Genomic DNA, 55,084 nt, shown 5'->3' on the forward strand with positions numbered 1-55,084 from the left:
GCCCCGGACGCCGTTCAGGGCGCCGAAGTAGTGGTCGAAGCTGCGGTTCTCCTGCATCAGCACCACGACGTGCTTGACGTCGGCGATGCTGCCGGAGGTGGCGGCCTTCGCGGCGGCGGCGGGGAGGCCGGTGAGCGCGGCGGCGCCGGCGGCCGCGGTGGCGCCGACGAAGGTGCGGCGGGAAAGTGCGGTCATCGGGAGCGGCCTCTCAGAGCTGGAAGGTGGCGACGGCGGCGGCGCAGTCCGAGGGCCAGCCGTTGCCGGCGGCGCTCGGGTCCGGCTGGGGCCAGCCGGTGACGAGGGTGTGGGCCTCGACCAGGGTGAGCGGGCCGGCGAAGTGCACGGCGCAGATGCGGTCCTGGGGCTCGGGCTTGGCGGCGCGCTGCTTGCGGGTCGGCGACCAGGTGGCGCCCGGCGAGGCGAGCGGGTCCGGGTGGGCGCTGCGGTAGGAGTCGGTCAGTCCGGCGCCCTGGAGGGCCACCGTGACCGGCCAGTCGACCGCGCCGACGCCGCTGTGCTGTCCGGCGGTGGCGGCCGTCCAGTCCAGGTGCGACGGCGAGGCGAGGTCGGCGCCGAGGACGACCGCGCGGCCGGCCGTGATGTCCGCCCGGACGGCGGTGGCGAGGGCCTTGGCCTGCTGGAGGCGGACGGAGGCGTTCTCGGTGGCCGTGATCTGCGCGGCGCTCTGCCCGTCCTGGGCGGCGTAGGGGCCGTAGCTCGTCTCGTCCAGGTGGGCGGCCCAGAACCGCACGCTCCGGCCGCCGGGGAGCTGGAGGGTGGCTCCGGCGGCGGGCAGCGAGGCGGTGGTGGCCGTGACGGCGGTGAGCGGGTACCGGCTGAGGATGCCGACGCTGCCGGCGCTCTGGTAGGCGTACCAGCCCAGGGCGGTGGCGAGGCTCTGGGCGGCGGTGCCGGCGGTCTCCTGGAGGGCCAGCACGTCCAGGCCCTGGGTGAGGACGGTGCGCAGCTGCTTCTCGGGCGCGTCGGTGAAGGCGGCGCCGGCGTTGGCGAGGTTCCAGGCGGCGGCCTTGAGCCGCGGCGGGGCGGCCGGGTCGACGACGGGGACGGTGAGGGTGAGGGCGTCGGTGACGCCGCCGGTGTCCTTGACCCCGACGAGGAGCTGCACGTCGCCGACGCCGGTGGGCGCGGTGCCGGTCACGGTGCCGTCGGCGGCGACCGAGAGCCAGGCCGGTCCGCCGACCTTGCGGAAGGTCGGGGCGCCGGCCGGGCGGCACCAGAGGCCGCCGAGCTTGACCGAGACGGCGCCGCCGGGTGCCACGGCCGTCGCGGTGAGCGCGTCCACGGCGAGGTGCGGGCGGACGGGCGCGGGCTTGGGGCGGAAGGTGAAGGGGGCGGTCTGCGCCAGGATGCCGTAGCCGTCCTTGGCGAGCAGGTACGCGGTGTACGGCCCGCCGGTGAGGGCGGAGGTGTCGAGCTGGACGTCACCCGAGGTGCCGGGGGTGTACTTCCAGAGCAGCGAGGCGCCGTTGCCGGGCTGGCGGGTGCCGTCGTAGATGCCGACCCAGTTCTTGGCGTCGGGGGCGGTGGTGGTCCAGTGGAAGGTGAGCTTGTCGCCTTCGGCCGGAGCGGCGGGGGAGGCGAGGGCGAGGGTGCTTCCTGCGGCCACGAGGGTCCTTCGGGTCGGGGGGCGTCGAGTTGGCTGGACAACTGGACGCCCATTGACCCGAAGAGCGGCGTACTCCGCGTGAACGCGACATGGCCGGTCGCCGGGAGGACGGACAACTCACCGTTGAGTGTTGGTCGTTGGCGAACGGTGGCGCCGCATCCGGCGGCTCCGGCCGGCCCGCACGCCGGGCTCACGCCGGGCTCACGCCGGGACGGGAACCGCCGACGGGGCGCGGGCCGAGCCGGCGGGCGGTCCCGGTGAAGGCCCGCGGCCGCGGGCAGTCCCGAACGCCCCGGATCGATAACCGCACGGTGATCGGGACGGTAGCGAAGTCGGCGTTGATCCCGACCTGCGCGGACACCAGGCTTGGAGTCGCCGGGCACGAGCCCCTCGGCACCGGTGACGGGGGTATCGGTGACGGGGCTCGGGCACCGGCGTGGTTCGGGATCCGGCCCGGAGGGGTCGGACCATGTGCCGGGATCCCGTCGCGGGACCGGCGGAGTACGAGGAGCACGACGATGGCTGAACTGGACGGCAGGACCGCCCTGGTGACCGGGGGATCGGGCGGGATCGGGCGGGCGGTCGCGCTGCGGCTGGCCGCCGAGGGCGCGCTGGTGGCGGTCCACTACGGCGGGAACGCCGGGGCGGCCTCGGAGACCGTGGCGCTGATCGAGGAGGCCGGCGGCCGGGGGTTCGCGGTGCAGGCGCGCTTCGGGGAGCCCGGCGCGGTGGACCGGCTGTTCGAGGGGCTGACCGCCGGGCTGGCGGAGCACGGCGCGAAGGGCCTGGACATCCTGGTCAACAACGCCGGCATCAGCTCGGGCAGCCTGATCGGGCAGGTCACCGAGGAGGAGCTGGGCCGGCTGCTGGCGGTCAACGTGGTCACGCCGTTCTTCGTCATCCAGCGGGCGCTGGAGCTGCTGAACGAGGGCGGGCGGGTGATCAACATGGGATCGATGGCCAGCCGGATCGCCGTCCCGGCCCAGATCGGCTACACCATCAGCAAGGCCGCGCTGGAGTCGATGGGCCCGTCGCTGGCCAACCAGCTGGGCGTGCGCGGGATCACGGTGAACACGGTCGCGCCCGGCCCGGTGCGCACCGGCATGATCGCGGCCCACACCGCGATCCCGGAGGTCGTCGCGGGTCTGGAGTCGATCGCCGCGCTCGGCCGGCTCGGCGAGCCGGAGGACGTCGCGGAGGTGGTGGGCTTCCTGGCCGGCCCGCGGGGGCGTTGGGTGACCGGCCAGACCATCGACGTGTCGGGCGGCACCTACCTCGGGCCGATAGCGCCCAACTGACCTGCGGGCGGGGTGGGGCGGGGCGGGTCCTCGGGGGCCCGCCCCGCCGTCGGGGCGGGCGTCCTCAGTGACTGCTCCTCAGGTTGAGCACCACCACGCCGACGATGATCAGCGCCAGACCCAGCCACTGCAGCCGGCCGAGGGACTCACCGAAGGCGACCACGCCTATCCCGGCCACGGCGGCCGTCCCGGCACCGGACCAGACGGCGTAGGCGACCGAGACCGGGATGTGCTTCAGCGCCTTGCCGAGCAGCGCGAAGGAGAGCACGTAGCCGACGGCCACGCCGATGCTCGGCCAGAGGCGGGTGAAGCCCTCGGTGAGCTTGAGGGCGCTGGTGGCGCAGACCTCGCTGATGATGGCGAGGGCGAGCAGGAGATAGGCCATGGCCGGTCAAACCGCCGGGGCGGCGCCGAGCTTCCCCAGCAGCGCGAGGTCGGCGTGCACCAGGCTGTCCAGCAGGGTGACGCGCGACCCGCCGGGGATGGGCGTGGCGGTCGACGGGACGGCGAGCACCGCGCAGCCCGCGGCGGTGGCCGAGGCGACGCCGGTCGGGGTGTCCTCGACCGCCACGCAGTCCGCCGGGTCCAGGCCCAGCCGCTCGGCGGCGGCGAGGTACGGGTCGGGCGCGGGCTTGGTGCGCGCGGTGTCCTCGGCGGCGAGGGTGACGGCGAACCAGTCGCGGCCGATCGCGGACAGCACGAGGTCGACCACCCGGCGCGGCGAGGCCGACACCAGCGCGGTGGGCACCCGGGCGTCCCGGAGTTCGGCGAGCAGGGCGAGCGCGCCCGGCCGGGGGACGGTGGAGGCGGCGACCTTGCCGGCGAAGGAGTCGCCGAGGCGGTCGGCGAGTTCGGCCTCGCTCAGCGAGGTGCCGGTGACCCTGTGCAGGTGCGCGGCGGTGTGCTCGATGGCTCGGCCGAGCACCTCGGGGGCGTCCTGGTCGGTGAGGGCGTGGTGCAGCTCGTCGGCGAGTTCGGCGGCGGCCTGCCACCAGAGGTGCTCGGTGTCGACCAGGGTGCCGTCCATGTCGAAGAGGACGGCGGCGGGGCGGGTGGTGGCGGGAACGTCGGATGCAGGCATGGCGGTACCTTCGATGGTGCTCGTGGAGGTGGAGCGGGTCGGTTCAGACGGAACGGCGGTCCACCAGGACCGGGCGCTCCGGCAGGCCGAGCCCGGCACGGGAGCCGATCGGCAGGGCGGCGGCGGCCTCGGTCGGCAGGTCGGCCTTGACCTCGGTGCCGTCGTCGAGCCGGACGGTCAGCCGGGTGACGGCGCCCAGGAAGGAGGCGGCGACCACCAGGGCCGGGCCGTCGGCGGCGGGGCTGAGCGAGACGTTCTCCGGCCGGACCAGCACCTCCAGCTCGCCGTCGGCGGGCGCGACCCCGTCGACCGGGTGGCGGCGGCCCAGCACCTCGACGCCGTCGGCGGTGCGGGTGCACGGGATGCGGCTCATGGTGCCGACGAACTCGGCGACGAAGGCGGTGGCCGGGCGGGCGTACAGCTCGGACGGGGTGGCGCACTGCTCCAGCCGGCCCGCGCGCAGCACCGCGACCCGGTCGGCCATCGAGAGCGCCTCCTCCTGGTCGTGGGTGACGAACAGGGTGGTGATCCCCAGCTCCTGCTGGAGGCGGCGGATCTCCTCGCGCAGCGAGAGGCGGACCTTGGCGTCCAGGGCGGAGAGCGGCTCGTCGAGCAGCAGCACGCGCGGCTGCAGGGCGAGCGCGCGGGCGAGCGCGATGCGCTGCTGCTGGCCGCCGGACATCTGGTGCGGGTAGCGGTCGGCGTGCTGCGGCAGGCCGACCAGCTCCAGCAGCTCCTGGGCGCGCTTGCGGCGCTCGGCCTTGCCGGTGCCGCGCATCCGCATCCCGAAGGCGACGTTGTCGGCGGCCGTCAGGTGCGGGAAGAGGCTGTAGGACTGGAACACCATGCCCGCGTCGCGCCGGTGCGCGGGGATGCGGGTGATGTCCTCGCCGTCCACCAGCACCTGGCCGGAGTCGTGCTGCTCGAAGCCGGCCAGGATGCGCAGCGCGGTGGTCTTGCCGCAGCCGGACGGGCCGAGCAGGGCGAGGAGCTCGCCGGGGTGGACGGTCAGGTCGAGGCCGTCCAGGGCGGTGGTGGCGCCGAACGAGCGGCGCAGGGTGCGGAATTCGACGGTCGCGCCGCCGGGTGCGAGGGGAACGCCGGCGACGGGGGCGGTAACCGTGGTCATGATGTGGATCGCTCCGGGGGCTTCAGGAAGTGGTGGGCTTGTGGCGGCGCTCGCGGCCGACGGTGGCCAGCAGGAGCAGCAGCAGCCAGGTGATCAGCAGGCTCAGGATGGAGACCGCGACCGACATGTGGGCCTGGCTGTTGCCGACCGAGTAGATCCACACCGGGAAGGGCTGGTAGCCGAGGATCGAGGCGGCGGTGAACTCGCCGAGGACCAGGGCCAGGGTGAGGAAGGAGGCGTTCAGCAGCGCGCCGCGCAGGTTGGGCAGCACGACGGTGAACACCGCGCGCGGCCAGCTCGCGCCGCAGTTGCGGGCGGCCTCGACGAGGGTGCGCAGGTCCACCGCGCGCAGGCCGGCGTCGATCGCCCGGTAGGCGAGCGGCAGCGCCATCAGCACGTAGGCGATGACCAGGACCAGCGGGAAGTCCGGGTCCTGGATGAACACGAAGGTCTGGAAGAACGGCGTGTCCATCAGGTAGTCCGGGCCCCAGCGGAGCACCCCGATCATGCCCGCGGTCAGCGCGACCGGCGGGACGACCAGCGGCAGGGTGCAGAGCACGTCGATCACCGGGCGCAGCCTCGGCGAGCCGAGCCGCACCGCGATCAGTGCCGGCACCAGCAGGAGCAGCAGCACCAGGACGGTGACGACGGCGAGTTCCAGGGTGAGCCACAGGCTGTCCAGGAAGCCGGGGGCGCTGAGCAGGCCGGTGTACGCCTCGAAGGAGTAGCCCTTCGGGTCGTCGATCGAGAAGTAGCCGGCGGCGGCCAGCGGGACGACGAAGTAGACGCCCGCGAGCAGCAGGACGGCGCCGCGCCACCAGCGCACCTTGCGGCGCGGCGAGGAGGGGCGGGCGGAGGTCAGCTGAGCCATCGGGCACTCCGGCGCTGGAGGGGGAGGTACACGGCCATCACCAGGACGGCCACCACGATCATGTTGAGGCTGAGGGCGAGCGCGAGGTTGCCCTGGCCGACCAGCACGTTGCCGGAGAGCGCGTCCGCGATCGAGCGGCTGACCAGCGGCACGGTCGCGCCGACCATGGCCGCGGCGGTGGCGTACGCGGCGAAGGCGCTGCCGAAGAGCAGCACGAAACCGCCGAGCAGGGAGGGCAGCAGGATCGGCAGTGCGACGTGGCGCCAGTACTGGACGGTGGTGGCCCGGTTGTTGTGGGCCGCCTCGCGCCACTGCACCCGCAGGCCGTCCAGGGCCGGCGTGATGGTGAGCACCATCAGCGGGATGAGGAAGTACAGGTAGACGATCGTCAGGCCGGTGAAGGTGTAGAGCGACCAGCCGTGGTCGGTCAGGTGGAGCAGCTTGGTGATCTCACCGGCGTTGCCGAGGGTGGCGACGAAGGCGAAGGCGAGCGGCAGCCCGCCGAAGTTGGCGAGCACGCCGGAGGCGGTCAGCACGGCCTGGCGCAGCCAGGTGTGCCGGGAGGTCACCACGGCCTGCGCGATCGGCAGGCCGATCACGGTGGAGAGCAGCGCGGTCAGCGCGGAGAGCTTGAGGCTGCTGACCATCGCCGTCCAGTACGCGCCCTGGACGGAGGCGGTCACGTTGTCCAGGGTGAACTGGCCGCCACCGCCGTCCGCGTCGCTGGAGGTGGTGAAGGCGCCGATCACGATGGCGACGGCGGGGAGGCCGAAGCCGATCGCGAAGAAGAGGAAGAGCGGCACGGTGGCGAGCCAGGAGCCGCCGCGCGGGCGGGGCCCGCGGCGCCGGTGCGGGGTGGGGGTGGGGGTGGCGGTCGTGGCGGTGCTGGACGCCCCCGCGCCGCCACCGAGGTCGGTGGCGGCGGGGGTGGTCGGCACCGGGGTGGGAGCCGTGGTCATGAGTGGGATCAGCCCGTTCGGTTCAGCGGCCGGTCGTCAGCCCGCGATGGCCTTGGTCCAGTTCTCGGTGACGACCTTCTTGGCGGCCGTGATCTGGTCCTGGGTCGGGAAGGTGGTGAACGGCTTCTCGACGGCGGGCAGCTTGGCGGCGCCCGCGGCGTCCAGCGTGCCGTCCTTCTTCAGGGCCTCGAAGGTGGAGGGGGTGGCGTAGCCGCCGAGGAAGAGGTTCTGGCCCTCGGCGCTGAACAGGTACTCCTGCCACAGGCGGGCGGCCGCGGGGTGCGGGGCCCACTTGTTGATGCCCTGGTTGTAGAACTGGGCGTAGCTGCCGTCGGAGGGGACGGAGACCTTCCAGTCGACGCCCTTCTCCTTGAACTCGTCGGTGTAGCCGGCGTTCAGGTACGACCAGTCGATCGAGATCGGGGTCTCGCCCTTCTCGATGGTGGCCGGGGTGGACTCGACGGGGTTGAAGTTGCCGGAGGACTTCAGCTTGCCGAAGAAGTCGATGCCGGGCTGGATGTTGTCCAGCGAGCCGCCGTTGGCGAGCGCGGCCGCGTAGACGCCGCCGAAGGCGGAGCCGGACTTGGTCGGGTTGCCGTTCAGGGCGACCTGGCCCTTGTACTCGGGCTTGAGCAGGTCGGCGAAGGTCTTCGGGCAGTTGGCGATCTTCTTGGCGTCGCAGCCGATCGAGACGTAGCCGCCGTAGTCGTTGACGGCGGCGCCGTTCGCGTCCTTCATGGTGTCCGGCACCTTGTCGAAGGTGGCCACCTTGTAGGGGGCGAGCAGGCCGTCCTTGACCGCCTGGAGCGCGAACGCGCTGCCGAGGTCGACGACGTCGGGGGCGCGGTCCTGGCCCTTGCGGGAGGTGATCGCGTTGATCTCGTCCTGGCTGGAGCCGTCGGGGTTCTCGTCCTCGATCTCGATGCCGTACTTGGCCTTGAACGAGTCCATGATCTTGCCGTAGTTCGCCCAGTCCCTGGGCAGCGTGATGACGTGCAGCTTGCCCTCCTTCTTGGCGGCGGCGACGAGGCCGTCCAGACCGCCGAAGTCGGCGAGCGAGGTGGCGTCCTTGGCGTCCTTGGCGCCGGCCTTGGCGGCGTCACCGGACTTCGGGGCGGTCGAACCGGCGGAGCCGCAGGCGGTGAGGGAGAGCGCGGCGGCGGTCAGTACGGCCGCGAAGGCGGCGGCGCGGGCACGGTGCACGGTCACGGGTCAGTCTCCTGATCAGGGGCGTACTGCGAGGAGTGCGTTTCGCGGGGGTGCGTCTCGCGGGAGGTGCTTCTTCGTAAGGGAGAGGTCGGGCGACCGGCCGTTCGGAACCGTCCGAGTTGACTAGCCAACTTCGCCTGACGGGGGTAAGTACGCCCGAGTCCGGTGACGGGAAGGTGAACGGATGGCCCAGAACCGGGGTCGGATGCGGGAACGGTCGAATCAGGCCCTCGGGGAGTGATCGGCCGAGTGCGATGCTTCGAAGGCGCAGCGGGATAAGGTCGGGCTGTCCGGGCCGGTACGGCTGCGCAGGACACCGCCCCAGGAGGGACATTGACTGACGTGGCACTGGAGCCCGACCGCCCCGCGGTCCCGGCGGCCCCGGCGGCCCCTGCCGCGCCCGGCCAGGAGCGCGCCGCCGGTGCGCTCTACCGCAAGGTCGCCGCCGATCTGCGCGAGGCGATCACCACCGGCGCGTTCGGCGAGGCCGGCCGGCTGCCCGCGGAGGGCGCGCTGGCCGAGCAGTACGGCGTCTCGCGCGGCACCGTCCGCCAGGCGCTCGCCGTGCTGCGCTCGGACGGGCTGGTCACCTCCCGGCGCGGGACCCGGCGGGTGGTGCTGGGCACCGCCCGGGTGCAGAGCTTCTCCGAGCTGCTCAGCTTCACGCACTGGGCCTACTCGATGGGGGAGGAGCCCGGCGGCATCCTGGACTCGCTGGTCCGCCGGCCGGCCGACGCGGCCGAGCGCGAGCAACTGCGGCTGGAGCCCGGGTCCGAGGTGTACGTGACGGTCCGGCTGCGCACGCTCGCCGGGACGCCGGTGATGGTCGAGCGGACGGTCTACCCGCCGCGGATCGGCGAGATCGTGGCCCAGTTGCCGCCCGACGTGGTCTCGCACACCGAAGTCCTGCGCGAGCACGGCATCCTGTTCACGGACGCCGACCACACCATCGACATCGTCGCCGCCAACGCGGAGGACGCCCGGCTGCTCGGCTGCCGCCGGGGCAGCCCGCTGCTGCGCGAGCGGCGCCGGACCACCGACCCGACCGGCATGCCGGTGGAGTGGTCCCAGGACCGCTACCTGCCCGGCACGGTGGCCTTCAGCGTGCACAACTCGCTGGCCACGTCGGCCCTTTCCCGGCACGCCCGGGAGGGTGACTGAACTCCGGTGCGGGAGTGGGAAGTCGGACGGGCCGACTTCCCACTCGGGCCCGCGGCCTCCGGCCCTAGCGCATCAGGGCGGCCAGCAGCGGGCGGAAGTGCTCGAACCCCGGCGTCGCGGCGTCCGCCTCCTTGGCCTGCTCGTCCCAGCGGCGCACGGCGACCGCGTCGGCCGCGCCGGGCAGCGCCGCGAAGGCGGCCGCCTGCTCCTCGCCCATCGGACCGCCCTGCACCTGGAGGGTGTACTCCGAGGCTTCGGAGAGCCGCTCGCGGTAGCCGGGCTCGACCGCGCACAGGTAGCGCTTGGCGGCCACGTGCAGCCGGACCGGTTCGGTGACCTCCGGGCCGAACCACTGCGCCAGCCAGGCGGCGCCGGTGTCACTGTGCCGGTTGTCCTGACCCTGCATCAGGTCCCTTCCGTGCAGGGTGCCCTGGAAGTGGCCCACGTCGTGCAGCAGGGCCGCCGCGACCAGCTCCGGGGCCGCCCCGGCGGCCTGCGCCAGCGCACCCGCCTGCAGCATGTGCTCGGCCATGGTGACCGCCTCGCCCAGGTACTCGCCGGCCCCCTCGCCGGCGAACAGCTCGGCGATCGCGTCCAGCGCGGCGGAGCGGCGCTCCAGCACCGCGAGGGTGGAGGAGAGCGAGTCGAGGTCCGCGTAGCAGCCCTGGAGGTGGCGCGAGCCGTCCTGCTCGAAGGCCGTCCGGGCGTGCAGCAGGCGGACGTTGTCGAAGATCAGGCAGTCGCCCCGGTCCAGCCGGAACTCCAGCTGGAGCGCGGGCCGCAGGGTGATCGCGGCGAACCGGCGGTAGGCGGCGTAGAAGGCGTCCAGTTCCTCGGCGGGCGCGCGCAGGGTGCTGATCGACCGGTTGTTGAACCGCACCTCGCGGATCCGGCCGAGCGCGTCCACCTCGATCAGCGGCCGGTCGGCGCGCAGTTCGGTGCCGCGGTCGCGGAACACGAAGGGGACGGGCGTGCGGGTCAGCACCGCGAAGTCCGCGGGCGCCTCCTCGCGCAGCAGTGCGGCCGCCTTGAAGCCGTCCACCAGGCCGGAGTCGCCGCCGGTCGCGGAGTTCTCCAGGCAGTGCAGCAGCTGCAGGGTGGGCACCGGGTCCCGGTACGGGTTGTCGCTGTGCGGGGCGATCGCGGCGCTGGTGAAGGCCAGGTTGTTCGGATCCGGCTCGACCCGGACGTCGAACAGCTCGCCGTAGTTGGTGACCCGGACGTACCCGAAGGTCTCGGCCACCTTGAGCACCTGCCGCTCGACCGCCGGCACCCCGCGCAGCACCGCGAACCCCGACCGCCGGACGGCCCCGAGCACCGCCGCCTGCTCCGCCGGGTCGGCCAGGTAGGCGGCCCACTGCGCCTCGGGGATCCCGTGCCGGAAGTCGGCCGCGACCCAGAGCCGCTTCTCCGCCTCCGTGCGCCCGTCGCCGTCGGCGTCCCGCTCCAGCCACTCCAGCGGGTAGCGCGACCGGTGGCCGTCCGACCAGAGCACCTCCAGGTTCCCGCCGATCTCGGTGTGCGCGGCGACGGCGAGGTCGGCCGGCAGGTCGGTGATCTGGAACAGCTTCTGCCCGTTGCGCTGGTCCCGGCACTCGGCACAGGGGCAGTTGTCGCGCAGCCAGTACGGCGGCAGGTGGGTGGTCATGGGCTCCTCCTCGGCAGGGCGGCCAGTGGGACAAGTTGTATAGCCAACTTCGCGCTGAGAGGAGCCTTGCGGGCGAGGGTGAGATCCGGGTGGCGAAACCATGAACCCCTCGGGAACAGAAGCTCCCGAGGGGTTGACGGCGGCGGTGCTCAAAGGCCGCCGAGGGTGACGCGGGCCCGCCGGTGGTCCCGGCCGCGCCGGGCCGCAACGGTCCTCACGCGGACGAGCGGCCCGCCGCCTCCCAGGCCGCGTCCGCCGCCGCGAGGGCGGGTGACGCGTCGGTGCCGAGGGCGGCGGCCAGGGCGGTGAGGGTCGCGCGGACGGTGTCCGGGTCGGCGGCCGGGCCGTAGTGGTTGACCCGGAGCATCTCGGTGGCGAGCGCGCCGCCGCCGGGCTGGACGGGGAGGGCCGGGTCGCGGCGCAGCAGGTCGGCGGCGAGGTCGGCGGCGGACAGGCCGGCGGGGGTGCGCAGGGTGGTGGCGACCGGCGCGGCGTGGGCGTCGTCCGGGACGAACGGGGTGACGGTGCCCAGGGCGCGGACGCCCGCGCGGGTCGCGGCGGCGGCGGCGCGGTGGCGGGCGATCACGGCGGGCAGGCCGTCCGCGGCGATCCGGTCCAGGCAGGCGCCGAGCGCCAGCATCTCCAACTGGGCGGGCGCGTGCGGGAGCGCGGTGCGCCCGGCGTCCGTCCAGCGCTCCTTCCAGTCCAGCAGCGAGAGGTAGGAGCGGCGCGGCGCGGCCGGGTTGGCGGCGATCCGCTCCCAGGCGCGCTCGGAGACCGAGACGGCGGAGACGCCGGCCGGGCCGCCCATCGCCTTCTGCCCGCCGATCACGCAGAGGTCGATGCCCCACGCGTCGGTGAGCAGCGGCTCGGCGGCCACCGAGGCGACGGCGTCCACCATCAGCAGCGCGCCGTGCGCGCGGACGACGGCGGCGATCTCGGCGACCGGGTTGGTGTTGCCGGTGGCGGCCTCGGCGTGGACCAGCGAGACGAAGTCGATCGCCGGGTGGGCCTCCAGCGCCTCGGCGACCTGCCCCGCGGTGACCGCGCTGTCGAACGGGACCGCGAGGTCCACGACCGTCGCCCCGCAGTCGCGCAGCCAGTTGCCGAAGGTCTGGCCGTACGGGCCGGTGACGATGTTCAGCGCGGTGGAGCCCGGGTGCGCGGCGCCGCGGATCGCGGCCTCCAGCGGCAGCAGCGCCTCACCCTGGGTCACGATCACATCGGCGCCGGTCTGCAGCAGCTCGGCGACCTGGTCCTCGATCGCCGCGAAGGCGGCGGCACTGAGCGGGGGAAGGTCGAGGAAGGGGCTCACGGTGGCGGCCGGCCTTTCGGTGAACAGCGGGGGAGGGGGCGCCGGGAGGCGGTTCGGACAGGGACGAGTCTGCCTCATTGTCCGTGCTTACAAGGAAGGCCCTGCTCGGTAGAGTGCGAGCCATGAGCGATGGTGCGGTGCTGCACGTCAGGGGTCGGGTGCTGGTCGGGCCGCAGGACGTCCGGGACGAACTCTGGGTGGTGGACGGCCGGGTGGCCTTCGACCGCCCGGCGGCGGCCGGCGACGTCCGGACGGTGACCGGCTGGGTGCTGCCCGGTCTGGTGGACGCGCACTGCCACGTCGGGCTGGACGCGCACGGCGCCGTCGACGCCGCCACCAGCGAGAAGCAGGCGGTGACCGACCGTGACGCCGGCACCCTGCTGATCCGGGACGCCGGTTCGGCCGCCGACACCCGGTGGATCGACGACCGGGACGACCTGCCCCGGATCATCCGGGCCGGCCGGCACATCGCCCGCACCCGCCGCTACATCCGCAACTACGCGCACGAGATCGAGCCCGGCGACCTCGCCGCCTACGTCCGGGCCGAGGCCCGGCGCGGGGACGGCTGGGTGAAGCTGGTCGGCGACTGGATCGACCGCGGCACCGGCGACCTCGCCGCCTGCTGGCCCGGTGACGCGCTGGCCGAGGCGATCGCGGCGGCGCACGAGGAGGGCGCGCGGGTCACCGCGCACTGCTTCGCCGCCGAGTCGCTGCCCGACCTGCTGGCGGCCGGCATCGACTGCGTCGAGCACGCCACCGGCCTGACCGAGGAGCTGATCCCGGCCTTCGCCGAGCGCGGCGTCGCGATCGTCCCGACCCTCGTCAACATCGCCACCTTCCCGGGCCTGGCGGCCGGCGGCGAGGGCAAGTTCCCGGCCTGGGCCGCGCACATGCGCCGGCTGCACGAGCGCCGCTACGACACCGTCGGGGCCGCGCACGACGCGGGCATCCCGATCTTCGTCGGGACGGACGCGGGCGGTTCGCTCGCCCACGGGCTGGTGGCCGAGGAGGTGGCCGAGCTGGTGAAGGCCGGGCTCAGCCCCGCCGAGGCGCTGTCGGCGGCCAGCTGGGGCGCGCGGCAGTGGCTCGGGCGCCCGGGCCTGGAGGAGGGGGCGCCGGCCGACTTCGTGGTGTACGACGAGGACCCGCGCGCGGACGTCCGGGTGCTCGCGGACCCGCGGCTGGTGGTGCTGCGCGGCCGGCCGGTGGGCTGAGCGCCGGGGCGGTGGGCGGCGCGGTGGATGGCGCGGTGGGCGGCGCGGTCCCGGTGATCGCCCCGGGTGGCCGGTCCACGGCTTCCCGTGGTCGCCGCCCTCGACCGGCCGACGGCCCTCCGGTGATCGTTGTGATGATCATCCGGATGAACGACCTGTCCGGGTAGGCCGATAGGGTGGCGACCATGGCACCGCGTCCACTGAACGAGATCGTCGAGCCCGGCTGGGCCACCGCGCTGGAGCCGGTCGCCGGCCAGGTCGCCGCCATGGGCGACTTCCTCCGCGCCGAGCTGGCCGCCGGCCGCACGTACCTGCCCTCCGGGCCGAACGTCCTGCGCGCCTTCCAGCAACCCCTCGCCGACGTGCGGGTGCTGATCGTCGGGCAGGACCCGTACCCGACGCCCGGGCACGCCGTCGGGCTCAGCTTCTCGGTCGGGCCCGAGGTGCGGCCGATCCCGGCCAGCCTGATCAACATCTTCCAGGAGTACGGCAACGACCTCGGCCTGCCGCAGCCGTCCAACGGGGACCTCACGCCGTGGACGCAGCAGGGCGTCCTGCTGCTGAACCGGGCCCTGACCACCGCGCCGCGCAAGCCCGCCGCGCACCGGGGCAAGGGCTGGGAGGAGGTCACCGAGCAGGCGATCCGGGCCCTGGCGGCGCGCGGCGGCCCGCTGGTGGCGATCCTCTGGGGGCGCGACGCCCGCAATCTGCGCCCGCTGCTGGGCGAGGTGCCGGCGATCGAGTCCGCCCACCCGAGCCCGTACTCGGCGAACGGCGGCTTCTTCGGCTCGCGGCCGTTCAGCCGGGCGAACGAGCTGCTGGTGCGGCAGGGGGCCCAGCCGGTGGACTGGCGACTGCCGTAAGCCCCCGGGGGTGGTCCGGGCGTCCATCCGTCGCCACTGCTCGTCAATCTCACCCGAATGAGTGAAATGACGTTCCGTGTGGCTCATGTGACGCACTGTTCGATAAGACTGGCGGCTCGTCGTTCGGAGCACCAGCCCCTTGCCCCGCCCCGCGGGTGATGTCGGAGGCGCGCTCTACCGAGATCACCACCTGTGGGGGTACCGCCATGTCTTCTTCCCGTTCCGCTTCCGCCGCCGGTTCCGCCGGTTCCGCCGGTTCTGCCGGTTCCGTCGGTGCGGTCGGTTCCACCGGTGCGGTCGGTTCCGTCGTCGCCGCCGCGGTGGCGACGGTGCTGGTCGTGGCGCCGGCGGCGTACGCGACCGGGCCGACCCCCGCGCCGGCCGGCTCCGCTCCCGCCGCCACGGCCGGCCGGGCGCGCGCCGTCACCGCCGAACTCGACCTGGACGTCACGCTGCTGAACAAGACGGTGGATGTCCCGGTGAACCTCGCGCTCAACAAGGTCGAGACCCCGGCGCAGCGCGAAGGCTCGGTGCTGACGGCCAAGGTCGACGGCGTCGACCAGCAGGGCCCGGTCACCCTGGTCAAGGCGGACGTCGGCACCTCGGTGACCACGTCCGACGCCAAGGGCACCGCGGCCTCCGTCAAGCTGGTCAACGCCGACGTGCACGCGCCCGGCCTGCCGGCCACCACCCTGCTCGGCCTGGAGGCGCTCAGCTCCGCGGTCACCTGCCCGGTCGACGGGCCGCCCACCGCCGACGTCACCGCGCCCGCGCGGCTCACCGTCCTCGGCAAGCCGGTCACCCTCAGCCTGTACGGGCCGACCCACGTGGACGTGCCGCTGGTCGGCAGCGTCTCGGTGGAGTTCTCCAAGCGGACCACCACCTCGACGACGGCCGCCGCCTCGGCCCTGGAGGTGCAGATCGAGGTGAACCCGCTGAACCTCAACGTCGCCAAGGTGACCGGGAAGATCACCGTCGCCTCGGTGAGCTGCGAGAAGCCGACCCCCTCGGCCACGCCGACGTCGCCCGCCACCGCGTCCGTCACCACCGCGCCCGCCGCCACCCCGGCCGTCCAGCCGGCCGTCGACGCCACCACCACGGCGCCCGGCCGGTCCGCCCGCCCGCAGGCCGCCGGTGCGAGCGCGTCCGGCACCGGCGCCAACCTCGCCGCCACCGGTGGCAGTGACGCCACCGGCCCGCTCGCCGCCGGGGCCGCCGCCCTGGTCGTGGTCGGCGGCGGCGCCCTCTGGGCCACCCGCCGCCGGGCCGCGCACGCCCGCCGGCACTGAGCCGGGAGCGGGGCGGGAGCGGGGCGGGGGCGGGGCGGCCCGGCGGGCGGCGCCGACGTGGCACCCACCGGTCCGGCCGCGCCGTGCGGGAGTGCCAGGAGCGGCACTCCCGCACCGTGACCGTGCCAACGCGGACGGTTGGTTCACCTGGGTGTTACATAGGAGGAACAACCGGGAAACGGCGGCTTGCAACGCTACGCGGGCACCCACCACTCTGTTTGCGAGGTTCACCGCCGTGGCAATCAAGGCCGAGTACATCTGGATCGACGGCACGAAGCCGACCGCCAAGCTCCGCTCCAAGACTCGGATCCTGGCCAACGCGGACAAGATCCCCACCTGGGGCTTCGACGGTTCCTCCACCAACCAGGCCGAGGGCCACGCCTCGGACCGCGTCCTCGAGCCGGTCGCCACCTTCCCGGACCCGATCCGCGGCGGCGACAACATCCTCGTCCTGTGCGAGGTCAACGAGATCGACGGCACCCCGCACGAGAGCAACACCCGTGCGCTGCTGCGCCCGATCGCCGAGCAGTTCGCCGCTCAGGAGTCGATCTTCGGCATCGAGCAGGAGTACACCTTCTTCAAGGGCTCCCGCCCGCTCGGCTTCCCCGAGGGCGGCTTCCCGGCCCCGCAGGGCGGCTACTACTGCGGTGTCGGCGCCGAGGAGGTCTTCGGCCGCGAGATCGTCGAGCTGCACATGGACCGCTGCCTGGCGGCCGGTCTCGCGCTCTGCGGCATCAACGCCGAGGTCATGCCCGGCCAGTGGGAGTTCCAGATCGGCCCGGTCGACGCGCTGACCGTCTCCGACCACATGTGGGTCGCCCGCTACCTGCTCTACCGCACCGCCGAGGAGTTCGGCATCGACGCCACCCTCGACGCCAAGCCCGCGCGCGGCGACTGGAACGGCGCCGGCGCGCACACCAACTTCTCCACCAAGGCGATGCGCGAGGGCTACGACGCGATCATCACCGCCTGCGAGTCGCTCGGCGCCTCGCAGGAGATCGTCCTGGAGCACGTGACCCAGTACGGCGCCGACATCGAGTCCCGCCTGACCGGCAAGCACGAGACCGCCCCGTGGAACGTCTACAGCTACGGCGTCTCCAACCGCGGCGCCTCGGTCCGCATCCCGTGGCAGGTCGAGGTCGACCAGAAGGGCTACATCGAGGACCGTCGCCCGAACGCCAACGTGGACCCGTACGTGGTGACCCGCCTCCTGGTCAACACCTGCTGCTCCGCCCTGGAGAAGGCCGGCCTCGTCTGAGCCGCGCCCCCCAGCCGAACCACCCGCCGGGCCTCCCCTCCGCTGCCGAGGGGAGGCCCGGCGGCTTTCCGCGCTCCGGCCGGGTCCGCCGCGTCGGCCCGGGCGGGTGTCTTGATAGCGGGGCGGAAGTCCCGGAGAATCGGCCCATGACCGCTCCGGCCCCCTTCCTCCCCGTACGACGACTGCACGTCGACCTGGGACGGGTCTGCGCGGCCGGCTGTCGCTGCTGACGCGAACCCGGGTTCACCAGCAGCCAGCCACCGCCAGGAGCGTGTCCGTCCGATGTCCCTCACCTTTCACTGGTTCCTGCCCACCAACGGCGACAGCCGGCAGATCGTCGGCGGCGGGCACGGCTCGACGCCCGGCACGGCCGGGTCCGACCGGCCGCCGAGCATCGCCTACCTGGGCCAGATCGCGCGCACGGCCGAGCAGTTGGGCTTCGAAGGGGCGCTGACCCCGACCGGGGCGTGGTGCGAGGACGCCTGGCTGACCACGGCGATGCTCACCCAGGTGACCGAGCGGCTGAAGTACCTGGTGGCGTTCCGGCCCGGGCAGATCAGCCCGACGCTGGCCGCGCAGATGGCGGCTTCCTACCAACGGCAGTCCGGCGGGCGGCTGTTGCTCAACGTGGTGACCGGCGGCGAGTCGGCCGAGCAGCGCGCGTACGGGGACTTCCTGGACAAGGACGCCCGCTACGCCAGGACGGGGGAGTTCCTGTCCATCACCCGCCGGCTCTGGGCGGGCGAGACCGTCGACCACGACGGCGTCCATCTGCGGGTCGAGCAGGCCGTCCTGAACCGGCTGCCGGATCCGGTGCCGCCGGTGTACTTCGGCGGCTCCTCCCCGGCGGCGGGCGACGTCGCCGCCCGGTACGCCGACGTCTACCTGACCTGGGGGGAGCCGCCCGCGCAGGTCCGCGAGAAGCTCGCCTGGATCCGTGAACTGGCCGCCGCACAGGGCCGGGTGGTCCGGTTCGGGATCCGGCTGCACGTGATCACCCGGGACACCTCCGCGCAGGCCTGGGCGGAGACCGAGCGGCTGCTCGCGTCGATGGACCAGGGGAGGGTCCGGGAGACCCAGCGCGCCCTCGCGCAGAGCGAGTCGGAGGGCCAGCGCCGGATGCTCGCGCTGCACGGAGGCTCGGCCGAGCGGCTGGAGATCCACCCCGGGCTCTGGGCCGGCATCGGCCTGCTGCGGGGCGGCGCGGGGACGGCGCTGGTCGGCAGCCACCGCGAGGTAGCGGACCTCATCACCGAGTACCACGAGCTGGGCATCGACGAGTTCGTGCTCTCCGGGATACCGCACCTGGAGGAGGCCTACTGGTTCGGCGAGGGGGTCCTGCCGCTGCTCGCCGCCCGCAACCTCTGGAGCCGGCCGTGACGGGGCGGGCCCCGGGCCGGGTGTGAGCCGGCCCCGGCGCCGGGCCCCGGCGCCGGTCAGGGGATCCGGAACTCCTGGCTCTTGTTGCCGGGCGTGCAGCTGACCATGGTGACCGGTTTGCCCGCACCGTTGTCGGTCAGGCAGTCGTAGCCCATGTAGTCGGCGAGGTAGAAGGCGCCCGGTGTACTCGCGGCGGTGACCTTCCAGTTGGTGAGGAAGCTGAAGCCGCCCGAGAGCGTCACCCGGCCGTCCGTCTCCTGGACGAGGGCCGGGCCGCTCAGGTTGCACGGGTTGAACTGGTGCCAGCTGCTCGGGACGGTGTGCACCCAGCCGTAGGCGGTCGTCCCGCCCATGACCACGGCCTGGCCGCCCGCCGGGGTGTCCTTGGACAGGCCGAGCTTGAGGCCGGAGGACACGTTGACGATGGAACCCCAGTTGGTGCCGCCGCAGCCCGGCGGGGTGGCGGGCGCCTGCGGCGGCGCGGTGGTCGCCGCCGGCTGGGCGCCCGGCTGGGGCTGCGTCGCCGGGGCGGGCTGGTTGCCGGGCGCGGGGGTGCCGGCCGGCGGGGCCGGGACGTTGGCCGGGGGCTGGGTCGCCCGTGGGGTGGCGCCGCCGTTCGTGCCGCCGGTGCCGGGGCTCGGGGTGGCGGCGCCCGGCGGAGGGGTGGGCTGCTGGGCGCCGGGGGCGGTCGGGGTGCCGGTCGGCGCGGCGGTGGTCGGGGGCGCGGTCGTCGGGGCACCGGCCGTCGGCGCCGGGGTGCCGGCATTGGCCGGGGCGGAGGCCGTGACGGACGGCTGCGGTGCCCCGGGCGTCTTCGCCTGGGACGTGAACGGGGTGCGGTCGATCAGCAGGACGGTCGCGGTGCCCGCGGTGATGATCACCGGTATGACGATGGGGACGAGGAAGCCGCGCCGCCGGCGGCGGGTGCCGGGCTCGGTGGCGGCGTGGGACTCCACCTTGCCGACGTCGGCCGCCTTGGCCGGGGCCGCCGCCTTGGCGGGTGCAGCCGCCTTGGCCGGGGCCGCCGGTGTCGGAGGAGTCGCCGGGACGGCGGCGGGCGTCGCGGCACCGATCGCGGCCCGGGCGGCGGCGGCCATCACGGCGGCGTCGGCGAAGCGGTCCTCCGGCTTCTTCGCCAGCGCGGTGGCGATCAGCTCGCGCACCGCCCCCGGCAGGGCCGCGGGCAGCTCCGGTGCGGGCTCCCGGATGTGCTTGAGGGCGACCTCCAGCACGCTCTCGCCGACGAACGGCGGCTGTCCGGTGAGCAGTTCGTAGCCGACCACGCCGATCGAGTAGAGGTCCGAGGCCGGGGTGACGGCCTGGCCCTCGGCCTGTTCGGGCGCCATGTAGAGCGCCGTCCCGATCACCGCGTGGGAGGCGGTGATCCGGGTGCTCGCGACAGCCCGCGCGATGCCGAAGTCGGTCACCGTCACCCGGTCCTCGGACCGGACCATCAGGTTGGACGGTTTGACGTCGCGGTGCACGATGTCCTGCCGGTGGGCGGCGTGCAGCGCGTCCAGCGCGGTGGCGAGCAGCCCCAGCGCCCGCTCGGGCGGCATCGGCCCGCTCTCGGCGAGCACCTTGTCCAGCGGCCGGCCGTCGACCAGCTCCATGACGATGTAGGCGACCCGGTCGTCCCCGGAGTCCTCGCCGTTCTCGCCGTAGTCGTGGACGTCCACGATGCCGGGGTGCTTCAGGGCGGCGAGCAGCTGGGCCTCGCGCCGGAAGCGCTTGGCGAAGGTGCCGTCCTCGACCAGCCCCGGGTGCAGGATCTTCACGGCGACCTGCCGTGCGAGCACCTCGTCGTCGGCACGCCAGACGGCGCCCATGCCCCCGCCGCCGATCCGCTCGGTCAGCGTGTAGCGCCCCCCGAGCACGGTCCCCCGGCTGCTCATGCCCTTTGCCCCCATGTGTCATGCCCGGTTCAGCCGGCTCGCTGGTCGCACAGTCTGCCAGAGGACGCCGAGCCCCCCGGCCGCGTGCGTGCCCATGCTACGGACCGCCCCCGACGGACCGTCAGCGGGTGTGCGTGCGAAGGACGGGCGGCGACCGGCGGCGACGGAGCCGCCGTCCGGTCCGGGGTGCCCCCGGCCGGCCCCGCGGCGGGCGGTGCCGGCCCCGGCCGAACGGGCTTTCCCGCCGGGTATCGGGGCTGAGTAGGGTGGGTGCGACAGCACATCGTGAACCCGACCAAGGAGCAGACGTGAGCGTGCCGGCGTCCATCGCCCTGCAGCAGGAGATCGCCCGGGAGCTGGAGGTCGCCGAGACCTTCGAGGCCGCACGGGAGATCGAGCGCCGGGTGGCCTTCCTCGCCGAGCGGCTGACCTCCACCGGTCTGCGCTCCCTCGTGCTGGGCATCAGCGGCGGCGTCGACTCCACCACCGCCGGCCGGCTCTGCCAGCTCGCCGTCGAGCGGGCCCGGGCCGCCGGCCACCAGGCGCGGTTCTACGCGATGCGGCTGCCCTACGGCGTCCAGGCCGACGAGCACGAGGCCCAGCTCGCGCTCTCCTTCATCCGGGCGGACGACGTGCTGACCGTCGACATCAAGCCCGCGAGCGACGCCGCGCTCGCCGCCGCACTGGCCGCCGACGTGGCCTTCCGCGACGCCGGCCACCAGGACTTCGTGCACGGCAACATCAAGGCCCGCCAGCGCATGATCGCCCAGTACGCGGTGGCCGGCGCACACGACGGCCTGGTCGTCGGCACCGACCACGCGGCCGAGGCGGTCTCCGGCTTCTTCACCAAGTTCGGCGACGGCGCCGCCGACCTCGTCCCGCTGACCGGCCTGACCAAGCGCCGGGTGCGCGCCGTCGCGGACACCCTGGGCGCGCCCGCCGAGCTGGTCTGGAAGGTCCCGACGGCGGACCTGGAGACCCTCGCCCCGGGCAAGGCCGACGAGGACGCCCTCGGGGTCACCTACGACGACATCGACGACTTCCTGGAGGGCAAGCCGGTGGACGAGCAGGCCTTCGAGACGATCGTCCGCCGCTACCGCCTCACCGACCACAAGCGCCGCCTGCCCATCGCGCCGTAGGGCCCCACACCTCGCCCGCACGCGCGGCCCGCGCGTCACCAGGTGACGCACGGGCCGCGCGGGTCGGGCGTCAGGCGCTCGGAGCCCTGGCCGTGACGATCAGGGTCCCGATGTGCCCCTCGGTCGGGGCGTCGAGAACGCGGGCTTCCACGGTCGGAACCGGTCGCGAGCACGTTGCGCGGGCTTGCACGAATTCACCCTAGAGCGGCTATTGCAGACGTGATCAGTGCACGCGCCTGGGCACCGTGGACAGCGAGCCGTTGCAACTCGGCGAACGCCCGGATGTAGTCAACGACCTCGCGGGGCTGAGTGACGTTCACCTCGGCCGTCAGTGTCTCCACCACAGCGTGCCGATCGTCGTACAGGTAGAACGCTTCGAGCGGCCACATGCTGCGCTGCGCGGTGAATGGAATGACGCCCAGCGACAACGATGCCAATGGCATCACCGCAAGCAGGTGACCGAGTTGCCCGGCCATTGTCGCGGCGTCCCCGATCCGGGAGCGAAGTACCCACTCCTCCATCAGTACCGCGAACCGGTGCCTGCCCTCGTGCAGGAACCGGCCCCGCGCCACCCGAGCGGCAACCGCTTCGGTCACGTCGTCGGGGGTCCCCTGGAATCCTGTGATGGACCGCATCAACGCGGTTGCGTACTCGGGCGTCTGAAGGAACCCGGGCACGACGTTGGACACGTACGAGCGGCAGAGCTCCGCCTGCTCGTGCAGGACGTAGAAGTCCTCTTGCACCTTGCGCATCCCGGCGCTGTGCAGCCTGCGCCACTCCAGGTACATCGACTCGACCGCTCTCGATGTGGCGATCAGATCATCCGCCTGATCGGTAGCCGCGCACGCGGCGCACCATACACGGATGTCGGAGTCGGAGGGAGGGGTGCGCGCACTCTGGATCCTGGACACCTTCGAGGGGTTCCAGCCGCACCGGGATGCCAGCTGTTTGCCCGTCAGTCCGGCATCCTTGCGGAGACCGACGAGTCGGTTGGCCAGGGCAAGGCGCGCCGCTTGCGCGCTCGATGACGGAGACGTGGGCATCAGTCTGGCAGTCCGGTGCTAGCAGGGTGGGGTACAGGTCAGGCGCTGTAGCTGTCGTGCGGGGTGCCGCGCCTCCAGACGGCTTCGAATGCGGAGGAGACGAGACGTACCGTCGCCGGGTCCTCGGAGAACGCGAACCCCGGGTCGGCCCAGTCGCCGTACCCCGTGAAGAAGTGGAACAGCACCAGCTGGTCGTCGATGAGCCAGAAGTCGTTGCCCGGCAGAGCGATGTCGGACGCCCGGCTTCTGGGGAGCCACCGGACCAGTTCGCCGGCCGCCAAGTTCATCGGGGTGACCGCGTGTTCCCAGCGGATGTAGTCGGTCACCGGCTCGGAGACGATCCGGGCGCGCCGCATGACCACACCACGGCCGACCGTCTCGCGGACGAGTCCCAACCACTCGGGCCACCAGGATGCTTCGGGGTCGAGCTCGATTTCGCCGGTTCGGGCGAACCGGTCGATCTCCTCGGCCTCGTCGCCCACGGCGTAGGCGTCACGCATCTCCAGATGAACTGCGGTCCGCCGGGCACTCCTCAACAGCGCGGCGAAGTCGGGCACGTTCGACACGTTCGATTGCCTCCTTCAAGATCGGGACCATGCGCTCCGGGATACGGATCACGGACTCGTGAGCGGGGATCCCGAGCGTATGTCCGGGAACCCACTCAGTCCCTGCGATCCTTGCGCGAAGCGCGTCATCGGCGGTCCAGCTCTGCACGATGATCTCCGCCGCCTCGTCCTCGATCCACACGGTGGGCGAACCGCCGCCGCCGGTGTTGGGGTCGATTCCCACGAAGCCAAGTGCCATGACGATCTCCAACGTCTGTGGAGTTGCAGGGTCGTGCACCACGGTCGGGCCTGAGCACGAGAAGCACAACCCTGCTTGCACGGAATTGCGCGAACTCGGACCAGGGGGTGATGCAGGCACCCAGGCGCGCGAAGGAGCCCCTGTTCGTCCTCGAAGATTCGGGTTCCGGGGTCGTATCTACGCATGGGTGGTCGTGTGTGGCCCAGCACCGCGGTTCGGCACCGATCCGGTCGGGCCGAACGACGATCGGACTCGGTGCCGCTCGGGCGCTGGAGAGCTGCGAGGAGGACGTGAACCAGCTGGTGACGGCGACTGTTCGGCGACGCTGTGTGTCCGACACGGCCAGGCTGAGGAAGATGCGGCGGACGCCCCACTACCGCCGAGATCCTCGGGCATCAGGATTGCGAGGCAGGAGGCGTCCGCCCGCCGGGGAGCTCCGGGATTCACCCGTCAAGCGCGATGGAACTCTCTCAGGCCTCATACTCGTGCTGCGTGGCGCGCTCCCACGCCGCTTCGAAGGCAGCGTTGCAAAGTGCCGCCACGGTCGGATCGTCGGTGAACGTCGCTCCCAGGTATGCGCCGTCGCCGGAGAAGTGTCCGAAACGCACAAGGCGGCCGCCCAGGAGCCAGAAGTCGTTTCCTGGCAGGGCGAGATCGGACGCCTGCATCCGAGGGAGCCAACGGACCTGCTGGCCCGCCGGGCGGGAGAAATCCCTGGTCCCGGAGCGGGCTTCCCGGCGAGGATGCCCGGTATGACGCTGCCGCTGCTCCTGCTCGATGTCGACGGTCCGTTGAATCCCTATGCCGCCAAGCGGCACCGGCGGCCGCACGGGTACGGCACGCACCGGGTGAAGCCCGACTGCTGGGTCGCCCGCTTTCCGCAGAAGTCCGCCGAGCGCGTGCGGCCGTTGCGGATCTGGATCAACCCGCAGCACGGGCCCGAGCTGTTGGCGCTGCGGTACGAGCTGGTGTGGGCCACCACGTGGATGGACGAGGCGAACACCTTCATCGGGCCGTTGCTCGGGCTGCCGCGGCTCCCGGTCATCCACTGGCCGGAGCTGCACCAGGAGGATCCGGACGGCCTGCACTGGAAGACCAGGAACCTGGTCGCCTGGGCCGCCGGGCGTCCGTTCGTCTGGGTGGACGACGAGCTGAAGCCGCAGGACACCGAGTGGATAGCGGCCCACCACCCCGGGCCGGCGCTGACCCTGCGGATCGATCCCAAACTCGGCCTGGGTGAGCGAGACTTCACCGTACTGCGGGCATGGGCGGAGGCGGTGGCATGAGGGTCGGGACGGTGGAGCGGCTTCGGCGGTACCCGGTGCACGGCGGGGGAGGAGCTGGGCGAGGCCGCCGCCTTGCCTTATGGGCGATCGCTCTGGTGAGGTGACGGTGTGCCATCTGGTCGAAGTGGCTGTCGCGGCCGGGCGAGGTAGGTCTCGAAGCCGGAGACCCGACCTGTCGGCGTGAATCCGGCCTTCGTGAGGACCCGACCCGAGGTCGGGTTGTCCGGGTGGTGCTTGGCATGGACCACGGGCAGCCCGAGGTGGTCGAAGCCCAGGGCGAGGATCCTGCGGACCCCTTCGGTGGCGTAGCCCCGGCCCCAGACGTCCGCGCGCAGGATGTAGCTGACGGTGGCGGCCGGGCGGTCGAGGCGGAGCTTGACGACCCCGAGCAGGTCGCCCTTCCGAGTGAGGCCCAACGTGTAGAGCGTGCGCGGCAATTGTCCGGCGGCGGCCACCGCGTCACGTGTGCAACTCCGGGCTTCGGCAGCGTCCATCGCGCCCCGCCCGAGGAATCTGGTCGATTCCGGACCGTAGATGTTCCGAAGGGCGATGGCGTCGTCCGAGGCCAGCTCCCGCAGTTCGATCATGCGGCCGCCGCTTCCATGAGGCCGGCCAACTCGGCGGCGGTCGGCCTGTCGTCGGCGTCGGCCAGCAGGACGTACCGCAGCCGGGCCTGGAGCGACGGCCAGGGTGTCACGGCGGACAGCGGGACGGACCTGGTGGCGATGGCCTTGCGCAGCTTCTCCACGCTCGTGCCCCGGCCGAGTCCGGCAGCCTCGTAGTCGAGTGGCCACGTACCCGTGACACAGGTCCACAGAGTGCCCGCGAGGGCGTAGACGTCCGCAGCCTGTGTCGTGTCGACCGGTTGGGGGCCGGTGATGATCCGGCCGGCCAGCTCGGGGGCGGTGAGATGCACCATCGTGCCGTCGAACGTCACCCACGGAGTGATGCCGAGCTGCCGGGACCAGGCGAAGTCGAGGAGCCGCACCGTCCCGTCCTCCCCGTGGACACCGTGCTGGGGCTGGAGGTCTCCGTGCACCCATCCGTCGGCGTGAAGGGCGGCGACGGCGCGACACAGACCGACCGCTGCGGCAAGAGCCCGGGGCCGCCCGTCACCGCCCTTGCGCGTGGGGCGGAAGACCTCCCACGTGGACGGTCCGGCCAACCACGGGGTGACGTACCAGACGCCATGGTCGAAGCGGCCGGCGGTCACGGTGTAGCCGGGGAGTTGGTCCAGCACGGAGGCTTCCCGCGCGGTGACCTCGGCGGCGTCGCCGGTGCCGAGTTTGATGCCCGCCACGCCCCGAGGTCCGGTCGCCCTCCAGACCGCCGAGCCCCGCCGATTGCTGATCTCCTCCAGATCCACCGGCCCGCAGACGGCCTCCGCGACCTTCAAGGCCTCGGCGGCCGCAGCATTGAACTCGCCCATTCCCGAACTGCCTTCCACTCGCAAGGGATGTGCTCGAACACCTCGCGGCCGTCGTCCACGGCCTTGGCCACCGCGGCGGCGAGATCGGGTGTGTCCGCCAGGAACCTCGGGTCCAAGGGTCGGACAGCCGCTCGTACCGGCAGGAACGAGAAGGGTGCCGGCGGGATGTCGTGCCCGGTCTGGCTGGTCTCGGCAGCGCCTTCGGCGAACTTGCCGAACATCACGCCGACGGGACCGTACAGGTTCTTCAGTGCCCAGTGCGGCCAGGCCAGTAGCTCGCGGTGGTCGGCGTCCGCGCACTGCCCGACGAGCACCACGTTCTCGCATGTCAGCAGACCGTGCGGCCGGGCCATCAGCGGGCGAATCCACTCCGCGGCCTGCACGCCCGCAAGGAACAACTCCGCTTCGACCGCGTAGCGGTGCGCACCGGGCGCGATCTCGTAGACCGTCCACCCGGTCATTCCGCGCGTCGTGGACGGTCGGAGGAAGGGGCAGTGCTCGTGCAGTGCCGCGAGGTAGTCGTCCACGTCAATGCCGGTCGGCTGCTCCGATCGGGCCGCGGTGAGGCGGAGCGCCCCGGCTGTCGGCCGGGGCGCTCCGTCGGATCGTGCGGTGATCACAGGGTGGTCTTCGCCGGCACCAGGTCTCCGTCGCCCGGCACGGGCGAGCAGTCCCACTCCGCCCAGACCTCACCCGACGCGCGGTAGCGGGCCAGAGCCGCGGTGTTGACCGCACCCCCGGCGTCGGTGAACCAGATGTCCGCCAGCGGGCCGTACGCCTCCTCGTACGCGCTCACCCAGGAGATGAAGCCGACGCCCGCGCTCTCGACGTGGCCCAGCGTGCGGCCGGCGTGCTCGACCGCGAAGGCGACGTGCGCGGCCGGGTCGGCGACGAGTCGGTGCCACGCGGCGTCGACCGCGGCGGAGAACATCTCCGGTGCAGCCTCGCCCGCGTCGATCCGACGTGCGGCGATCGTGAAGAACTTGCCCAGCTCGGTCAGCTCGGGGCCGTGCTTGATGGTGGTGGTGCTCACGGGCTTCTCCGATCAGGTTGGCTCCGCTCGCCAGGCGTGGACGAGCAGCAGTGCAGGGGTGGTGCGGGCCCGGCCCGGCGGAAACCGAGCCGGCACGACTTCGCGGTACATGCCTGTGGGTTGCGTCCCGCCGTCGTTCTGTTCTCCCGCCGAGGCGGCGGGGTGTGATTCAGACCGTAGGGAGTGGGTTACGGACGGTGCCACGAAGTTGCACGCGGTTGCACAGATTCACCTGAGAGTGCTGCGCGCCTTGGCGATCCGGCTTCTGGCTTCGGCTCCGTGAACGGCGATCTTGGCCAGTTCGTGGAAGGCGCGCAGGTATGTCCCGATCTCGCCGGGAGTGGTGACGTTGATCTCGGCGGTCAGCGTTTCGACAGCCACGAGGCTCTCGTCGAACGCATAGAAGGCTTCGAGAGGCCAAACGGTTCGACGGGCTCGAAACGGAATGATCCCTACGGAGACGTTGGGCCGCGAAGCGACCAGCGTCCTCTGGTGCACGCGCTCCATGCCGTCGCGGTGGAGGTCGCGCCATTGTGTGTACATCGACTCGGCAGTACGTGACGCCGCGACCAGGTCCGTGGCCTGCTCCGGAACCCCGCAGGCCGTGCACCACGCACGGATGTCGCCGTCCGAGGGAACGGTCAGGCCACGGGCAATGCGGGATGACTTCGACTTGTGCCACCCGCACAGCGAGGCCAGTTCGAGCCCTGTCAGCCCGGCGTCCCGCCTGATCCGGTCGAGCTGATCGGCGAGCGCCTTCCGCGCGGCTTGGGCGGTGGAGAGCGGTGAAGAGGGCATGAACCGGTCGGCTGTGGTGGCTACTCGGCGACGCTGAACGCCTCGTGAGGGATTCCGCGCTCCCACACGGCGTCGAAGGCGGTAGCGCACAACCGTGCCACAGCGAGATCTTCGCTCTGGTCCGTGTGCACCCACCGGCCCTCGCCGTCAAAGATGTTGAACTGGACAACCTGGCCGTCGAACAGCCAGAAGTCGTTTCCGGGGAGCAGAAGATCAGAAGCGCTGCGGCGGGGCAGCCAACGAACCTTCTCACCACCGGCCACATTGGTGAACGTGAACGAGTGCTCGTACCGGATGTACTCGCTGACGGGCTCGGAGACGATCCTGGCCCGCTTGACGGATACGCCGTTGGCGGTGACCTCCTGGACGAGGTCGAGCCATGGCCGCCACCACGAGGAGCGGTCGGTGGGGTCGAGCCGGTGGCCGGCCCGCCACGCACGGAACCCTTCGTCCTCGTTCTCGATGGAGTAGACGTCACGGAGTTCCAGGTGGACGGCTGATTCCTTTGCCGATCGCAAGAGCTCAGCGAAGTTGGTCAAGCTCTGCGACATTCAACGCCTCCTTGAGGACCTTCGCCATGCGGGCCGGGATGCGGACCACGGCTTCGTGGTCCGGGATCGCGCCGTGGGTGAGGCAGTCCGCCGTCGTTTCCGGGTCGATCTTCCACCCCTGGATGATGAAGTCCCTGGTCTCCGGGTCCACCCACACGGTGGGAGAGCCGTGGTCGCCCGACTTCTCATCCTTCGCAATGAACCGTAGTGGCATCTGAGCCTCCCGTGTCGGGCACGTTGCGTTCGGTTGCATGCCTGGTCGGATCTCATTCTTCTGCCTTGTCCGGGCACTTGTCAGACGTTTCCCCGCTGTTCCCGGCGGCCCACCACCCAGGGGCGGGGCTGACGTTGCGCATTGACCCCGGACTCGGTCTGAGTGGGGGAGACTTTGCGGAACTGCGGGCATGGGCGGAGGCGGCGGCATGAGGATCGGGACGGTGGAGCGGCTTCGGCGGTACCCGGTGAAGTCGATGCTGGGGGAGGAGTTGGGCGAGGCCGCCGTGACCGAGCGTGGGCTGGACGGCGACCGGGTGATGGGGTTGCTCGACGCCGGGAGCGGGCGGGTGGCGAGTGCGAAGAACCCGCGGCTCTGGGCGGGGATGCTCGGGTTCACGGCCGTGCTGGACTCCGGCGGCGTCGTGATCACCGGGCCGGACGGCCGGGAGGTGGACGAAAGCGCGTTGTCCGAACTCCTGGGCCGCAAGGTCCGCCTGGTCGGCGAGCGTCCGCCCGGTGCGATCGTCGAACGGGCGGTGCCGGACGAGGTGTTGGTGCACGGGATCGAGGAGGAGGTCGCCATCACGGAGAGCGAGATCGGCCGGGCCGCGCCCGCCGGGACGTTCTTCGACTTCGCCCCGCTGCACCTGGTGACCACCTCGACCCTGGACGCCGTACCGGCCGAGGCCGAGCGCTACCGCCCCAACCTGGTGGTCCGCACCGAGGGCGACGGCTACGTCGAGAACGCCTGGGTGGGCCGCGAGGTGCGGATCGGCCCGGATCTCCGGCTGCGGATCCTCGTCCCCACTCCTCGCTGCGCCGTCCCCACCCTCGCCCACGGCGAACTGCCGCGCAGCACGGCGGCCCTGAAGGTCCTCGCCGTGCAGAACCGGCTGGTGCCGGTGGAGGGGATGGCGGCGCTGCCCTGCGCGGGCGTGTACGCGCAGGTGGTGGAGCCGGGAGCGGTGAGGGTGGGGGACGCGGTCGAGCTGTGCTGATCACCGCGGCGGTGTCCGGCGCCGGTCGAGGGCGGTCTCGGACCACCTGAGGCCCCGGAGGAACGAGGCCGCGAGGGTCGTCCACCAGACGACGCCGGCGGTGCCGCGCTGGTCGGGGCCGACCAGCGCGGCCGCACCGGAGGCGAGTGCGATGCTTGCGACGAGCACGAGGGCGGTGGCGGCGGCTTCGAGGGGCGTCGGCCGGTTCACCGCTCCGTCCCCCGGCGGATGAGTGCGGCGAGCCGGACGACGACGTCGGGCCGGGCGCGGCCGAGTTCCACCAGTACCTCACCGGTGAAGAGGGAGGGGCTGTCCACGCCGGCCGAGGGCAGGACGATGTTCGCGGCGGCCAGGGCGTCGGTCAGCTCGGCGACGGCCGCCCTGGCCTGCTCGCGCTGCCGGCGGGCGTGCCGGCCCGGACGGGATTCCATCGGTGCTCAACTCCGGTGCGGTGCGTACGGGTTCTGATGGTCGTCGAGCAGGACGCGCACCCAGACGCGCTTGCCCGTGCCACGCCGTATGACCACGCCGAAGTCGAACGCGAGCTCGCGGACGAGCTCGATCCCCCGGCCGCCCTCGCTGAAGCGGCGGGGGCGTCGGTCCCGGAGCGGCAGGTCGAAGCGCGGATCCCAGACTTCGAGCCGGCAGTCGCCCGCGAACTCCTGGAGATAGAGACGGACTTCGCCGCTTCCGTGGCAGGCGTGGACGACCGCGTTGGTGACCAGCTCGGAGGTGATGAGCACCAGGTCGTCCACGCGGTCGCCGCCCCACCCCCACGCGGAGAGTTGATGGCGGACCTGGTGGCGCGCGGTCCGCACGGAGGAGTCGTGCTCCGTGAGGGCGCTTTCGAACGTGTGGAGGATCGGTCTGCTGAAGACGGTCACGGTCGGCCCTTCGCCCTCGCGTCGGCGGGAGGAGCCCACCGGCCTCGACAACAGACAGTAGGCGAGCGACTACAGGCGAATATGAATGGGTGGAATACGGCCTACCCGTCCAGGCGGAAGCGGTCCGACATGCGGCGCAACCTCTCACGGGTGGTGGCGCGTTCGGCGTAGACGATCTTTCGGAGAGCGGCCCGGGCGATCGGGTGGTTGCGGACGAGCTGAGGGGCGATCCGCTCGGCCGACTCCAATTCCGCGAGGGCCCGGTCGCGGTTGCCGTCCCACAGCCAGGCCCGCGCCAAGTCCATGTGGTGATGACCTCGCCGGGACTTGGGAAGCGCCGAGACGTGCTGCGGGTCGGCCCGCTCGTTCAGCAGCAACGCCTTGGCGTGGTCCCCCATCTCCAACTGCACGGACACGGCGTGGATCTGCACGTTTCCCGGGGAGAACGTCAGAGAGTGCCGGTCGAAAGTCGTCCTCCCGACCGGCTCCATGCGCTGCGCCGCCCGTCGGGCCTCCGCGATGCGGTCCTCGACCTGCTGCCCGTCACCCGCCCGGGCAGCCGAGACCGCCGCCCGAAGCTGCAGGCTTCCCCACGCCCGGACGGCCAGCGGGTCGCCCTCCTGGTTCGGCTCCTCGATCGACCGCAGGGCTTTGTCCGACAGTGCGATCGCGTCGGACCAGTCGGCCGTGGCCCACATGTCCCAGACCCGCATCCAGTCGGCCACGGCAGGGAGTACGGCGTCGCCGGACCGGGCGGCGGCCCAGGAGGCCCGTTCGCAGGCCATGGCGACGAGTTCGGGATGCCCGAGTGCGTGGGCGGCGGTGTGCGCGAACTTGCAGCAGACGGCGTAGAGGGAGAACGCCTCCTCCCGCTCGTGCCCGGTGGACACCTCCGCGAGCGCCCGCGACTCCCGCAGCAGGTCCGGCAGCATGCCCAGGATGGCGGTACTCGCCGCCTCGTCCCGGAGTCGGTGCAGCCGCTCCGTCTCCCGCCACAGATCACGGGAGGCGCGTGGGGGGCCGTCGAACACCGGCGCGAGGTCGTAGCGGCGCAACTCGCGCAGAATCGCCGCTGCGGAGATCTGCCACTGGTTCTCCGAGGAGTTCTCCGCGATGTACGGGCGCTCGATCAGGTCGTTCGGGTGGCAATGCAGCGCGGCGGCCAGCTGATTGATGACCCCGGCCCGATCGAGCTCGATCCGCCCGGCCTCGACCTTCGAGACCCAGCCCTGGGTCCGGCCGACTGCGGCTGCCAGATCCGCCTGCGGCATGCCGAGCCGCAGGCGGGCGCGCCGGATCCGCTTTCCGATGGTCTCCTGCTCGTCGAGCACTGCAGCCTCCCCATACCGAACCGGGTCCGAGGGTGTCCCTCGGGGGAAAGGTATCCGCCCTGGGTGGTGGGGGCACAGTGGTTGGGAGTCGGACCACCGGTTCGTGCAGTTTCGGTGGGAGGGAGGGGAGGCCTGGTGCGTTTCGTGGCCGCTGTGACCATTCGTGATCGCGCTGTTCGGCGAATCGCGCTGGTGGTGCCTCCGGATGCGATCGAGCAAGGAGTTGAGGAGCTGCCATGCAGGATGACTCGCAAGACCGTGTGTTTGGGATCGACGCCCCGTCATGGGCCACATCCAGCTACAGCGGCGAGAACGGCGGCAACTGCGTCGAGGTCGCGCGTACGGAACTCGGCATCGCCGTCCGCGACTCCAAGGACAGGGAGGGCGCCTGCCTCCGGTTCACCGCGGAGGCGTGGCGCGGTCTGATCGACGGCGTCAAGGGCGGCGACATCGCCTGAGGTCGTGCCCCGGTCTCGGCGGGGAGCCGGGACCGGGGTTGCTCCCGGGCCGTAGCGCTCACTGCTCCCTCACCAGGCCGCCGTCCACAACCCGTGCGCAGTGCCCCGCGAACGGGGTGCCGCGCGGGTTGCCGTCGCCGACCAGGGCCCTGCCCAGGTGGGCGACGAAGGCGGCGAGCGAGGGGGCGTACGGCCTCGGGTAGCCGGCGGGTTCGGGGCCTCGACGCCCCGGGATCGGGCCCGGGCGTGATCCGCCTCCCCTGCGCGGGGGAGGTCCGCCCGGTCCGGCTACCCCGCCGGTGCCGGCCCGCCGAGCGGCCGGAGGGCCGTCCGGGCCGCCTGGAGGGCCTCGCGGACCCGGGTGGCGCCCGTGAGAGCGACCCGGGGGTCGGAGACCGGTGGCCGCGGGGCGACGCCCGCGCAGGGGCGGCAGAGGCCCGCTCGCGGGACCGGATCGTGGCACCCGGGGCACTCCGTGTACCGGGCGGCCGGGCGCGGTCGTTCCTCCGGCACCGGTGGCAGTTTGCGGGTGAGGCGGCTGTGGAGGACGGCGACGGGGGAGTGCAACCGGGCCGGCAGGCCGGGGAGCAGCGCCCGGGCGAGGTCGTCCGCCGTGCAGCCGCGGTGCAGCCACTGGGCGACCAGCGGCGCCAGTCCGAGTGCCTCTGCCTCGCCGAGGCGCAGACGCGGCTCCGGGCGGAGCACCTGGAAGAGTGTCGCCACGGCCGCCCGGGTCTGCTCGTCGGGTGGTTCGGGAGGAGGCGGGAGGGCGGGTGCTTTCCCCGGTTCCTTTACGGAAGGGGTGTCAGCGCGCCCGGAGTTCGGCTCACCGGGTTCCGGACGGGTGGTACTCGGCCGCGTGTACGGGGTGTCGTAGACGTGGGTCTCGCTGCGGAGCGTGCCGTCGGGCAGGCGGACGGTCTCGACCCGGTAGTACCCGGCCTCCGTCAGCTCCTTCAGGGCCCGCCGGACGGCGCCGCGCCCCTGCGGGCTGGCGTCGGCCATCTGCCGGCCGTCCTCGCGCCGCCCGTCGGGGCGGGAGAGCAGGTCGGCGAGCAGGCCTCGGGCGGTGTAGCTGAGCCGACGGTCCTGGAGCAGACCGTTGGGCAGCACGGTGAAATGGCGCGCGTGGGCGCTACGATGGACGCGCATCGGGAGGTGTTCGCTCCTGTTGCCGGGCCCCGGGGTGTTGCTGCACCGCCGGGGTCACCTATGTCTGGGTGTTCTGTTGGGAATTCGGAACGTAGCACAGACATGGTTCGGCGGCGGAGGAATTCGACAAACGGTCGTGAATGCGCTCCAGGTGGTCGGAACAATGCTTTTGACCGACCGTCAATCATCAATTTCAGATGCCGGGAACGGCATCCTTGGCGCTGGTGTGCCAGTTGGTGACGACCGGCTTGTCGACCTTGACGGTGCCGACGGGAATGCTTGCCGGGTTCGGGTCCCCCTGGCCGATGGCGATGATGACGTCCTTGAACTCGATGACCTGGTTGGTGTTGGTGCTCTTCGGGTTGATCCCCGCGTAGGCGACGGTGGAGCCGCTGAGGGTGATCGGCGCGCCGGCGGCCTGCTCGGCGTTGGTGGCCTCGATGCCGCCCGAGCCGAAGGCGATGACGGGGTGCTGGCCGGGCAGGACGCAGGTGATGCCCGCCTTGGCCTTGACGGAGATCTGGATGTAGCCGCCGGCCTGGCTCTCCATCTTGGCGCTGAAGGTGAGGTCGTTGGCGCCGCAGGCCTGGCCGTAGCCGGTCTTGTCGCCCGCGCCCGGGGCGGGCGTGGAGGCCGAGGGCTTCGCGGACTTGCTCGGCGCGGCGGGCGCGGCGGAGGTCGGCGCGGCAGCCGGGGGAGCGGTCGTCGGGGCGGCGGTCGGGGCAGCGGTGGTCGGGGCGCCGCCCGCGGTGGCCGGCGCGTCGCTGTTCTCCGGGCCGCAGGCGGTGGCGGTGGCCGCGAGGGCGGTGACGGCGAGAGCGGCGAGGGCGATTCGCGAGCGCATGGAGGACCCAACTTCCGTCTGTCGAGGGGGGATCGTTGTCTGCCTCCACGTTAGGTCCGGCTTGATCACCGGGTGGTGCTTGAAATGTCCCGGTCCTGTCCCAGGGGTTCAGGTGTCAGCTCAGGAGGGGTGCGGACCCGCGCCCAGCACCGCGTCCAGCGCGGCCAGGAAGCGGTCCGTCGTCGCGGGGTCCCGGACGGCGATGCGCAGCCAGTCCGGCCCCAGCCCGGGGAAGGTGTCGCCGCGCCGGACGGCGAAGCCGTGCTCACGCAGCCGGGCGCGGACGGCGGCCGCGTCCGGCAGCTCGACGAGGACGAAGGAGGCGGCCGGTTCGCCGTGCACCCGGACGGCGGGGAAGGCGGCGAGGCCCTTCAGCAGGTGGTCGCGGTGGACGGCGAGGTCCTGGGCGGCCTGCTCGGCCTCGGCGAGGGCCTCGGGCGCGCTGCACGCCTCGGCGGCGGCCAGGGCCGGGGTGGAGACCGGCCAGAGCGGCTGGGCGGCGCCGAGGGCGGCGATCAGGGCGGCCGGGCCGAGGACGTAGCCGATCCGCAGGCCGGCCAGGCCCCAGGTCTTGGTGAGGCTGCGCAGGACGACCACCTGACCGGGCAGCTCCCGTACGGCGGCCAGGGATTCGGTCTCGCCGGGCACGGTGTCCATGAACGCCTCGTCGATCACCAGGGTGCGGCCCGGGCGCGCGAGGGCCGCGACGGCGGCGGCCGGGTGCAGGACGGAGGTCGGGTTGGTGGGGTTGCCGAGGACGACGAGGTCCGCCTCCTCCGGTACCGCGCCCAGCCGGAAGCCGTCCGCGGGCGTGAGCAGCACCCGTCGCACGGCGTGCCCGGCGTCCCGCAGCGCGGCCTCGGGCTCGGTGAACTGGGGGTGCACCACAATGATGTGACTTGGCGTCAGGACACGGGCCAGCAGGACGAACGCCTCCGCCGCGCCCGAGGTGAGCAGCACCTCCGCCACCGGCCGGCCGTGCCGGGCGGCGACGGCGGCGCGGGCGGCCGTCCCGTCGGGGTACGCGGCGAGGTCGCCGAGCGTCGCCGCGAGGTGCTCGCGCAGCCACTGCGGCGGTGTGCCGGTGCGGACGTTGACGGCGAGGTCGACCAGGCCGGCCCCGTCGGCGCGCACCTCCGCGTCACCGTGGTGGCGAAGGTCATGGTCGGGGGTGGTCACGAGTGGTCTCCATCGGCATCGACAAGTAGGGGCGGCCCGGGGATGCGGACGAGTGCGTAGCGGTCGGAGGGCGGCGGCGCGTACGCGAGGCCGTCCCCGAGGCCGACGACCGCGAGCCGGCCGGTCACCGCCGGCCGGGCGACCGCCACCGTCACCGTCGCCGACTTCTGCTTGGGGATCACGAGTTCGCCGCCCGGCGCGCTCGCCAGGGCGGCGGCCTCCGCCACGCTCAGGGTGCCGACCGCCGCGCCGACGGTGGCGGACGGGTTCGGGACGGCGACGGCCGAGAGCTCCTCGGCCGTGTGCTCGTCCACCGGGACGCCCAGCAGGGCGGCGGCGTGACGGACGGCGGGGTGGTCGCCCTTGCCGGTGAGGGTCGCGAGCCGGACGACGGAGCCGCCGGCCGGTCCGGCCTCCCGCAGGGCCCGGCGGATCAGCCGTGCCACGTCGGGCAGGGCCGCCGCCTCGCGCAGGCCGACGCCGACGACGAGGGCGCCGACGACGGGGGTGTCGACGACGGGGGCGCCGACGGCGGGGCCGTCGGGGCGCACCGGGCAGGTGGTGTCGAGCAGGGCGGACACCTCGTCCGCCAGCTCGTCCGCTCCGGTGCCGGGGCCGGTCAGCGACACGGCGAAGCGCCGCGCCGGGTCGACACAGACGACACCGGGCCCGCCGGAGCCATCGGGCCCGCCGGCGCCACCGGGCCCGCCGGCGTCATCGAGCCCACCGGGCCGCTCCCGACCGGCGGGGGAGCGGTCGAGCAGCAGTCGTACGATCGAAGGGACGGGAGCGCAACAGACCAGCTGCCGGCAGTTGCCCAGCGCGCGCTCCAGGAGTTCGCCCGGGCTCTCGCCGTCGTCCGCCGCCCGGAAGACCGTGCTGCTGTCCGGCCACAGCGCGTGCAGCTCCCCGGCGAGCAGACGGCCCGCCGCATCGAGGGCCAGCAGCCCGATCACGTCGCGTTCCCTTCACCCGGTGGCCGCCCCTGGGCCGCCCGATGGCCGCCCGGTGCTCGCCGGCGGCGGTGCGGCGGCCGCTCGACGGCCCACGAAATCCCACCATGACCGCGTCGGACGGGTCAATCGGGGCCGCTGTGACCTCCGCCGCGGGCCGCCGGAGGCTGTTCGCCTGTTCTTCACCTTCCTTGTGCCGTACACGCCACCGCCGCGCTCCTACTGTTTGCGGCGCTCCGAACCCGGCACCGCCCATCCGGCAGTACCGGCCCCGGCACGGCTCCACCCCGGCACAGCTCCACCCCGGCACAGCTCCACCCCGCACGGCTCCACCCCGCACGGCCCCACCCCGGCGGTTCCTGCCGAACCCCGGATTCCCGACGCACGGAGGACACCATGCCCTTCGCACGACTCCGCCCGAGCAGCCCCCGCCGCACCCTGACCGCCCTCGGCGCCGGGCTCGGCCTGGTCGCCGGCTCGCTCGGCCTCTGGGCGGCCACCGGCACCGCGCAGGCCGCCGCCCTCCCGACGCCCGACCACGTGGTCGTCGTCGTCCTGGAGAACCACGCGTACTCGCAGGTGGTCGGCAGCTCCAGCGCGCCGTACATCAACAACACCCTCAAGGCGGGCGGCGCCACGCTGACCCAGTCCTTCGGGCTCACCCACCCCAGCGAGCCCAACTACTACCAGCTGTTCTCCGGCAGCGCGCAGGGTCGTACCGACGACAGCTGCGTGCCGGTCGGCTCGCTCACCGCCGCCAACCTCGGCTCCGAGCTGATCGCCGCCGGCAAGACCTGGGGCAGCTACAACGAGGGCCTGCCGAGCCAGGGTTCGACGGTCTGCAGCAGCGGCAAGTACGCCCAGAAGCACAACCCGTGGTTCGGCTTCAAGAACGTGCCGACCAACACCGCGTACACCTTCACGCAGTTCCCGACCGACTACACGACCCTGCCCAAGGTGTCCTTCGTCGTGCCGGACCTCTGCAACGACATGCACGACTGCTCGGTGTCCACCGGCGACACCTGGGTCAAGAACAAGCTCGGCGCCTACGCGACCTGGGCCAAGACCCACAACAGCATCCTGGTCGTCACCTTCGACGAGGACAACCGCCTCTCCGGCAACCGGATCCCGACCGTGTTCTACGGCGAGCACGTCACGCCGGGCTCCACCACCGCCACCACCTACAACCACTACAACGTGCTGCGCACGCTGGAGGACCTCGCCGGGCTGACCACCCACGCGGGCAACGCCGCCTCCGCCGCCACCATCACCGGCATCTGGAACTGACGCCGGTGTACGTCGCGGAATCCCGCAGCTCCAAGGCCCCTGCCCCGGCCCCCCGGCCGGGGCAGGGGCCCCTGCCGCCCGGCGGCGGGCGCGGCCGGAGGGCGGCCGCCGTGCCCGGCACCGTGCTGGCGCTCGGCACCGTCAGCCTGGTGACCGACATCTCCTCCGAGATGGTCAGCGCGGTACTGCCGCTCTACCTGCTCACCGGGCTCGGCCTTTCCCCGCTCGGCTTCGGCCTGCTGGACGGCATCCAGAACGGGTTCAGCGCGCTCGTCCGGCTGGCCGGCGGCCACCTCGCCGACCGGCGCGGCGCGGACGGCGCGTCCCGGCACAAGGCCGTCGCGGTGGTCGGGTACGGGCTGTCGGCGCTCTGCAAGCCGCTGCTGCTGCTGGTCCACACCGTGCCGCTGATCGGCGCGGTGCTCGCCGTCGACCGCACCGGCAAGGGGCTGCGGACCGCGCCGAGGGACGCGATGATCTCGCTCGCCACCGAACCCGAGCACCGGGGCCGGGCGTTCGGCGTCCACCGGGCGATGGACACGGCCGGCGCGCTGATCGGGCCGCTCGCCGCCTTCCTGGTGCTCCGGCTGGCCGGCGGCCCGCTGCTCGCCGACGGCGGCGACCGGCACGGCTACGACGCGGTCTTCACCGTCAGCGCCTGCGTCGCGGTGCTGGGCGTGCTGGTCCTGCTGCTCTTCGTGCCGAACCGGCAGCCGGGCGACGCCGCGCCGGCCACCGCCCCCCGGCTGCGCGACGGCCTCGCCCTGCTGCGGCTGCCCGGGCTGCGCCGGCTGGCGCTCTGCGCGGTGCTGCTCGGCCTGACCACCGTCAGCGACTCGTTCCTCTTCCTGCTGGTGCAGCGCCGGCTCGGCCTCGCCACCGACCTCTTCCCGCTGCTGCCGCTCGGCACCGCCGCGGCCTTCCTGCTGCTCGCCGTCCCGCTGGGCGCGCTCGCCGACCGGATCGGCCGCCGCCGGCTCTTCCTGGCCGGCCACGGCGCCCTGCTGCTGGCGTACGGGCTGCTGCTCTCGCCGCTGGGCGGGCTGCCGGCGGCGGTCTGCGTGCTGGCGCTGCACGGGGCGTTCTACGCCTCGACGGACGGCGTGCTGGCGGCCGCGGCGGCCGACGCCGTCCCGGCCGAGCAGCGCGGCGCCGGACTGGCCCTGGTCGGCACCGGACAGGCGCTCGCCCGGTTCGGCTGCTCGCTCGCCTTCGGCGCGCTGTGGAGCGCGGTGGGCGGCACCGCCGCGCTCGGCTGGTCCGCGGCGGCACTGGCCGGCTGCGTGCTGGCGGCCGCCTTCGTGCTCCGCGAGGCCCCCGGGGCGTCCGCCGCCCCCGCCTCCCCCGGCCCGGCCGCTTCCGGCCCCGCCTCTCCCGACCCCGCCTCTCCCGGCCCGGCCGCTTCCGACCCCGCCCGCGACTCCGACTCCGAGGTGCCCTCGTGACCCAACCGCTCCAAGGCCGGACCAGGGTGCTGATCCTGCTGGTCGCCGTCCTGCTGCTCGGCTCGGTCGGCACCGGCGCCGTGCTGTACGCGTCCGACCAGTCGGCCCGCAAGGACCAGGCGCAGCCCGGCGGCCCGGTCGTCACCCCCGGCCCGGTGTCGCTCCAGCCGCCGGCCGGCGGGCGCCGGCTGGTGTTCCGCAACATGGCCTGGGGCCCGCACCGCGACGAGCTCGTCACCGTGCCGGCCGGCCAGCCGGACGGCCCGCGCACCGCCTCCGGCGTGCAGTGCCTGCGCTTCTACGCGGCCGCCGGCACCGGCATCTGCCTGCAGGCCGAGCGCGGCGCGCTGCAGGACACGTACCACGCCGTCGTGCTCGACGACCGGCTGCGCGAGCTGCGCTCCTTCCCCGCCGCCGGCATCCCGACCCGCTCCCGGGTCTCGCCCTCGGGCCACCTCGCCGCCTGGACGGTCTTCGTCAGCGGCGACTCCTACGCGGGCACCAACTTCTCCACCCGCACCTCGATCGTCGACGTTCGCGACTGGAACCTCCGGGACAACCTGGAGACCTTCGCCGTGATCAAGGACGGCAAGCCGTACCAGGCGCCCGACGTCAACATCTGGGGCGTGACCTTCGCCGACGACACCACCTTCTACGCCACCGTGGCCACCGGCGGTCAGACCTACCTCGTCCGCGGCGACCTCACCGCCCGCACCCTCACCACGCTGCACCAGAACGTCGAGTGCCCCTCGCTCTCCCCGGACGGCACCCGCATCGCGTACAAGAAGCGCGTCCCCGGCCTGTCCGAGGACGCGCCCTGGCGGCTCTACGTGCTCGACCTCGCCACCATGACCGAGACGGTTACCGCCGAGCAGCGCAGCGTCGACGACCAGGCGGTCTGGGTCGACGACGCGACCCTGCTCTACGCGCTCCCCGGCGACTTCGGGGCCGATCTGTGGACCGTCCCGGCGGACGGCGGCGGCCTGGCCGAGCGGGTGCTCGAAGCCGCGGTGGCACCGGCCTATCTGGGCTGATCGGGCTGGTTGGTCCCACTCGGAACTTCGGGCGTAGGGTCCACGTCGAGAGTGCGAGGAGCGCGAGCGGCGCGGCCGGGCCCGACCGGCGAGGTCGGCGTGCGGGCCGCACCGACCGGGACGGGGGAGCGACAGCGGTGAACGAAGCGGGGCGGCCGGGCCGGGAACACGGGGGCGGCGGACTGCCGGCGGAGCGGATGTCGAGCGACTCCTGGCCGGCCCTGCACGGCCGCCCGGTGCTGCGGCGCACGATCGCCATGGGGCTGGTGCTCTTCGTGGCGGTCTCGGCGGCGCTGCTGGTCCGGGGAGTCAACGCGCTCACGCTGGGGCGGGGCGCGATCGAGACCGACCGCGACCGAGCCGAGCTGCTGGCCGGCCTCCACCCGTCCCAGCACCCGGGCGCCGGGCGCTACTACGTACCGGTGGGCGCGGTGTACACGCGCACGGCGGACGGCGTACCGGTCGCCTATCTGCACTACCGGCTCGGCGGCGGCCAGGACGTCGGGCTGGGCGACTTCCTGCGCACCTACGACCTGCCCGCCCCCGGCCCCAGCGCGCCGCTGCCGCCCGACCTGGCGGCGGCCCTCGGCGGTGACGAGCCGGCCGAGGCCCCGGAGCTCCCCGATCCGCACGGCACTCCGACGCCCACCCCTGCGCCCACCCCGACGCCCACCCCTTCGGACGCGACGCCGACGCCGCCGGCCACGGACGCCGGACCGCCCGAGCCGGCCGTCGAGGTGTCCCCGTCCCCTTCGTGTTCACCGACGCCGTCGGACCCGACCGAGCCCGCCGACGCCGCCGACGCCGCCGGGCCCGCCGAGGAGGCGGCCCCGGGCGGCCTCCGGTCCGGCACCGGGCCCGAGGTCGAACCCCCCGCGCCCACCCCGACCCCGACGGTCACCCCGACCCCGGCCCCGGAGCCCACCCGCGCCACCTCGGGCCGCCGCATCTACGTCGCCGCCACCTCCGGCGGCCTCCCCGGCGCCGCGGACATCTACGTCCGCGCCACCGGCTGACGGCACCGGCCCGGCGCGGGTGGTGCGGCACAGGAAGTCGGACGGGCCGACTTCCTGTGCATGCCGAGGTGGGCCGACCGGTGAGGCTTGGGACGACGGAGGGCCGCGCCGTCCTCCTCCGCGGTTCGCACCTCCACTTCGTCCTCCGTGGAGTGACCGGGTCGTACCGCTTCCGCGCTGCCGCTCTTAGGGCACCTCGCGATCGATGGTGAACGCCATGACGCTCCCGGGCTGGAGAGGGAAGGGGAGCTGGACGAGGCCGGCCAGGTTGCTGAACGGGGCGGGGAAGGTGGCCCGGACGCTGGCGCCGTGGGCAGCACCGAGCGAGCTGATCTCCGACGCGTTGACGCCCAGGCGGGTCGGCCTGATCGCGGGATCGATGGTGAGCCGGTACTCGGCGTCGGTGACGTGGCGGAAGATCTGCGCCTGGATGCGCACACGGCGGTCGTTGCCGACGTACTTCCGCGCCGTGACGCTCAGCTCCACCAGGTGGCCGGTGGTGACCCTGGGCGTCGTGGGGCACCGAGAAGTGGTCGATCCTGGCCGTTCCACCGGTGACGGCTTCGTGGGTCGGTGGTTTGCGCTCCAAGTCCCTGGTGTCCACCCGGACAGCTCCGATCGCGAAGATCGCGGGGTCGTCCGGGTCGAGGTTGTCGTCGATCATCCAGCGCAGCAGGACTTCCGGGCCGGTGAATCGGTCCAGGCAGCCGTCGTCGTTGGAGGAGAGGCACGCGATGCTCACCGTTTTGGGGAGCGTCTCGATCCGGTAGGAGATCCGGAAGCTCTGGTACAGGTAGTCGGGGTGGGTGTCACCCGGTGGCGGGGGCGCGAGCAGGCAGTCGTAGCGGTAGGCCGACAACGCGCCCGCGAAGAGCGGATCGCGTACCGGGCCGAGGACATCCTGCATGCCGCGAAGTACCGCGCTGTCGACCTGCTCGGTGGTCTCGCGCACGGTGAGCGACCCGATGGCCAGGGTCACCACCGCGGCCGACACGAAGGCACCACCGATGAGGCTCAGCACGGTCGCCACGACCTGCTGGTGTGTCAGCAGGGATGCGGCCACGACGCATGCCAGACCCATGGACAGGGCCAGGACGTTGACCAGCACCAGAATCTTGCGCAGTTGTCGTTCCCGTGACGCAGCCACGCGCACCCCCGCGGGCGGCGTCAGCGCGCCGCCGCTTCTGCGATGATCCGGACAATCCGCTCGGAGACCTCCCCGATCTCCTGCGCTGTGCGAACGTTATCCGACTGACCGTCCGTCAGGAATACCAGGGCGACGGGCGCGGTCGGGTGGAGGACGACCCCGGCGTCGTTCACCACGCCCCGGAGACTGCCGGTCTTGTGCCGCACCGGGAGATCGTCGTCGAGGCGGGACGGAATCCGATCGTTGCGGAGGTAGTTGACCAGGTACCGCCGCAGCGGCTCCAGGTGGGGGGTCCGCTCGATGTGTTCGATCAGTCGCAGTGTGTCCTTCGCGGTCGTGGTGTTCGCCCGCCCCAGGGGCCCGAGCTCCCGTTCGGAGAAGCCGGCCGGGAAGGCCGTCGAGTCCAATCGCAGGTCCTTGATCGTCGCGTCGATCCGCTCCTGCCCCAGGATGCCGCGGACGTACTCGGCTGCCGGGTTGTCGCTGGTTACCAACGAGAGGCCGCACAACTCCCGTACGGTGAGGGTCGATGCAGCATCCAGGGCCTGGAGGATGCTCGGGTACATGGTGCCCGGCAGGTCGCCGACCCGGACGCGTGCGTCCGGGTCGACGTCGCCCCGCTGTCCGGCCTCGAACAGTGCGACGCCCAGGATCATCTTGGCCAGGCTCGCGGCGGGCAGCACCTGGTCCGCGCCGTGCGCGACGGTGAGCTGTGGTCCGCCGAGAGTCTTCACCAGGACGCTGCGGACTCCCGCGCCGGCGCCGCCCGCTGCGAACGCCTCGACCTGTGCCTCGACGGCGGCGCGCACTGAACCGGAATCGACCATCGGGGCCATCCATTCCTCACGGCGACGGTGTTTGTCAGTCGTCTACCCGACTGTCGGACTCTCACGCGGTGCGAGGAGAACGGGTTGGGTGTCACTCCGGGGTGCGCTCCGGGGGTCGGCTCGCCGGATGCGCCGTAGTGGCATCCGGCGGCGGTCAGCTCGCGACGTAGGGGCGGTCGCGGCGGGCGTCGTGGAGGACGGAGGCCCACCAGAGCAGCTGGTCGAGCATCGTCTTCGCGGCGGCCTCGGGCCCCTCGGGAGCGTGCAGGGTGCCGTCGGCGGCGAACAGCTCGTAGTAGCGCGGGAACGAGACGTAGTCGCGGACGGTGTGGGCCTGCAACTCGTTGAAGACCTGCCGCAGTTGCTCGATGGCGAGGAGTCCGCCGCTGCCCCCGCTGTAGCCGACGAAGCCGATCGGCTTGGCCCGCCACTCGGTGTAGTGCCAGTCGATCGCGGCCTTCAGCGAGGCCGGGAAGCTGCGGTTGTAGTCGGGCGTCACCACGACGACCGCGTCGGCCGCGTCGAGGCGCCGGGTCAGCTCGGCCATCCCGTCGGGGCGGGGCAGGTCGGGCTGCAGCGCGGGTGACACCGGCGGCAGGGCGAGCGGGAGGTCGACGTCCGCGAGGTCGACCAGGTCCACCGTGAAGAGGCCGTGCTGCCGGGCCTGTTCGACGAACCAGTTCGCGACCACCGGGCCGAACCGGCCCTCCCGGACGCTTCCGAGGACGACTGCGAGATTGAGCTGCTCACCGGACATGACGGGGCTCCTGGACTGTGGGGATGTGGGTTCGTCGGACCGACCCCGGTGGGGCCGTGCCACCAAACTGCCGGGCCGCGAGCACGGGAGGAAGGCCGGGCCGGGACTGGTAGTGGCAGGGCCACGATCCGGTCGGGCGGGGGCTGTTAGGTTCGGCGGGTGAGCGACAACGAGTTGGGCCTGTTCCTCCGCCTGCGCCGGGAGGCCGTCACGCCGGGGGAGGCGGGGCTGCCGGTGGGCGCGCGCCGCCGGACGCCGGGGCTGCGCCGGGCGGAGCTGGCGACCCTCGCCGGGGTCAGCGTCGAGTACGTGACCCGGCTCGAACAGGGCCGGGACCGCCGGCCGTCCGCCGAGGTGCTCGCCGCGCTGGCCGGCGCGCTGCGGCTGACCACGGCGGAGCGGGTCCATCTGCACCGGCTCGCCAAGGGGGCGGGCGGGGGCTTCAGTTGCACGGGCGGCGCGCAGCCGAACCGTGCCGTGCGGCCGACCGTGCAGGCGCTGCTCGACCGGCTCGAACCCGCGCCCGCCGTGCTGCTCAACCGGCTGAGCGAGGTCCTCGCCTGCACGGACGGCTACCGCCGGGTGGCCGGGCCGATCGGGCTGCTGGACGGTGCCTGGCCGAGCCTGGCGCGGTTCGTGTTCACCGACCCGAGGGCGCGGACGGCCTACCCGGACTGGGACGGTGTCGCCGACGAGCAGGTGGCCGCGCTCAAGCAGGGCCCCGGCCGGGCGGACCTCCATGTCGGGGCGGCGATGGACGAGTTGACCGTCGCCTGCGGGGCGGAGTTCGCCGGGCGGCTGGACCGGCTGCCGGGGCTGCCGAGGGCGAGCGGGGTGCTCCGGCTGGTCCACCCGGAGGTCGGGGAGCTGCGGCTGGCCTACGAGACGCTGGACCTGCCCGCGGACGACGACCAGCGCCTGCTGGTCCACCTCCCCGCCGACGAGGCGACGTCCGCCGCGCTCGATCGCCTCACCGGCCGCCGCCCGGGGGCCCTGCGGGCGGTGTAGCGGCGCTCCGGGCCTCGGACGGAGGACGTCTGACGGACCGTCCGGCACCGGGTGGGCACCGGTCGGGCGCCGTTCGAAAAGCCTTGGCGCCGGTCCGGTGCGGTCTCATAGGCTCCGTCCCCGGCGTGCGGCGCGGCCCGCGAGCACGGCCGAACCCGTTCCACGCCGCGTTTCGGCAGAGTTCCACGCAGAGGAGAACCGTGTCCAGCACGAAGATGCACGCCGATGAGGTCGACATCGACGAGGCGCTCGTCGGCAGGCTGGTGGCCGCGCAGTTCCCGCAGTGGGCGGGGCTCCCCCTGACGAAGGTCCGCTCCGCCGGGACGGACAACGCCATGTACCGGCTGGGCACCGACCTGACCGTGCGGCTGCCGCGCATTCCCGGCGCCGCCGGGGACGTCGAGAAGGAGAGCCGCTGGCTGCCCCGGCTAGCGCCCCACCTCCCGCTGACCGTCCCGGTGCCGCTGGGGCAGGGGGTGCCCGGCGAGGGCTTCCCGTTCCCGTGGGCGGTGTACCGCTGGCTCGACGGCGACAACCTCTTCGACGAGCCCCTGGCCGAGCAGCACGAGGCCGCCGCCGTGCTGGGCGGCTTCATCACGGCCCTGCGGCGGATCGATGCCACCGACGCGCCGCCCTCCTACCGGGGCGGGCCGGTCCTCACGCGCGACGACGAGGTCCGGACCGCGATCCGGGGGCTGGGCGCGGACGGCGCGGTGGACGCGGACGCCGCGACGGCCGCCTGGGAGGGCGTGCTCCGGCTGCCGCAGTGGGAGGGTGCACCGGTCTGGCTGCACGGTGACCTGCTGCCGGGCAACCTGCTGGCCCGGGAGGGCCGGCTCAGCGCGGTGATCGACTTCGGCGTGGCGGGCGTCGGCGACCCGGCGTGCGACATGATGGCCGCCTGGACGCTGTTCTCCGCCGGGGCGCGCGAGGTGTTCCGCGAGTCGGCGCGGGTGGACGACGCGACCTGGGCGCGGGGGCGGGGCTGGGCCCTGTGCTTCGGGCTCACCGCCGAGTACCACTACCGGGTGACGAACCCCGTCCTCGCGAGCGTGGCCCGCCGCGCGGTGGCCGAAGCCCTCGCCGACCTGAGCACCGTCGTCTGACCGGCCGGCTCCCGGCCCGGACACCCGAGGGCCCCGCCCGCCGGCGGAAAGCAGGCGGGCGGGGCCCTCGTGGTGGGCCGCCCCCGGTACGAGGGGCGGCGAGCGGGTCAGGAGTGGTTCCGGGCCTCCGCCTGCTCCTGGAGCAGCCCGGCGATCCGGGCCAGGTCGTTGCCGATCCGGATGACGCCGTCGATGTCCGGGGCGGACGCGCCGTTCACGGCCAGGTAGAAGGTGTGCAGCCGCCCGTGGCCCGCGTCGAGGTAGCCGCCGATGGTGTCCGCGCCGACGGCCAGCCGCTGGTTGACGGCGTCGAACCCGGCGACGGTGCCCGTCTTGGCCCACACCTTCCCCTTGCCCGGGCAGGTGGGACACCCCTCGCAGACGAAGGCCAGCAGGCCGTCCACGCCGAGGATCGGCTGCGCCAGGCGGAACCGGTCCGCATCCGGGGTGCCCTGCCAGTAGTGCAGGATCTGGTTCTCCACCCGCGGGGTGACCCGGTCGACCGGGTTCCCGCCGCGGCCGTCGAGCAGCTGCACCTGGGTCGGGTCGATGCCCGCCTGCCGCAGGAAGTCGGTGAGCACGGGGAACCCGTCGGCGCACTGGTGGCTGCCGGCCGTGACGGCCATCAGGCAGATCCCGAGGTTCGCCCCGAGGTTGTGGCTGACCTTCAGGATCAGCTTCGCGTACTGGGCGTACACGGGGGAGACGTAGGCGGCGACGCGCTGCGTGCCGTCGTAGGAGGCGGGCACCAGCTGGTCCGGGTTCGGCCCGGTCGGCGGGGCGGTGACGGTGACGCCGGCCCGGGCGAGCGCCTCGATCAGGGCCGTGCGCCCGAACGCCGCCGGGTCCTGCACGGCGGAGATCCGCAGCACCGGCTGGGCGTCGGCCGCGATCGTGCCCGAGAGGCTGATCCGGGTGCCGTCCGGCGAGGCCGAGACCTGGATGTCGGTCGTGCCGCCCGCCGCGACCGTCCGCACGGTCGACTCCACCTGGTAGGGCGCGACCTGCGGCCGCCAGCTGAGCTGCGCGGGCTGCCCGGGGGTGGTGGCGGTGGACAGCAGGTCGATGACGTTGTCGTTGATGATGAGCGGCGTCGGGCTCGGGTCCAGCTCGGGGAAGGAGGTGAAGAGGCGGGAGTCGACGGCGACGTCCCCCCGGACTTCGGTGATGCCCGAGTCGCGGACCTGGCCGGCGATCTCGTCGAGGCCGGCGAGCGGGTTCTCGGGGGTGAGCGTCGCGCCCGGGACGTCGTTGGCGTAGGTGTGGTCGATCGGGGTGTAGGCGACGGATCCGTCGGGCTCCGTGCGGCCGCCCATGGTGAGGTCGCCCTGGGCGACCACGACCAGCGTGCCGTCCAGGGCGCTGCCGTCGCGGGTGCCGACGGCCTGCACGGGGGTGGTGAAGCGGTGGTCGCCGCCGAGCGCGTGCCAGGTGCCCGACACGCTGACCAGTTTGGCGGTCGACCCGGGGATGAAGAACTGGTCGGGGTACTGCGAGTGGATGACCTCGCCGGTCTCGTCGTCGATCTCCAGCAGGCCCCACTGGGCGTACTTGTAGTCGGGCTTGGCCATGATCGCGAGGATGTCGGGGCTGAGGCCGTCACGGTCCGGCGGTGTCGCGCCCGCCACCCCGGCCGAGACGACGGTGGCCACCGCCGTGGTGACGGCGGTGGCCCAGGTACGCCACTGTCGAGGGGTCGATCTCATGAACCCACCTACTCCCGGCCGTGCGCCGGCCGCGTCATGACGGATGGTCAGTACGGGCAGGCATACCGTCCGGCGGCGGGCCGTCGAACGTCGTGGCGCACTCTTCACCCGCATGCCCCGGCACCGCCACCGGGCCGGGCGCAACCCGGGTCGGGCCGGGCGCAACCCGGGTCGGGCCGGGTCGCGCGGTTCGGTCACGGGTCGGGCCGGGTCACGGGTCGAGCCGGGGTACGGGTCGAGAAGGGGTAGGGGTCGAGAAGGGCCGGGGAGGTTCACGCGATGGTGACGTCGACCCCCATCTGCTCCGCCCCCGGGGTGCCGGCGACGGCCAGGGTGACGCCGCTCCAGGTGCCGTCGGGCTCGTTGAGCGGCGGCGCGGTGTGCTGCCCGATGCCGGTGTTGCCCAGGGCCGGGTAGAGGTCGGTCTTGTCGCCCCGGTTGCCGGTGCCGAAGATCTTCCCCAGGTCGTTGCGGCCGTCGGCCTGCATGAGCGCGATGGCCAGGTGGTGTTCGTCGTTGACGTTGTCGATGGCCTCGTCCACCACGTAGGCGGCGATGCCCTGGGAGGGCAGGAACTCGTCCTGGCCGCGCTGGCGGCGGTACTCGACGATGATGTACTGGCTCTCCTTCATCCGTTGGGGGTTGCGGACGAACAGCAGGTCGCCGCCCTCGGCGACGGGCCGCAGCGTGATGCCGGTGGTGGTACTGGCCACCTCCTGGGGGGTGGTCCAGCCGTGGAACATCCGGAGCATGCCGTTGGGGAAGACCGGGGTGACCCCGGCGTTGCCCCAGGAGCCGCCCGCCATCAGGCAGTAGTCGCCGAGCCCGTTGGACGTCGTCGCGTCGACGCGCCCGGTGTCGTAGAAGTCGGCCCAGCGGGCGGCGAGGTGGCCCCACTCGTGGGCGCAGACGCCGACCGCGCAGTCCTCGGGGACGGTCAGGAAGGTCTGCACCCGCAGGCCGGGCGCGACCTCCACGCCCTCCTCGCCGGGCGGGTTCCACTTGAGGCTCCAGATGTCGCTCGGCCGCTCGGTCTGTTCGGCGCCGGTGCCCGCGTGGACGATGAACAGGGCCGTGACGAGGCCCTCGCCGAGGGCGTCGTAGTCGGCGGAGAAGTCGACGCCCTGCTGGAGCGCGAGCTTCAGGGCGTCGGCCGCCATGCCCTGCGAGTTCCGGGGCGGGCTGCCGGTGCCGGACTGGTTGTCGGCGTAGAAGGAGAGCGGGTGCGGCAGGCGGAACCAGCCGTGCACCTCGCCCTGGACGTCGATGCCGTGCGCCGTCGGACGGGCCGGGTCGAAGCCGCTGACCAGGCGGTAGTAGTCGCGCATCGACCCGGTGGTGAAGGTGTCGGCACTGAACAGCATCTGCTCGAAGTGGCCGGCGGTGTGCTCGGGGCTGTGCGGGAGGTCGGGGAAGTCGACCAGCAGCACCAGGGTGCGGACGACGCCCTTCAGCTTCCTGGTCGGACGGGTGATCAACTGGGCCCCGGTGCTGGGGCCGGGGCGGACGGCGCCGTCGTCGAGGCCGATGACGTTCTCGCCGCGACGCCGGGAGCGCCAGACGTAGTAGTACTGCTCGAAGGTGAGGTCCGAGGGGAGTCGCCGGTGCTCGACGAGGTCCTGGTAGCGGGCGCGGAGTTGGGCGAACGCCTTCGGTGACAGCGGCACCGGGCAGGCGTGACGGTCGTCGGTGGGACGGTGATGCAGCGGGGTTAAGGTGTGACGCATCGTGACGGCTCCTTTGAGCCAGCTCACTCCGCGGGGAGTGTGGCGACCCCGCCGAGTGGGGCGGTCGCCGGCAATCGGTCGGGTCGCCACAGAGCGGTCGAGTCGCCGTGCGGCGGTCGGGTCTGGCCGGTACCGGTTGCGAAATGGGCGATATACGGCTATCTGTCCCTATTCTGACGCCCCGGACACGGTCAGCACCAGACCCGAAGGCCCGTCGGTTGGCTCAGCCCGCGCGGTACGCGGCCGCGGCCGCCGTGAACGAGGCGGCGAGCTGCGGTGATCCTGCCCAGTGAAGGTGCAGATACGAAGCGTGAACGTTGCCCAGTGTGCCGCCGGTGAAACCCTCGGTGCGCGGACCGGTCGGCAGCCGCCAGCCCCAGGCCGGCCGGTCCCCCGCCGCGGGCTCGCAGACCGTGCGGTGGAACTCGTGCCCGCGCACCCGGGTGCCGGTCGGCGCCAGCGGCGAGTCGGTCAGTGCGACGGCCTCCCGGTACCCGAGGGTCAGCCGCTCGGTCATCCGGGCCGAGGTGTCCAGCACGCCGCACATCGGCAGACCGTCCAACTCCCGGCCGAGGTAGAGCAGTCCGGCGCACTCGGCGGCGATCGGGGCGCCCGCGCCGGCGAACGCGGCGATCGCAGCGCGCAACGTCCCGTTCGCGCTCAGCTCCCGGACGTACAGCTCGGGGAAGCCGCCGCCGATCACCAGGCCGGCCGTGCCCGCCGGCAGCGCGTCGGCGTGCAGCGGGTCGAAGGGCACCACCTCGGCGCCGGCCGCGGTGAGCAGCTCGGCGTTCTCGGCGTACGAGAAGGAGAACGCGGCGCCGCCGGCCACCGCGATCCGGGGCGACCCGGCCACCCGCCCGACCTCGGCGGCCGGGTCCCACGCGGTGGCGTCCAGCGGGGGAGCGGTCCGGGCCAGCGCCAGGACGGCGTCCAGGTCCACCGAGGCGGCGACCAGCTCGCCCATGTCCGCGACGGCCCGCAGCGCCTCGGCCGAGCGCTCCACGGCCGGGATCAGGCCGAGGTGGCGGGACGGCGTGGCGACGGCCGCCGAGCGGCGCACCGCGCCCAGCACCGGCACGCCCGAGCCCTCCTCCAGCGCCTCGCGCAGCAACTGCTCGTGCCGGTCGGAGGCCACCCGGTTGAGGATCACCCCGGCGAGCCGGACCTCGGGGTCCCAGGAGGCGAAGCCGTGCACCAGCGCGGCCACCGAGCGGGACTGCGAGGAGGCGTCCACCACGAGCACCACGGGTGCCCGCAGCAGCTTGGCCACGTGCGCGGTGGACGCCAGCTCGCCGCGCCCGGAGGCGCCGTCGAACAGCCCCATCACGCCCTCGACCACCGCGATGTCCGCCCCGGCGGCGCCGTGCAGGAAGAGCGGGGCGACGCGCTCCGGCCCGCACATGAAGGCGTCCAGGTTGCGGCCCGGCCGGCCGGCGGCCAGGGCGTGGTAGCCCGGGTCGATGTAGTCCGGGCCGACCTTGTGCGGCGAGACCGCCAGGCCGCGCGCGGCGAGCGCGGCGATCAGGCCGGTGGCGACGGTGGTCTTGCCGGAGCCGGAGGACGGCGCGGCGACGACGAGACGGGGGATGCTGTTCAAGGCTCTACTGCTTTCGCGGACTGACCGGTCGAGGCGCTACTGCGGGCGCGGTGCTACCACTCGATGCCGCGCTGGCCCTTGCGGCCGGCGTCCATCGGGTGCTTCACCTTGGTCATCTCGGTGACCAGGTCGGCGCAGCCGGTCAGCGCCTCGGTGGCGTACCGGCCGGTGATGACGACGTGCTGGCTGCCCGGGCGGTCCTTCAGCACCGACACCACCTCGTCCACGTCGACCCAGCCCCAGTGCATCGGGTAGGTGAACTCGTCCAGCACGTAGAAGCGGTAGGTCTCGGCGGCGAGGTCGCGCTTGACCTGCTCCCAGCCCTCCTTGGCGGCCGCCTCGCTGTCCATCTCCATCTCGGTGGAGCGCTGGATCCAGGACCAGCCGGAGCCCATCTTGTGCCAGTCGACCGTGCCGCCCTCGCCGGAGGCGCCGAGCACGCGCAGCGCGTTCTCCTCGCCGACCTTCCACTTGGCGGACTTGACGAACTGGAACACCCCGATCGGCCAGCCCTGGTTCCAGGCCCGCAGCGCCATGCCGAAGGCGGCGGTGGACTTGCCCTTGCCGGGGCCGGTGTGGACCGCGGTGATCGGCTGGGTGCGACGCTGACGGGTGGTGAGGCCGTCCTCCGGGACGCTCTCGGGGATTCCCTTGGGCATGTGGATCAGGCCGCCTTTCGCATCGTGGTGGCTCGGTTGGCACGGTTGTCGCGGACGAGCGAGGCCACGCCTTCGGCCCGCAGCTCGTCCAGGGTCACGGCGGTGGCGCCCAGCCGGGCGGCCAGCGTGCGGGCCAGGCCGAGCCGCACCGGGCCGGACTCGCAGTCCAGCACCACGCTCGCCACGCCCTGGGCGGTGAACAGCTCGGCCGCCCGGTGGGACTTCGCGACGGCGTCGCGGGAGCCGGTCGCCCGGCCGTCGGTCACCACGACCAGCAGCGGGCGGCGGTGCGGGTCGCGCATCCGCTCGACCCGCAGCACCTCGTGGGCCCGCAGCAGTCCGGCCGCCAGCGGGGTCCGGCCGCCGGTGGGCAGCCGCTCCAGCCGGGCCGCGCCCACCTCGACCGAGGAGGTCGGGGGCAGCGCCAGCTCGGCCGTCGCACCGCGGAAGGTGATCATGCCGATCTTGTCGCGGCGCTGGTAGGCGTCCATCAGCAGCGAGAGCACGGCGCCCTTGACGGCGGTCATCCGCTGCCGGGCCGCCATCGAGCCGGAGGCGTCCACCACGAACAGCACCAGGTTGGACTCACGGCCCTGGCGGACCTGCTCGCGGAAGTCGTCCTTGTGCAGCAGCAGCGCGCGCGAGGCCCGCCCGCGGGCCACCTGGTGCGGCGCGGCGGCCTGCAGGGTGGCACTCAGGTGCAGCCGGGCGAGCCGCCCCTGCGGGCGGCGGGCGCGGATGGTGTGGCCGCCGTCGGTCTCGGCGGGGGAGCGGCGGCCCTGGGCGCCCTTCCCGGTGCCCTCCACCTTGAACAGCCGGGTGCGGTACGGCTCGCCGGCCGCGACCGGCGCGGACTCCGGCGCACCGCCCCGGCCCTGCTGCGGGATCGGCTCCCCGCCGGCCGGCGCCTCCGGCTCGGGCTCGGCGGCCGCGGAGCCGTCGGGCGCGTCCGCGGGCGCGGGGGCGCCGCCGCCGTTGTCGGGGCCGCCGCCGTCCGGGCCCGGGCCGTCGTCCTGCGGTCCGCCGCCGTCGGGGCCGTCGCCGTCGGGGTCCCGCTCGGGCTGCTCGCCCTCGGCCCGCTGCTCCTCGGCCGGCTGCTCCTCGGGCTCGGTCTCCTCGGGCTGGGCGTGCTCCTCCAGCGTCCGGTCCAGCTGCTCCTCGTCCAGGCCCGGCGCGTCGAAGGGGTTGCGCCGGCGGCGGTGCGGCAGGGCCAGCTGGGCGGCCTTGCGGACGTCCTCCTCCAGCACCTCGGTGCGGCCGGCCCAGGCGGCCAGCGCGACGGCGGTGCGGGCCATCACGATGTCCGCGCGCAGCCCGTCCACCTCGAAGGCGGCGCAGACGGCGGTGATCTGGCGCAGCGCCACGTCCGTCAGCACGACCGCGGGCAGCAGTTCGCGCGCCGTGGTGATCCGCTCGGCCAGCGAGCGCTCGTCCTCGGCGAACCGCGCGGCGAAACCGGCCGGGTCGGCGTCGTAGGCCAGCCGGCGGCGGACCACCTCGGCGCGCTCGGCCGGCTCCCGGGTGGCGGCGATCTCCACGGTCAGGCCGAACCGGTCGAGCAGCTGCGGGCGCAGCTCGCCCTCCTCCGGGTTCATCGTGCCGACCAGCAGGAAGCGCGCCGCGTGCCGGACGGAGACGCCCTCGCGCTCCACGTAGGAGCGGCCCATCGCGGCCGCGTCCAGCAGCAGGTCCACCACGTGGTCCTGGAGCAGGTTGACCTCGTCGATGTAGAGCACGCCGCGGTGCGCCCGGGCCAGCAGGCCCGGCTCGTAGGCCTTGACGCCCTCGGCCAGCGCGCGCTCCAGGTCCAGCGAGCCGACGATCCGGTCCTCGGAGACGCCGACCGGCAGCTCGACCAGCCGGGCCGGCCGGTGGAGCTCGCCGGTGCCCTCGTGCGCGCCGTCCGGGCAGTTCGGGTCCGGCGAGACCGGGTCGCAGGCGAAGCGGCAGCCGTCGACGGCGGCGATGGACGGCAGCAGGCCGGCCAGCGCGCGCACCATGGTCGACTTGGCGGTGCCCTTCTCGCCGCGCACCAGCACGCCGCCGACGGCCGGGGAGACCGCGTTGAGCAGCAGCCCGAGCCGCAGGTCGGCCATCCCGACGATCGCGGTGAAGGGGTAGCGGACGTCACTCATGATTCTCCAAGGGGGCCCCGGGCGGCAGGAACGGCAGCGAACCCGCGGCCGGCACCCCGCCCTCGATCAGCTTCCACAGCGCGTCGGTGTCCGCGTGCTCCTCGATCAGGTCGCCCAGCCGGTCCAGCCGGGCCTCGCGCGCCTCGGCGAACGACGTGTCCGGCGCGGGCACGAAGGCCCGGCCCGACAACTGCGCCACCTCGCGGAGCAGTTCGCGCCGGAAGCCGTCGTTCTCCAGCGCACCGTGCCAGGTCGTGCCCCAGACCGCCCCCACCCGGCAGCCGTCCAGGAACGCCTCTCCGCCCTCCACGGTGACGATCCCGTGGTGGATCTCGTACCCCGCGACCGGCTGCCCGTAGGCCTCGCCGACCGGCCGGGCGAGCACCTTCTCGGCGCCGAACCGGACGTGCGTGGGCAGCAGGGCCAGGCCGTCGACGGCGCCGGCCCGGGACTCGACCTCGTCGTGGATGGCGCGGGCCAGCATCTGGTAGCCGCCGCAGACGCCGAGGACCGGCAGCCCGGCCGCGGCGCGTGCCCGCAGGGCCGGCTCCAGGCCGCGCTCGCGCAGCCAGGCCAGGTCGGCCACGGTGGCCCGGGTGCCGGGCAGGATCACCAGGTCGGCGTCGGCCAGCTCCTCGGGCCGGGTGGCCCAGCGGACCAGCACCCCGGGCTCCTGGGCCAGCGCGTCCACGTCGGTGAAGTTGGAGAGCCGGGGGAAGCGCACCACGGCGACCCGCAGCACGTCGGCGCCGAGCGGCCCGCGGCCCTCGGTGCGGTCCACCACGGTGGTCAGGTCCAGCGAGTCCTCGGCGTCCAGCCAGAGCCCGGACAGCATCGGCAGGGTGCCGAGCACCGGACGGCCGGTCAGCTCGCGCAGCATCCGCAGCCCGGGCGCCAGCAGCCGCGCGTCGCCGCGGAACTTGTTGACGAACCAGCCGGCGACATGCCGCTGGTCCTCCTCCGACAGCAGCGCCAGCGTCCCGTACATCGCCGCGAACACGCCGCCGCGGTCGATGTCGCCGACCACCACGACCGGCAGGGCGGCGGCGGTGGCCAGGCCCATGTTGGCGATGTCCCGGTCGCGCAGGTTGATCTCGGCGGGCGAGCCGGCGCCCTCGCAGACCACCACGTCGTAGCGGCGGCGCAGGTCGGCCAGGCACTCCAGGGCCCGCTCCAGCAGGACGGGCTTGCGCTCGCGGTAGTCCAGCGCGCCGACCTCGGCGACCGCGCGGCCGAGCAGCACCACCTGGCTGCGGCCGTCCGCGCCGGGCTTGAGCAGCACCGGGTTCATCGCCGCCTCGGGCTCCACCCGGGCCGCCTGGGCCTGCATCGCCT

The 55,084-nt window shown here is 73.3% G+C and carries 57 protein-coding genes (1 of these 57 cut by a window edge); 18 read left to right on the top strand and 39 right to left on the bottom strand.

Annotated features, from left to right (window positions below):
• Together ACWDRR_RS23650 and ACWDRR_RS23655 are read right to left on the bottom strand one after the other, a co-directional pair.
• The coding region (locus ACWDRR_RS23650; RefSeq protein WP_449774184.1) for an alkaline phosphatase family protein at positions 1–195 on the bottom strand (195 nt) is incomplete at its 3' end.
• A gap of 13 nt (positions 196–208) precedes the next feature.
• A complete protein-coding gene (locus ACWDRR_RS23655; RefSeq protein ID WP_449774185.1) occupies positions 209–1,627 on the bottom strand; it encodes an endonuclease/exonuclease/phosphatase family protein in 1,419 nt (472 codons plus the stop codon).
• Between the two features lie 518 nt (positions 1,628–2,145).
• On the opposite strand from ACWDRR_RS23655, the gene ACWDRR_RS23660 reads away from it, so the two are divergent.
• Positions 2,146–2,925, top strand: a complete 780-nt coding sequence (locus ACWDRR_RS23660) for an SDR family oxidoreductase (protein WP_449774186.1) — start codon at positions 2,146–2,148, stop codon at positions 2,923–2,925.
• Between the two features lie 64 nt (positions 2,926–2,989).
• Here ACWDRR_RS23660 and ACWDRR_RS23665 read toward each other — a convergent pair whose 3' ends face one another.
• Genes ACWDRR_RS23665 through ACWDRR_RS23690 form a run of 6 tightly spaced genes read right to left on the bottom strand, consistent with a single transcriptional unit; the run spans position 2,990 to position 8,174 of the window.
• Entirely contained in the window at positions 2,990–3,310 is a 321-nt protein-coding gene (locus tag ACWDRR_RS23665) for a DMT family transporter (protein WP_387890903.1), read from the bottom strand.
• Between the two features lie 6 nt (positions 3,311–3,316).
• Positions 3,317–4,006 carry an HAD family hydrolase gene (locus ACWDRR_RS23670; RefSeq protein WP_449774187.1) on the bottom strand — a complete coding sequence of 230 codons (690 nt, stop codon included), beginning with the start codon at positions 4,004–4,006 and terminating at the stop codon, positions 3,317–3,319.
• Positions 4,007–4,049: 43 nt separating this feature from the next.
• Positions 4,050–5,135 carry an ABC transporter ATP-binding protein gene (locus ACWDRR_RS23675; protein WP_449774188.1) on the bottom strand — a complete coding sequence of 362 codons (1,086 nt, stop codon included), beginning with the start codon at positions 5,133–5,135 and terminating at the stop codon, positions 4,050–4,052.
• A gap of 22 nt (positions 5,136–5,157) precedes the next feature.
• Entirely contained in the window at positions 5,158–6,006 is an 849-nt protein-coding gene (locus ACWDRR_RS23680) for an ABC transporter permease (protein ID WP_449774189.1), read from the bottom strand.
• The gene (locus ACWDRR_RS23685) at positions 5,994–6,965 is read right to left on the bottom strand and encodes an ABC transporter permease (protein WP_449774190.1); all 972 of its coding nucleotides are present in this window, start codon (positions 6,963–6,965) and stop codon (positions 5,994–5,996) included. Before ACWDRR_RS23685 ends, ACWDRR_RS23680 begins: the two co-directional genes overlap by 13 nt.
• Before the next feature lie 36 nt (positions 6,966–7,001).
• Positions 7,002–8,174 (bottom strand): ABC transporter substrate-binding protein, encoded by a 1,173-nt coding sequence (locus tag ACWDRR_RS23690; protein ID WP_449774191.1) that lies wholly within the window; start codon positions 8,172–8,174, stop codon positions 7,002–7,004.
• Between the two features lie 342 nt (positions 8,175–8,516).
• Here ACWDRR_RS23690 and ACWDRR_RS23695 point away from each other — a divergent pair, with 342 nt between their 5' ends.
• Positions 8,517–9,335: a GntR family transcriptional regulator gene (locus ACWDRR_RS23695; protein WP_449774281.1), complete on the top strand. Its 819-nt coding sequence runs from the start codon at positions 8,517–8,519 to the stop codon at positions 9,333–9,335.
• 64 nt (positions 9,336–9,399) lie between these two features.
• Here ACWDRR_RS23695 and tmpA read toward each other — a convergent pair whose 3' ends face one another.
• Positions 9,400–10,983, bottom strand: a complete 1,584-nt coding sequence (tmpA, locus tag ACWDRR_RS23700) for a 2-trimethylaminoethylphosphonate dioxygenase (RefSeq protein ID WP_449774192.1) — start codon at positions 10,981–10,983, stop codon at positions 9,400–9,402.
• Positions 10,984–11,197: 214 nt separating this feature from the next.
• On the bottom strand, positions 11,198–12,298 hold the full coding sequence (locus ACWDRR_RS23705; RefSeq protein ID WP_449774193.1) for a pyridoxal-phosphate-dependent aminotransferase family protein: 1,101 nt from the start codon (positions 12,296–12,298) through the stop codon (positions 11,198–11,200).
• Between the two features lie 122 nt (positions 12,299–12,420).
• Between ACWDRR_RS23705 and ACWDRR_RS23710 the strand changes: the two genes are divergently transcribed.
• From ACWDRR_RS23710 to ACWDRR_RS23730, 5 genes are all read left to right on the top strand, one after another.
• Positions 12,421–13,512: an amidohydrolase family protein gene (locus ACWDRR_RS23710; RefSeq protein WP_449774194.1), complete on the top strand. Its 1,092-nt coding sequence runs from the start codon at positions 12,421–12,423 to the stop codon at positions 13,510–13,512.
• A gap of 185 nt (positions 13,513–13,697) precedes the next feature.
• Positions 13,698–14,375 (top strand): uracil-DNA glycosylase, encoded by a 678-nt coding sequence (locus ACWDRR_RS23715; RefSeq protein ID WP_387890877.1) that lies wholly within the window; start codon positions 13,698–13,700, stop codon positions 14,373–14,375.
• A 206-nt stretch (positions 14,376–14,581) separates the two neighbouring features.
• Positions 14,582–15,664 (top strand): SCO1860 family LAETG-anchored protein, encoded by a 1,083-nt coding sequence (locus ACWDRR_RS23720; protein WP_449774195.1) that lies wholly within the window; start codon positions 14,582–14,584, stop codon positions 15,662–15,664.
• Positions 15,665–15,899: 235 nt separating this feature from the next.
• Entirely contained in the window at positions 15,900–16,922 is a 1,023-nt protein-coding gene (gene glnII, locus ACWDRR_RS23725) for a glutamine synthetase (protein ID WP_449774196.1), read from the top strand.
• A gap of 282 nt (positions 16,923–17,204) precedes the next feature.
• The gene (locus ACWDRR_RS23730; protein WP_449774197.1) at positions 17,205–18,302 is read left to right on the top strand and encodes an LLM class flavin-dependent oxidoreductase; all 1,098 of its coding nucleotides are present in this window, start codon (positions 17,205–17,207) and stop codon (positions 18,300–18,302) included.
• Between the two features lie 56 nt (positions 18,303–18,358).
• Here ACWDRR_RS23730 and ACWDRR_RS23735 read toward each other — a convergent pair whose 3' ends face one another.
• Entirely contained in the window at positions 18,359–20,197 is a 1,839-nt protein-coding gene (locus ACWDRR_RS23735; RefSeq protein ID WP_449774198.1) for a serine/threonine-protein kinase, read from the bottom strand.
• 308 nt (positions 20,198–20,505) lie between these two features.
• Between ACWDRR_RS23735 and nadE the strand changes: the two genes are divergently transcribed.
• On the top strand, positions 20,506–21,336 hold the full coding sequence (gene nadE, locus ACWDRR_RS23740) for an ammonia-dependent NAD(+) synthetase (RefSeq protein ID WP_449774199.1): 831 nt from the start codon (positions 20,506–20,508) through the stop codon (positions 21,334–21,336).
• Between the two features lie 194 nt (positions 21,337–21,530).
• Here the strand turns inward: nadE and ACWDRR_RS23745 are convergent, their stop codons facing one another.
• From ACWDRR_RS23745 to ACWDRR_RS23760, 4 genes are all read right to left on the bottom strand, one after another.
• The gene (locus ACWDRR_RS23745) at positions 21,531–22,379 is read right to left on the bottom strand and encodes a helix-turn-helix domain-containing protein (RefSeq protein WP_449774200.1); all 849 of its coding nucleotides are present in this window, start codon (positions 22,377–22,379) and stop codon (positions 21,531–21,533) included.
• 38 nt (positions 22,380–22,417) lie between these two features.
• Positions 22,418–22,945 carry a DUF6879 family protein gene (locus ACWDRR_RS23750; RefSeq protein WP_449774201.1) on the bottom strand — a complete coding sequence of 176 codons (528 nt, stop codon included), beginning with the start codon at positions 22,943–22,945 and terminating at the stop codon, positions 22,418–22,420.
• Positions 22,872–23,183, bottom strand: a complete 312-nt coding sequence (locus ACWDRR_RS23755; protein WP_449774202.1) for a hypothetical protein — start codon at positions 23,181–23,183, stop codon at positions 22,872–22,874. The genes ACWDRR_RS23750 and ACWDRR_RS23755 overlap by 74 nt, the downstream gene beginning before the upstream one ends.
• Before the next feature lie 470 nt (positions 23,184–23,653).
• Entirely contained in the window at positions 23,654–24,028 is a 375-nt protein-coding gene (locus ACWDRR_RS23760) for a DUF6879 family protein (RefSeq protein ID WP_449774203.1), read from the bottom strand.
• Here ACWDRR_RS23760 and ACWDRR_RS23765 point away from each other — a divergent pair.
• On the top strand, positions 23,936–24,469 hold the full coding sequence (locus tag ACWDRR_RS23765; protein WP_449774204.1) for a hypothetical protein: 534 nt from the start codon (positions 23,936–23,938) through the stop codon (positions 24,467–24,469). The two genes, ACWDRR_RS23760 and ACWDRR_RS23765, sit on opposite strands and share 93 nt — an antisense overlap.
• A 77-nt stretch (positions 24,470–24,546) precedes the next feature.
• On the opposite strand, the gene ACWDRR_RS23770 is transcribed toward ACWDRR_RS23765, so the two are convergent.
• From ACWDRR_RS23770 to ACWDRR_RS23800, 7 genes are all read right to left on the bottom strand, one after another.
• On the bottom strand, positions 24,547–25,056 hold the full coding sequence (locus ACWDRR_RS23770) for a GNAT family N-acetyltransferase (protein ID WP_449774205.1): 510 nt from the start codon (positions 25,054–25,056) through the stop codon (positions 24,547–24,549).
• Entirely contained in the window at positions 25,053–25,898 is an 846-nt protein-coding gene (locus ACWDRR_RS23775; RefSeq protein ID WP_449774206.1) for a protein kinase domain-containing protein, read from the bottom strand. Before ACWDRR_RS23775 ends, ACWDRR_RS23770 begins: the two co-directional genes overlap by 4 nt.
• Positions 25,862–26,515 carry a hypothetical protein gene (locus ACWDRR_RS23780; RefSeq protein ID WP_449774282.1) on the bottom strand — a complete coding sequence of 218 codons (654 nt, stop codon included), beginning with the start codon at positions 26,513–26,515 and terminating at the stop codon, positions 25,862–25,864. Before ACWDRR_RS23780 ends, ACWDRR_RS23775 begins: the two co-directional genes overlap by 37 nt.
• Entirely contained in the window at positions 26,515–26,931 is a 417-nt protein-coding gene (locus ACWDRR_RS23785) for a hypothetical protein (protein ID WP_449774207.1), read from the bottom strand. Before ACWDRR_RS23785 ends, ACWDRR_RS23780 begins: the two co-directional genes overlap by 1 nt.
• 228 nt (positions 26,932–27,159) lie before the next feature.
• Complete coding sequence (locus ACWDRR_RS23790) at positions 27,160–27,729, bottom strand: Scr1 family TA system antitoxin-like transcriptional regulator (protein WP_449774208.1); 570 nt, start codon at positions 27,727–27,729, stop codon at positions 27,160–27,162.
• Positions 27,730–27,749: 20 nt separating this feature from the next.
• Positions 27,750–28,280 carry a DUF6879 family protein gene (locus ACWDRR_RS23795; protein WP_449774209.1) on the bottom strand — a complete coding sequence of 177 codons (531 nt, stop codon included), beginning with the start codon at positions 28,278–28,280 and terminating at the stop codon, positions 27,750–27,752.
• Positions 28,252–28,494: a hypothetical protein gene (locus ACWDRR_RS23800; RefSeq protein ID WP_449774210.1), complete on the bottom strand. Its 243-nt coding sequence runs from the start codon at positions 28,492–28,494 to the stop codon at positions 28,252–28,254. The genes ACWDRR_RS23795 and ACWDRR_RS23800 overlap by 29 nt, the downstream gene beginning before the upstream one ends.
• Positions 28,495–28,702: 208 nt before the next feature.
• Between ACWDRR_RS23800 and ACWDRR_RS23805 the strand changes: the two genes are divergently transcribed.
• Positions 28,703–29,494: an MOSC domain-containing protein gene (locus ACWDRR_RS23805; protein WP_449774211.1), complete on the top strand. Its 792-nt coding sequence runs from the start codon at positions 28,703–28,705 to the stop codon at positions 29,492–29,494.
• Here the strand turns inward: ACWDRR_RS23805 and ACWDRR_RS23810 are convergent, their stop codons facing one another.
• The 4 genes from ACWDRR_RS23810 to ACWDRR_RS23825 form a co-directional block, all read right to left on the bottom strand.
• On the bottom strand, positions 29,495–29,704 hold the full coding sequence (locus ACWDRR_RS23810; protein ID WP_449774212.1) for a hypothetical protein: 210 nt from the start codon (positions 29,702–29,704) through the stop codon (positions 29,495–29,497). It lies immediately after the preceding gene.
• Entirely contained in the window at positions 29,701–29,925 is a 225-nt protein-coding gene (locus ACWDRR_RS23815) for a hypothetical protein (RefSeq protein ID WP_449774213.1), read from the bottom strand. The genes ACWDRR_RS23810 and ACWDRR_RS23815 overlap by 4 nt, the downstream gene beginning before the upstream one ends.
• Before the next feature lie 6 nt (positions 29,926–29,931).
• Positions 29,932–30,378 carry an ATP-binding protein gene (locus tag ACWDRR_RS23820; RefSeq protein ID WP_449774214.1) on the bottom strand — a complete coding sequence of 149 codons (447 nt, stop codon included), beginning with the start codon at positions 30,376–30,378 and terminating at the stop codon, positions 29,932–29,934.
• Between the two features lie 101 nt (positions 30,379–30,479).
• Positions 30,480–31,709, bottom strand: coding sequence for a helix-turn-helix domain-containing protein (locus ACWDRR_RS23825; RefSeq protein ID WP_449774215.1), 1,230 nt, complete (start codon positions 31,707–31,709; stop codon positions 30,480–30,482).
• A gap of 260 nt (positions 31,710–31,969) precedes the next feature.
• Here ACWDRR_RS23825 and ACWDRR_RS23830 point away from each other — a divergent pair, with 260 nt between their 5' ends.
• The gene (locus ACWDRR_RS23830; RefSeq protein WP_449774216.1) at positions 31,970–32,167 is read left to right on the top strand and encodes a DUF397 domain-containing protein; all 198 of its coding nucleotides are present in this window, start codon (positions 31,970–31,972) and stop codon (positions 32,165–32,167) included.
• Between the two features lie 288 nt (positions 32,168–32,455).
• On the opposite strand, the gene ACWDRR_RS23835 is transcribed toward ACWDRR_RS23830, so the two are convergent.
• From ACWDRR_RS23835 to ACWDRR_RS23850, 4 genes are all read right to left on the bottom strand, one after another.
• Positions 32,456–33,319: a hypothetical protein gene (locus ACWDRR_RS23835; RefSeq protein WP_449774217.1), complete on the bottom strand. Its 864-nt coding sequence runs from the start codon at positions 33,317–33,319 to the stop codon at positions 32,456–32,458.
• Between the two features lie 193 nt (positions 33,320–33,512).
• Positions 33,513–34,163 carry a hypothetical protein gene (locus ACWDRR_RS23840; protein ID WP_449774218.1) on the bottom strand — a complete coding sequence of 217 codons (651 nt, stop codon included), beginning with the start codon at positions 34,161–34,163 and terminating at the stop codon, positions 33,513–33,515.
• Positions 34,164–34,283: 120 nt separating this feature from the next.
• Positions 34,284–35,342, bottom strand: a complete 1,059-nt coding sequence (cobC, locus tag ACWDRR_RS23845; RefSeq protein WP_449774219.1) for an Rv2231c family pyridoxal phosphate-dependent protein CobC — start codon at positions 35,340–35,342, stop codon at positions 34,284–34,286.
• Positions 35,339–36,298 (bottom strand): cobalamin biosynthesis protein, encoded by a 960-nt coding sequence (locus ACWDRR_RS23850; RefSeq protein WP_449774220.1) that lies wholly within the window; start codon positions 36,296–36,298, stop codon positions 35,339–35,341. The genes cobC and ACWDRR_RS23850 overlap by 4 nt, the downstream gene beginning before the upstream one ends.
• A gap of 393 nt (positions 36,299–36,691) precedes the next feature.
• On the opposite strand from ACWDRR_RS23850, the gene ACWDRR_RS23855 reads away from it, so the two are divergent.
• The 4 genes from ACWDRR_RS23855 to ACWDRR_RS23870 all read left to right on the top strand — a co-directional run bounded on the left by ACWDRR_RS23855 (position 36,692) and on the right by ACWDRR_RS23870 (position 41,077).
• Positions 36,692–37,582, top strand: a complete 891-nt coding sequence (locus ACWDRR_RS23855) for an alkaline phosphatase family protein (protein ID WP_449774221.1) — start codon at positions 36,692–36,694, stop codon at positions 37,580–37,582.
• Between the two features lie 5 nt (positions 37,583–37,587).
• The gene (locus ACWDRR_RS23860; protein WP_449774222.1) at positions 37,588–39,027 is read left to right on the top strand and encodes an MFS transporter; all 1,440 of its coding nucleotides are present in this window, start codon (positions 37,588–37,590) and stop codon (positions 39,025–39,027) included.
• A complete protein-coding gene (locus ACWDRR_RS23865) occupies positions 39,024–40,061 on the top strand; it encodes a TolB-like translocation protein (protein ID WP_449774223.1) in 1,038 nt (345 codons plus the stop codon). Before ACWDRR_RS23860 ends, ACWDRR_RS23865 begins: the two co-directional genes overlap by 4 nt.
• Before the next feature lie 137 nt (positions 40,062–40,198).
• On the top strand, positions 40,199–41,077 hold the full coding sequence (locus tag ACWDRR_RS23870) for a hypothetical protein (protein WP_449774224.1): 879 nt from the start codon (positions 40,199–40,201) through the stop codon (positions 41,075–41,077).
• A gap of 186 nt (positions 41,078–41,263) precedes the next feature.
• On the opposite strand, the gene ACWDRR_RS23875 is transcribed toward ACWDRR_RS23870, so the two are convergent.
• Entirely contained in the window at positions 41,264–41,563 is a 300-nt protein-coding gene (locus ACWDRR_RS23875; protein ID WP_449774225.1) for a hypothetical protein, read from the bottom strand.
• A 13-nt stretch (positions 41,564–41,576) separates the two neighbouring features.
• Here ACWDRR_RS23875 and ACWDRR_RS23880 point away from each other — a divergent pair, with 13 nt between their 5' ends.
• Positions 41,577–42,215 (top strand): hypothetical protein, encoded by a 639-nt coding sequence (locus tag ACWDRR_RS23880; protein ID WP_449774226.1) that lies wholly within the window; start codon positions 41,577–41,579, stop codon positions 42,213–42,215.
• A gap of 29 nt (positions 42,216–42,244) precedes the next feature.
• Here the strand turns inward: ACWDRR_RS23880 and ACWDRR_RS23885 are convergent, their stop codons facing one another.
• Both ACWDRR_RS23885 and ACWDRR_RS23890 read right to left on the bottom strand, forming a co-directional pair.
• A complete protein-coding gene (locus ACWDRR_RS23885) occupies positions 42,245–43,060 on the bottom strand; it encodes a serine hydrolase (RefSeq protein WP_449774227.1) in 816 nt (271 codons plus the stop codon).
• A 145-nt stretch (positions 43,061–43,205) separates the two neighbouring features.
• On the bottom strand, positions 43,206–43,808 hold the full coding sequence (locus ACWDRR_RS23890; RefSeq protein ID WP_449774228.1) for an NADPH-dependent FMN reductase: 603 nt from the start codon (positions 43,806–43,808) through the stop codon (positions 43,206–43,208).
• Between the two features lie 159 nt (positions 43,809–43,967).
• On the opposite strand from ACWDRR_RS23890, the gene ACWDRR_RS23895 reads away from it, so the two are divergent.
• Positions 43,968–44,816, top strand: a complete 849-nt coding sequence (locus ACWDRR_RS23895; protein ID WP_449774229.1) for a helix-turn-helix domain-containing protein — start codon at positions 43,968–43,970, stop codon at positions 44,814–44,816.
• Between the two features lie 215 nt (positions 44,817–45,031).
• Entirely contained in the window at positions 45,032–45,922 is an 891-nt protein-coding gene (locus tag ACWDRR_RS23900) for an aminoglycoside phosphotransferase family protein (RefSeq protein ID WP_449774283.1), read from the top strand.
• A 107-nt stretch (positions 45,923–46,029) separates the two neighbouring features.
• Here ACWDRR_RS23900 and dacB read toward each other — a convergent pair whose 3' ends face one another.
• From dacB to ACWDRR_RS23930, 6 genes are all read right to left on the bottom strand, one after another.
• A complete protein-coding gene (gene dacB / locus ACWDRR_RS23905) occupies positions 46,030–47,628 on the bottom strand; it encodes a D-alanyl-D-alanine carboxypeptidase/D-alanyl-D-alanine endopeptidase (protein ID WP_449774230.1) in 1,599 nt (532 codons plus the stop codon).
• A 272-nt stretch (positions 47,629–47,900) separates the two neighbouring features.
• The gene (locus tag ACWDRR_RS23910) at positions 47,901–49,355 is read right to left on the bottom strand and encodes a M6 family metalloprotease domain-containing protein (protein WP_449774231.1); all 1,455 of its coding nucleotides are present in this window, start codon (positions 49,353–49,355) and stop codon (positions 47,901–47,903) included.
• A gap of 223 nt (positions 49,356–49,578) precedes the next feature.
• Entirely contained in the window at positions 49,579–50,955 is a 1,377-nt protein-coding gene (locus tag ACWDRR_RS23915) for a cobyrinate a,c-diamide synthase (RefSeq protein ID WP_449774232.1), read from the bottom strand.
• A gap of 53 nt (positions 50,956–51,008) precedes the next feature.
• Complete coding sequence (gene cobO, locus ACWDRR_RS23920; protein ID WP_449774233.1) at positions 51,009–51,614, bottom strand: cob(I)yrinic acid a,c-diamide adenosyltransferase; 606 nt, start codon at positions 51,612–51,614, stop codon at positions 51,009–51,011.
• 5 nt (positions 51,615–51,619) lie between these two features.
• Positions 51,620–53,749, bottom strand: a complete 2,130-nt coding sequence (locus tag ACWDRR_RS23925) for a putative cobaltochelatase (RefSeq protein WP_449774234.1) — start codon at positions 53,747–53,749, stop codon at positions 51,620–51,622.
• Positions 53,742–55,084: the 3' portion of a cobyric acid synthase gene (locus ACWDRR_RS23930; RefSeq protein WP_449774235.1), read on the bottom strand. It continues 175 nt past the right edge of the window; the window shows 1,343 of its 1,518 coding nt (coding positions 176–1,518); the start codon falls outside the window, past its right edge — the gene reads right to left on this strand; the stop codon is at positions 53,742–53,744. The genes ACWDRR_RS23925 and ACWDRR_RS23930 overlap by 8 nt, the downstream gene beginning before the upstream one ends.

The organism is Kitasatospora sp. NPDC003701 (genome assembly GCF_053587085.1).

Excerpts from the sequence above, each read along its gene's own strand:
- ACWDRR_RS23815 (WP_449774213.1), bottom strand. The coding sequence starts at position 29,925 with ATGGAATCCCGTCCGGGCCGGCACGCCCGCCGGCAGCGCGAGCAGGCC.
- ACWDRR_RS23790 (WP_449774208.1), bottom strand. The coding sequence starts at position 27,729 with ATGCCCTCTTCACCGCTCTCCACCGCCCAAGCCGCGCGGAAGGCGCTC.
- ACWDRR_RS23835 (WP_449774217.1), bottom strand. The coding sequence starts at position 33,319 with ATGCGCGTCCATCGTAGCGCCCACGCGCGCCATTTCACCGTGCTGCCC.
- dacB (WP_449774230.1), bottom strand. The coding sequence starts at position 47,628 with ATGAGATCGACCCCTCGACAGTGGCGTACCTGGGCCACCGCCGTCACC.
- ACWDRR_RS23805 (WP_449774211.1), top strand. The coding sequence starts at position 28,703 with ATGAGGATCGGGACGGTGGAGCGGCTTCGGCGGTACCCGGTGAAGTCG.
- ACWDRR_RS23675 (WP_449774188.1), bottom strand. The coding sequence starts at position 5,135 with ATGACCACGGTTACCGCCCCCGTCGCCGGCGTTCCCCTCGCACCCGGC.
- ACWDRR_RS23775 (WP_449774206.1), bottom strand. The coding sequence starts at position 25,898 with ATGGGCGAGTTCAATGCTGCGGCCGCCGAGGCCTTGAAGGTCGCGGAG.
- ACWDRR_RS23800 (WP_449774210.1), bottom strand. The coding sequence starts at position 28,494 with ATGCCACTACGGTTCATTGCGAAGGATGAGAAGTCGGGCGACCACGGC.
- ACWDRR_RS23795 (WP_449774209.1), bottom strand. The coding sequence starts at position 28,280 with ATGTCGCAGAGCTTGACCAACTTCGCTGAGCTCTTGCGATCGGCAAAG.
- ACWDRR_RS23735 (WP_449774198.1), bottom strand. The coding sequence starts at position 20,197 with ATGAGCAGCCGGGGGACCGTGCTCGGGGGGCGCTACACGCTGACCGAG.
- ACWDRR_RS23840 (WP_449774218.1), bottom strand. The coding sequence starts at position 34,163 with ATGCGCTCGCGAATCGCCCTCGCCGCTCTCGCCGTCACCGCCCTCGCG.
- ACWDRR_RS23720 (WP_449774195.1), top strand. The coding sequence starts at position 14,582 with ATGTCTTCTTCCCGTTCCGCTTCCGCCGCCGGTTCCGCCGGTTCCGCC.
- cobO (WP_449774233.1), bottom strand. The coding sequence starts at position 51,614 with ATGCCCAAGGGAATCCCCGAGAGCGTCCCGGAGGACGGCCTCACCACC.
- ACWDRR_RS23665 (WP_387890903.1), bottom strand. The coding sequence starts at position 3,310 with ATGGCCTATCTCCTGCTCGCCCTCGCCATCATCAGCGAGGTCTGCGCC.
- ACWDRR_RS23745 (WP_449774200.1), bottom strand. The coding sequence starts at position 22,379 with ATGCCCACGTCTCCGTCATCGAGCGCGCAAGCGGCGCGCCTTGCCCTG.
- ACWDRR_RS23855 (WP_449774221.1), top strand. The coding sequence starts at position 36,692 with ATGCCCTTCGCACGACTCCGCCCGAGCAGCCCCCGCCGCACCCTGACC.
- ACWDRR_RS23885 (WP_449774227.1), bottom strand. The coding sequence starts at position 43,060 with ATGGCCCCGATGGTCGATTCCGGTTCAGTGCGCGCCGCCGTCGAGGCA.
- ACWDRR_RS23925 (WP_449774234.1), bottom strand. The coding sequence starts at position 53,749 with ATGAGTGACGTCCGCTACCCCTTCACCGCGATCGTCGGGATGGCCGAC.
- ACWDRR_RS23710 (WP_449774194.1), top strand. The coding sequence starts at position 12,421 with ATGAGCGATGGTGCGGTGCTGCACGTCAGGGGTCGGGTGCTGGTCGGG.
- ACWDRR_RS23900 (WP_449774283.1), top strand. The coding sequence starts at position 45,032 with ATGCACGCCGATGAGGTCGACATCGACGAGGCGCTCGTCGGCAGGCTG.
- ACWDRR_RS23670 (WP_449774187.1), bottom strand. The coding sequence starts at position 4,006 with ATGCCTGCATCCGACGTTCCCGCCACCACCCGCCCCGCCGCCGTCCTC.
- ACWDRR_RS23765 (WP_449774204.1), top strand. The coding sequence starts at position 23,936 with ATGACGCTGCCGCTGCTCCTGCTCGATGTCGACGGTCCGTTGAATCCC.
- ACWDRR_RS23680 (WP_449774189.1), bottom strand. The coding sequence starts at position 6,006 with ATGGCTCAGCTGACCTCCGCCCGCCCCTCCTCGCCGCGCCGCAAGGTG.
- ACWDRR_RS23910 (WP_449774231.1), bottom strand. The coding sequence starts at position 49,355 with ATGCGTCACACCTTAACCCCGCTGCATCACCGTCCCACCGACGACCGT.
- ACWDRR_RS23685 (WP_449774190.1), bottom strand. The coding sequence starts at position 6,965 with ATGACCACGGCTCCCACCCCGGTGCCGACCACCCCCGCCGCCACCGAC.
- tmpA (WP_449774192.1), bottom strand. The coding sequence starts at position 10,983 with ATGACCACCCACCTGCCGCCGTACTGGCTGCGCGACAACTGCCCCTGT.
- ACWDRR_RS23770 (WP_449774205.1), bottom strand. The coding sequence starts at position 25,056 with ATGATCGAACTGCGGGAGCTGGCCTCGGACGACGCCATCGCCCTTCGG.
- ACWDRR_RS23715 (WP_387890877.1), top strand. The coding sequence starts at position 13,698 with ATGGCACCGCGTCCACTGAACGAGATCGTCGAGCCCGGCTGGGCCACC.
- ACWDRR_RS23730 (WP_449774197.1), top strand. The coding sequence starts at position 17,205 with ATGTCCCTCACCTTTCACTGGTTCCTGCCCACCAACGGCGACAGCCGG.
- ACWDRR_RS23890 (WP_449774228.1), bottom strand. The coding sequence starts at position 43,808 with ATGTCCGGTGAGCAGCTCAATCTCGCAGTCGTCCTCGGAAGCGTCCGG.
- ACWDRR_RS23660 (WP_449774186.1), top strand. The coding sequence starts at position 2,146 with ATGGCTGAACTGGACGGCAGGACCGCCCTGGTGACCGGGGGATCGGGC.
- ACWDRR_RS23755 (WP_449774202.1), bottom strand. The coding sequence starts at position 23,183 with ATGGCACTTGGCTTCGTGGGAATCGACCCCAACACCGGCGGCGGCGGT.